At 73.4% G+C, this 56094-nt stretch carries 54 protein-coding genes (1 of these 54 only partly in view); 19 read left to right on the forward strand and 35 right to left on the reverse strand.

Features of this window, described 5'->3' with window-relative positions:
• Positions 1–599: 599 nt before the first annotated feature.
• Entirely contained in the window at positions 600–1481 is an 882-nt protein-coding gene (locus tag ACFYT4_RS24065; protein WP_389272596.1) for an SDR family oxidoreductase, read from the reverse strand.
• A gap of 3 nt (positions 1482–1484) precedes the next feature.
• Entirely contained in the window at positions 1485–2237 is a 753-nt protein-coding gene (locus tag ACFYT4_RS24070) for an SDR family oxidoreductase (RefSeq protein ID WP_389272599.1), read from the reverse strand.
• Positions 2238–2293: 56 nt separating this feature from the next.
• Between ACFYT4_RS24070 and ACFYT4_RS24075 the strand changes: the two genes are divergently transcribed.
• Genes ACFYT4_RS24075 through ACFYT4_RS24090 form a run of 4 tightly spaced genes read left to right on the forward strand, consistent with a single transcriptional unit; the run spans position 2294 to position 5683 of the window.
• A complete protein-coding gene (locus tag ACFYT4_RS24075) occupies positions 2294–3043 on the forward strand; it encodes an enoyl-CoA hydratase family protein (protein WP_389272602.1) in 750 nt (249 codons plus the stop codon).
• On the forward strand, positions 3040–3879 hold the full coding sequence (locus ACFYT4_RS24080; RefSeq protein WP_389272605.1) for a CoA transferase subunit A: 840 nt from the start codon (positions 3040–3042) through the stop codon (positions 3877–3879). The genes ACFYT4_RS24075 and ACFYT4_RS24080 overlap by 4 nt, the downstream gene beginning before the upstream one ends.
• Positions 3876–4625, forward strand: a complete 750-nt coding sequence (locus ACFYT4_RS24085; RefSeq protein ID WP_389272607.1) for a CoA-transferase subunit beta — start codon at positions 3876–3878, stop codon at positions 4623–4625. The genes ACFYT4_RS24080 and ACFYT4_RS24085 overlap by 4 nt, the downstream gene beginning before the upstream one ends.
• Positions 4626–4633: 8 nt before the next feature.
• Positions 4634–5683 carry an NAD(P)H-dependent flavin oxidoreductase gene (locus ACFYT4_RS24090; protein WP_389272887.1) on the forward strand — a complete coding sequence of 350 codons (1050 nt, stop codon included), beginning with the start codon at positions 4634–4636 and terminating at the stop codon, positions 5681–5683.
• Positions 5684–6057: 374 nt separating this feature from the next.
• Here the strand turns inward: ACFYT4_RS24090 and ACFYT4_RS24095 are convergent, their stop codons facing one another.
• Genes ACFYT4_RS24095 through ACFYT4_RS24105 form a run of 3 tightly spaced genes read right to left on the reverse strand, consistent with a single transcriptional unit; the run spans position 6058 to position 8657 of the window.
• A complete protein-coding gene (locus tag ACFYT4_RS24095; protein ID WP_389272610.1) occupies positions 6058–7215 on the reverse strand; it encodes an acetyl-CoA C-acetyltransferase in 1158 nt (385 codons plus the stop codon).
• Between the two features lie 8 nt (positions 7216–7223).
• Positions 7224–7844 (reverse strand): TetR/AcrR family transcriptional regulator, encoded by a 621-nt coding sequence (locus ACFYT4_RS24100; protein ID WP_389272613.1) that lies wholly within the window; start codon positions 7842–7844, stop codon positions 7224–7226.
• A 15-nt stretch (positions 7845–7859) separates the two neighbouring features.
• Positions 7860–8657, reverse strand: coding sequence for an SDR family oxidoreductase (locus ACFYT4_RS24105; RefSeq protein WP_389272889.1), 798 nt, complete (start codon positions 8655–8657; stop codon positions 7860–7862).
• Between the two features lie 53 nt (positions 8658–8710).
• On the opposite strand from ACFYT4_RS24105, the gene ACFYT4_RS24110 reads away from it, so the two are divergent.
• Together ACFYT4_RS24110 and ACFYT4_RS24115 are read left to right on the forward strand one after the other, a co-directional pair.
• Complete coding sequence (locus ACFYT4_RS24110) at positions 8711–9850, forward strand: acyl-CoA dehydrogenase family protein (protein ID WP_389272616.1); 1140 nt, start codon at positions 8711–8713, stop codon at positions 9848–9850.
• Entirely contained in the window at positions 9850–10986 is a 1137-nt protein-coding gene (locus ACFYT4_RS24115) for an acyl-CoA dehydrogenase family protein (RefSeq protein WP_389272618.1), read from the forward strand. The genes ACFYT4_RS24110 and ACFYT4_RS24115 overlap by 1 nt, the downstream gene beginning before the upstream one ends.
• A gap of 250 nt (positions 10987–11236) precedes the next feature.
• Here the strand turns inward: ACFYT4_RS24115 and ACFYT4_RS24120 are convergent, their stop codons facing one another.
• A complete protein-coding gene (locus tag ACFYT4_RS24120; RefSeq protein ID WP_389272621.1) occupies positions 11237–11737 on the reverse strand; it encodes a pyridoxamine 5'-phosphate oxidase family protein in 501 nt (166 codons plus the stop codon).
• A gap of 139 nt (positions 11738–11876) precedes the next feature.
• Between ACFYT4_RS24120 and ACFYT4_RS24125 the strand changes: the two genes are divergently transcribed.
• On the forward strand, positions 11877–12167 hold the full coding sequence (locus ACFYT4_RS24125) for a hypothetical protein (RefSeq protein WP_389272624.1): 291 nt from the start codon (positions 11877–11879) through the stop codon (positions 12165–12167).
• 4 nt (positions 12168–12171) lie between these two features.
• Here ACFYT4_RS24125 and ACFYT4_RS24130 read toward each other — a convergent pair whose 3' ends face one another.
• The 4 genes from ACFYT4_RS24130 to ACFYT4_RS24145 all read right to left on the reverse strand — a co-directional run bounded on the left by ACFYT4_RS24130 (position 12172) and on the right by ACFYT4_RS24145 (position 20739).
• On the reverse strand, positions 12172–12915 hold the full coding sequence (locus ACFYT4_RS24130; protein WP_389272627.1) for a VWA domain-containing protein: 744 nt from the start codon (positions 12913–12915) through the stop codon (positions 12172–12174).
• Between the two features lie 402 nt (positions 12916–13317).
• Positions 13318–14778, reverse strand: coding sequence for a glutamate synthase subunit beta (locus ACFYT4_RS24135; RefSeq protein ID WP_389272630.1), 1461 nt, complete (start codon positions 14776–14778; stop codon positions 13318–13320).
• Positions 14771–19330, reverse strand: coding sequence for a glutamate synthase large subunit (gene gltB / locus ACFYT4_RS24140; RefSeq protein WP_389272633.1), 4560 nt, complete (start codon positions 19328–19330; stop codon positions 14771–14773). Before gltB ends, ACFYT4_RS24135 begins: the two co-directional genes overlap by 8 nt.
• 680 nt (positions 19331–20010) lie before the next feature.
• The gene (locus ACFYT4_RS24145; protein WP_389272636.1) at positions 20011–20739 is read right to left on the reverse strand and encodes a VIT1/CCC1 transporter family protein; all 729 of its coding nucleotides are present in this window, start codon (positions 20737–20739) and stop codon (positions 20011–20013) included.
• A gap of 207 nt (positions 20740–20946) precedes the next feature.
• On the opposite strand from ACFYT4_RS24145, the gene ACFYT4_RS24150 reads away from it, so the two are divergent.
• The 7 genes from ACFYT4_RS24150 (at position 20947) to ACFYT4_RS24180 (ending at position 29801) form a co-directional block, all read left to right on the forward strand.
• Positions 20947–22026: an ADP-ribosylglycohydrolase family protein gene (locus ACFYT4_RS24150; RefSeq protein WP_389272639.1), complete on the forward strand. Its 1080-nt coding sequence runs from the start codon at positions 20947–20949 to the stop codon at positions 22024–22026.
• Positions 22027–22391: 365 nt separating this feature from the next.
• Entirely contained in the window at positions 22392–23903 is a 1512-nt protein-coding gene (locus ACFYT4_RS24155; protein WP_389272892.1) for an ADP-ribosylglycohydrolase family protein, read from the forward strand.
• Positions 23866–25035, forward strand: coding sequence for an ADP-ribosylglycohydrolase family protein (locus ACFYT4_RS24160; protein WP_389272642.1), 1170 nt, complete (start codon positions 23866–23868; stop codon positions 25033–25035). Before ACFYT4_RS24155 ends, ACFYT4_RS24160 begins: the two co-directional genes overlap by 38 nt.
• A 251-nt stretch (positions 25036–25286) precedes the next feature.
• Positions 25287–26840 carry an ADP-ribosylglycohydrolase family protein gene (locus ACFYT4_RS24165; RefSeq protein ID WP_389272895.1) on the forward strand — a complete coding sequence of 518 codons (1554 nt, stop codon included), beginning with the start codon at positions 25287–25289 and terminating at the stop codon, positions 26838–26840.
• Positions 26837–27775 carry a ribokinase gene (rbsK, locus tag ACFYT4_RS24170; protein ID WP_389272645.1) on the forward strand — a complete coding sequence of 313 codons (939 nt, stop codon included), beginning with the start codon at positions 26837–26839 and terminating at the stop codon, positions 27773–27775. The genes ACFYT4_RS24165 and rbsK overlap by 4 nt, the downstream gene beginning before the upstream one ends.
• The gene (locus tag ACFYT4_RS24175; protein ID WP_389272648.1) at positions 27772–28992 is read left to right on the forward strand and encodes a CaiB/BaiF CoA transferase family protein; all 1221 of its coding nucleotides are present in this window, start codon (positions 27772–27774) and stop codon (positions 28990–28992) included. The genes rbsK and ACFYT4_RS24175 overlap by 4 nt, the downstream gene beginning before the upstream one ends.
• The gene (locus ACFYT4_RS24180) at positions 28989–29801 is read left to right on the forward strand and encodes an HpcH/HpaI aldolase/citrate lyase family protein (RefSeq protein ID WP_389272651.1); all 813 of its coding nucleotides are present in this window, start codon (positions 28989–28991) and stop codon (positions 29799–29801) included. The genes ACFYT4_RS24175 and ACFYT4_RS24180 overlap by 4 nt, the downstream gene beginning before the upstream one ends.
• 190 nt (positions 29802–29991) lie before the next feature.
• Here ACFYT4_RS24180 and lgt read toward each other — a convergent pair whose 3' ends face one another.
• The 11 genes from lgt to hisI form a co-directional block, all read right to left on the reverse strand.
• Entirely contained in the window at positions 29992–31035 is a 1044-nt protein-coding gene (gene lgt / locus ACFYT4_RS24185) for a prolipoprotein diacylglyceryl transferase (protein WP_389272654.1), read from the reverse strand.
• Positions 31036–31220: 185 nt separating this feature from the next.
• Positions 31221–32084, reverse strand: coding sequence for a DsbA family protein (locus tag ACFYT4_RS24190; RefSeq protein ID WP_389272657.1), 864 nt, complete (start codon positions 32082–32084; stop codon positions 31221–31223).
• A gap of 84 nt (positions 32085–32168) precedes the next feature.
• Positions 32169–32993, reverse strand: a complete 825-nt coding sequence (gene trpA / locus ACFYT4_RS24195; protein WP_389272660.1) for a tryptophan synthase subunit alpha — start codon at positions 32991–32993, stop codon at positions 32169–32171.
• Entirely contained in the window at positions 32990–34246 is a 1257-nt protein-coding gene (gene trpB / locus ACFYT4_RS24200) for a tryptophan synthase subunit beta (RefSeq protein ID WP_389272663.1), read from the reverse strand. Before trpB ends, trpA begins: the two co-directional genes overlap by 4 nt.
• Before the next feature lie 456 nt (positions 34247–34702).
• Positions 34703–34999, reverse strand: coding sequence for a tryptophan biosynthesis modulator TrpM (gene trpM / locus ACFYT4_RS24205; protein ID WP_389272666.1), 297 nt, complete (start codon positions 34997–34999; stop codon positions 34703–34705).
• Positions 34905–35714 carry an indole-3-glycerol phosphate synthase TrpC gene (gene trpC / locus ACFYT4_RS24210; RefSeq protein WP_389272669.1) on the reverse strand — a complete coding sequence of 270 codons (810 nt, stop codon included), beginning with the start codon at positions 35712–35714 and terminating at the stop codon, positions 34905–34907. The genes trpM and trpC overlap by 95 nt, the downstream gene beginning before the upstream one ends.
• 145 nt (positions 35715–35859) lie before the next feature.
• The gene (locus tag ACFYT4_RS24215; RefSeq protein WP_389272898.1) at positions 35860–36399 is read right to left on the reverse strand and encodes a DUF2752 domain-containing protein; all 540 of its coding nucleotides are present in this window, start codon (positions 36397–36399) and stop codon (positions 35860–35862) included.
• A 325-nt stretch (positions 36400–36724) separates the two neighbouring features.
• The gene (locus ACFYT4_RS24220) at positions 36725–37000 is read right to left on the reverse strand and encodes an HGxxPAAW family protein (protein ID WP_389272901.1); all 276 of its coding nucleotides are present in this window, start codon (positions 36998–37000) and stop codon (positions 36725–36727) included.
• A 501-nt stretch (positions 37001–37501) separates the two neighbouring features.
• Positions 37502–38149, reverse strand: a complete 648-nt coding sequence (locus ACFYT4_RS24225; RefSeq protein WP_389272672.1) for a TIGR02234 family membrane protein — start codon at positions 38147–38149, stop codon at positions 37502–37504.
• Positions 38150–38190: 41 nt separating this feature from the next.
• Complete coding sequence (locus ACFYT4_RS24230; protein WP_389272675.1) at positions 38191–39738, reverse strand: anthranilate synthase component I; 1548 nt, start codon at positions 39736–39738, stop codon at positions 38191–38193.
• Between the two features lie 11 nt (positions 39739–39749).
• Positions 39750–40115: a phosphoribosyl-AMP cyclohydrolase gene (gene hisI / locus ACFYT4_RS24235; RefSeq protein WP_389272678.1), complete on the reverse strand. Its 366-nt coding sequence runs from the start codon at positions 40113–40115 to the stop codon at positions 39750–39752.
• An 84-nt stretch (positions 40116–40199) separates the two neighbouring features.
• Between hisI and ACFYT4_RS24240 the strand changes: the two genes are divergently transcribed.
• Positions 40200–40838, forward strand: a complete 639-nt coding sequence (locus ACFYT4_RS24240; protein WP_389272681.1) for a TIGR03085 family metal-binding protein — start codon at positions 40200–40202, stop codon at positions 40836–40838.
• Positions 40839–40907: 69 nt separating this feature from the next.
• On the opposite strand, the gene ACFYT4_RS24245 is transcribed toward ACFYT4_RS24240, so the two are convergent.
• The 10 genes from ACFYT4_RS24245 to hisD all read right to left on the reverse strand — a co-directional run bounded on the left by ACFYT4_RS24245 (position 40908) and on the right by hisD (position 47512).
• A complete protein-coding gene (locus ACFYT4_RS24245; protein WP_389272684.1) occupies positions 40908–41426 on the reverse strand; it encodes a PIN domain-containing protein in 519 nt (172 codons plus the stop codon).
• Entirely contained in the window at positions 41423–41602 is a 180-nt protein-coding gene (locus ACFYT4_RS24250; protein ID WP_389272687.1) for a hypothetical protein, read from the reverse strand. The genes ACFYT4_RS24245 and ACFYT4_RS24250 overlap by 4 nt, the downstream gene beginning before the upstream one ends.
• Positions 41603–41711: 109 nt before the next feature.
• Positions 41712–42467, reverse strand: coding sequence for an imidazole glycerol phosphate synthase subunit HisF (gene hisF / locus ACFYT4_RS24255; protein ID WP_389272690.1), 756 nt, complete (start codon positions 42465–42467; stop codon positions 41712–41714).
• Positions 42464–42877, reverse strand: a complete 414-nt coding sequence (locus tag ACFYT4_RS24260) for a Rid family hydrolase (protein ID WP_389272693.1) — start codon at positions 42875–42877, stop codon at positions 42464–42466. Before ACFYT4_RS24260 ends, hisF begins: the two co-directional genes overlap by 4 nt.
• Positions 42874–43602, reverse strand: a complete 729-nt coding sequence (priA, locus tag ACFYT4_RS24265; RefSeq protein WP_389272696.1) for a bifunctional 1-(5-phosphoribosyl)-5-((5-phosphoribosylamino)methylideneamino)imidazole-4-carboxamide isomerase/phosphoribosylanthranilate isomerase PriA — start codon at positions 43600–43602, stop codon at positions 42874–42876. Before priA ends, ACFYT4_RS24260 begins: the two co-directional genes overlap by 4 nt.
• Positions 43599–44240: an imidazole glycerol phosphate synthase subunit HisH gene (hisH, locus tag ACFYT4_RS24270; RefSeq protein ID WP_389272699.1), complete on the reverse strand. Its 642-nt coding sequence runs from the start codon at positions 44238–44240 to the stop codon at positions 43599–43601. Before hisH ends, priA begins: the two co-directional genes overlap by 4 nt.
• Positions 44237–44401 carry a hypothetical protein gene (locus tag ACFYT4_RS24275; RefSeq protein ID WP_389272702.1) on the reverse strand — a complete coding sequence of 55 codons (165 nt, stop codon included), beginning with the start codon at positions 44399–44401 and terminating at the stop codon, positions 44237–44239. The genes hisH and ACFYT4_RS24275 overlap by 4 nt, the downstream gene beginning before the upstream one ends.
• Complete coding sequence (hisB, locus tag ACFYT4_RS24280) at positions 44398–44991, reverse strand: imidazoleglycerol-phosphate dehydratase HisB (protein ID WP_389272705.1); 594 nt, start codon at positions 44989–44991, stop codon at positions 44398–44400. The genes ACFYT4_RS24275 and hisB overlap by 4 nt, the downstream gene beginning before the upstream one ends.
• Positions 44988–46094 (reverse strand): histidinol-phosphate transaminase, encoded by a 1107-nt coding sequence (locus ACFYT4_RS24285; protein WP_389272904.1) that lies wholly within the window; start codon positions 46092–46094, stop codon positions 44988–44990. Before ACFYT4_RS24285 ends, hisB begins: the two co-directional genes overlap by 4 nt.
• A gap of 59 nt (positions 46095–46153) precedes the next feature.
• Positions 46154–47512, reverse strand: a complete 1359-nt coding sequence (gene hisD, locus ACFYT4_RS24290; protein WP_389272708.1) for a histidinol dehydrogenase — start codon at positions 47510–47512, stop codon at positions 46154–46156.
• A 237-nt stretch (positions 47513–47749) separates the two neighbouring features.
• Between hisD and ACFYT4_RS24295 the strand changes: the two genes are divergently transcribed.
• The 4 genes from ACFYT4_RS24295 to ybaK all read left to right on the forward strand — a co-directional run bounded on the left by ACFYT4_RS24295 (position 47750) and on the right by ybaK (position 51930).
• Positions 47750–49294: an oxidoreductase gene (locus tag ACFYT4_RS24295; protein ID WP_389272906.1), complete on the forward strand. Its 1545-nt coding sequence runs from the start codon at positions 47750–47752 to the stop codon at positions 49292–49294.
• Between the two features lie 313 nt (positions 49295–49607).
• Positions 49608–50654, forward strand: coding sequence for a hypothetical protein (locus ACFYT4_RS24300; protein ID WP_389272711.1), 1047 nt, complete (start codon positions 49608–49610; stop codon positions 50652–50654).
• Positions 50655–50665: 11 nt separating this feature from the next.
• Complete coding sequence (locus ACFYT4_RS24305; protein WP_389272714.1) at positions 50666–51406, forward strand: LON peptidase substrate-binding domain-containing protein; 741 nt, start codon at positions 50666–50668, stop codon at positions 51404–51406.
• 26 nt (positions 51407–51432) lie between these two features.
• The gene (ybaK, locus tag ACFYT4_RS24310; protein ID WP_389272717.1) at positions 51433–51930 is read left to right on the forward strand and encodes a Cys-tRNA(Pro) deacylase; all 498 of its coding nucleotides are present in this window, start codon (positions 51433–51435) and stop codon (positions 51928–51930) included.
• Positions 51931–52395: 465 nt separating this feature from the next.
• Here the strand turns inward: ybaK and ACFYT4_RS24315 are convergent, their stop codons facing one another.
• The 4 genes from ACFYT4_RS24315 to ACFYT4_RS24330 form a co-directional block, all read right to left on the reverse strand.
• Entirely contained in the window at positions 52396–53064 is a 669-nt protein-coding gene (locus tag ACFYT4_RS24315; RefSeq protein WP_389272720.1) for an ABC transporter permease, read from the reverse strand.
• Positions 53065–53098: 34 nt separating this feature from the next.
• Positions 53099–53926 (reverse strand): ABC transporter permease, encoded by an 828-nt coding sequence (locus ACFYT4_RS24320; RefSeq protein ID WP_389272723.1) that lies wholly within the window; start codon positions 53924–53926, stop codon positions 53099–53101.
• Positions 53923–54897 carry an ABC transporter ATP-binding protein gene (locus ACFYT4_RS24325; protein WP_389272909.1) on the reverse strand — a complete coding sequence of 325 codons (975 nt, stop codon included), beginning with the start codon at positions 54895–54897 and terminating at the stop codon, positions 53923–53925. Before ACFYT4_RS24325 ends, ACFYT4_RS24320 begins: the two co-directional genes overlap by 4 nt.
• 71 nt (positions 54898–54968) lie before the next feature.
• Positions 54969–56094, reverse strand: the 3' portion of a protein-coding gene (locus tag ACFYT4_RS24330) for an NYN domain-containing protein (protein WP_389272726.1). 125 nt of this gene lie beyond the right edge of the window; the window shows 1126 of its 1251 coding nt (coding positions 126–1251); its start codon lies off the right edge, out of view — the gene reads right to left on this strand; it ends in the stop codon at positions 54969–54971.

Here is a 56094-nt window from a genome sequence, read left to right on the forward strand (position 1 = left end):
CCCGACGGCCGCGAGGCCCCGGAGTCCGGCGTCCCCCGGCCCGGACCGCCCCAGCGCCCCCCCCCCCCGGTGGCCCCCCCCCCCCCCCCCCCCCCCCCCCCCCCCCCGGGCCCCCCCCCCCCCCCCCCCCCGGGCCCCCCCGGCCCCCCCCCCCGGGGGCCCCCGCCCGGGGGCGGCGCGGCCCCGCCCCCCCCCGCCCCCCCCCCCCCCCCCCCACCGCCCCCCGGGTACGCGGCGCGTCGACGCGGACCGGGGGGCGGTGCCGTTTCGGGCAGGGTGCCTTCGGGGGCGAGGCTTTCGGGCACGGCGCCCTTCGATCGGGGTGCCTTTCGGTGCGGGTCGACCCGCGGGCGGAGTGGCCCGACGGGTGGAGTGTTCCGGTCCCGGCGGCTGCGGTGTGATCCGGTGAGGCCCGGCCGGGGGCGGCTCGCCACAGGGAGTTCAGGGCCGGGCCCGGTGCGGTGCCGGCTGCGCTCCCGGCCCGGTGCCACCCGGACCCGGCTGCGTACCGAACCCGTGTGTCCCGGGCCCGATGAGGCGCGCGGTGCGGTCCGGGTCCCCGTCGCGCACGGACCGGGCCCGGCCTCGCGTCGCGGCGGTCAGCCCGCCCCGTACACCCGTCCCGGCGCCGCCGAGCGGGCGAGCAGTTCCAGGGTCGCCTCGCCCGCCTCCGCCGGGGTCCAGCGGGTGCCCTTGTCCGCGGTCGGGCCCGGACGCCAGCCCTCCATCACCGTGATCCGGCCCGCCTCCGCCTCGAAGACCCGTCCCGTGACACCCTCGCTCGCGCCGGAGCCGAGCCAGACGACGAGCGGTGAGACGTCCTCCGGCAGCGCGGTCAGATCCCCGAAGGTCTTCTCGGTCATCCGGGTACGGGCCGCCGGGGCGATGGCGTTGACCTGGACTCCGTAGCGGGACATCTCCGCCGAGGCGACCAGGGTGAGACCGATGATCCCGGCCTTCGCCGCCGCGTAGTTGCCCTGGCCGACACTGCCGAGCAGGCCCGCGCCGGAGGTCGTGTTGACGACCCGGGCCGCGACCGGGCGGCCCGACTTGGCCGCCGCGCGCCAGTGCGCCGCCGCGTGCCGGAGCGGGAGGAAGTGGCCCTTGAGATGGACGCGGACGACCGCGTCCCAGTCGTCCTCGTCGAGATTGACGAGCATCCGGTCGCGCAGAAAGCCCGCGTTGTTGACGAGGGTGTCCAGTCGGCCGTACGTCTCCAGTGCGGTCGCCACCAGTGAGGCGGCCCCCTCGGTGGTCGCGATGTCGCCGCCGTGGGCCACCGCCTCGCCGCCCGCCGCCCGGATCCGCGCCACCACCTCCGCCGCCGGGCTCGTCGACGAGCCGCCGCCGTCGAGGCCCGCGCCCAGGTCGTTGACGACGACCTTCGCCCCCTCCGCGGCGAACGCCAGGGCGTGCGCCCGGCCGAGACCGCGCCCGGCGCCCGTGACCACGACGACCCGTTCCTCGCAGATTCCCGTCATCTCTCAAGCCTCCTTGTTGGCTGTTGCGGCGTCGAGGAAGGCGGGCCGCTCCCCGCCGCCGTGCACGAGCAGGGACGCGCCGCTGATGTAGGCCGCGCGTGGGGAGGCGAGGAAGACGGCCGCTTCACCGATCTCCGCCGGCTCGGCCAGCCGGCCGAGGGGCACCGTGCGGCCGACGGCCGCGACGCCCTCCTCGTCGCCGTAGTGCAGGGGGGACAGTTCGGTGCGGACCATGCCGAGGACCAGGGTGTTGACCCGTATCTCGGGGGCCCATTCGACCGCCATGGAGCGGGCCAGGCTGTCCAGTCCCGCCTTCGCCGCGCCGTACGCCGCCGAGCCCGGGGACGGGCGGACGCCGCTGACACTGCCGATCATCACGATCGAGCCGCGGGCCGCCCGGAGATGGCGGTGCGCGGCGAGTGACGCGGTCAGCGGCGCGGTGAGATTGAGCTCGATCACCCGGGCGTGGCGGGCGGGCCCGCCGTCGGCGAGCGGCCGGTAGGGGGTGCCGCCCGCGTTGTTGACCAGGGTGTCCAGCCGGCCGTACCGCTCCGCGACGCGGTCGAAGAACGTCTCGACGGCATCCGGGTCCCGCAGGTCCAGCGGGATGAACTCGGCTCCCCCGACCGGGACTTCGGGCTCCCGGCGCGCGCAGATCACCACCGTCGCGCCCGCCCGTTCGAAGGCGCGCGCGATGCCCGCGCCGACGCCCCGTGTGCCACCGGTGACGACGGCGACCCTCCCGTCCAGCTCCATGGGCTGCTACCTTCCTCACCTAACAAATGTTTGGTGGAAAGGTAGCTGATCCTGTCATGGGTGTCTCCACCGCGAACCCGGCCGAGGGCGTCCGTCTGGTCACGGCCGACTATCCGCCCGTCAACGCCCTTCCCGTACAGGGCTGGTACGACCTCGCCGACGCGGTCCGCGCGGCCGGGCGCGACCCCGCCGTCCGCTGTGTCGTGCTGGCCGCGGCGGGCCGCGGCTTCAACGCGGGCGTCGACATCAAGGAGTTGCAGCGCGATCCGGGCCAGGACGCGCTGCTGGGCGCCAACCGCGGCTGCTACGAGGCGTTCGCCGCGGTGTACGAGTGCGAGGTGCCGGTCGTCGCCGCGGTGCAGGGCTTCTGCCTGGGCGGCGGTATCGGGCTCGTCGGCAACGCCGACGCGATCGTCGCCTCGGACGACGCCGTCTTCGGACTGCCGGAGCTGGACCGGGGCGCGCTCGGCGCGGCCACCCATCTGGCCCGGCTGGTCCCCCAGCATCTGATGCGCGCGCTCTACTACACCTCGCGGACGGCCACGGCCGGCGAGCTGGAGCGCCACGGATCGGTCTGGCGGGTCGTACCGCGCGCCGGGCTGGAGGCGGCGGCCCTGGAGCTGGCCCGGGAGATCGCCCGCAAGGACGGCACGCTGATCCGGATGGCCAAGGCCGCCATCAACGGTATCGACCCCGTCGACGTCCGCCGCAGCTACCGCTTCGAGCAGGGCTTCACCTTCGAGGCGAACCTCGCCGGGGTCGCCGCCCGCGTCCGGGACACCTTCGGGAAGGGAGAGGGGTCATGACCGACAAGACCATGACATGCGAGGACGTCGTCGGACGGCTGCGCAGCGGGATGACGATCGGGATCGGCGGCTGGGGCTCGCGCCGTAAGCCGATGGCCCTGGTCAGAGCGCTGCTCCGGTCCGAGATCACCGATCTCACGGTGATCTCGTACGGCGGTCCCGATGTGGGCCTCCTCGCCGCCGCGGGGCGGATCCGCAAGCTGGTCACCGCCTTCGTCACCCTCGACTCGGTCCCCCTCGAACCCCACTACCGCGCCGCCCGCCAGCGCGGCGGCTTCGCGCTCACCGAGATCGACGAGGCGATGTTCATGTGGGGACTGCACGCGGCGGCGAACCGGCTGCCGTTCCTGCCCGTGCGGGCGGGCATCGGCTCCGACGTGATGCGCGTCAACCCGGAACTGCGGACGGTCACCTCGCCGTACGGGGACGGGGAGGAGTTCGTCGCCGTCCCCGCCCTGGAGATGGACGCGGCGCTCGTCCATCTCAACCGGGCCGACCGGACGGGCAACGGACAGTACCTCGGCCCGGATCCGTACTTCGACGATCTGTTCTGCGAGGCCGCCGAGAGCGCGTACGTCTCCTGCGAGGAGGTGGTCGACGGATTCGCGGATGCCGTGCCGCAGACCCTGCTGGTCGGCCGGCACGCGGTCACCGGGGTCGTCGAGGCCCCGAACGGCGCGCACTTCACCTCCTGTGCGCCCGACTACGACCGGGACGAGGCGTTCCAGCGGATGTACGCGACCACGCCCTGGGAGGAGTTCGCCGGGCGGTTTCTGCACGGCGACGAGAAGAGCTATCAGGCCGCCGTCCAGGCATGGCAGGAGGAGTCCCGATGAGCGCCGCCGAAACCGCTGTGGTCTCGCGTGCCGAGTACTGCGTCGTCGCCTGCGCCGAGGCGTGGCGCGACAACGGGGAGGTGCTCGCCAGCCCCATGGGGCTGATCCCGTCCGTCGGCGCCCGGCTGGCGAAACGGACCTTCTCCCCCGATCTCCTGCTCACGGACGGCGAGGCGATGCTGGTCGGGCTCGACGGGGCGCCGGAGGGCTGGCTGCCGTACCGGCGCCATCTCGCGATGGTCACCGGCGGGCGGCGGCACGTGATGATGGGCGCGAGCCAGATCGACCGGTACGGCAACCAGAACATCTCCTGCATCGGCGACTGGGAGCGGCCCGCGCGCCAGCTCCTCGGGGTGCGGGGCGCGCCCGTCAACACCCTGAACAACCCGGTCAGTTACTGGGTGCCGAAGCACTCGCCACGGGTGTTCGTGGAGAAGGTCGACATGGTGTGCGGGGTGGGGTACGACAACGCCGCCGCGGCCGGTCCGAGCGCGACGCGGTACCACCGTATCCCCCGGGTCGTGTCCGGCCTCGGGGTCTTCGACTTCGCGACCCCCGACCGCTCCATGCGGCTGGCGTCGCTCCACCCCGGTGTCACGGTGGAGCGGGTGCGGGAGGCCACCGGCTTCGCGCTCACCGTCCCGGACGAGGTCCCGTACACCCGCGAGCCCACCGCGGACGAACTGCGGCTGATCCGCGAGGTCATCGACCCGAAGAGGCTGCGCGAGCGCGAGGTCGGGTCCTGATGGCGGCGATCGAGACCGCGCTCACCGGGCTGACGGGGGTGCGCCACCCGATCGTCCAGACCGGGATGGGGTGGGTCGCGGGCCCCCGGCTGGTCTCCGCCACCGCGAACGCGGGCGCGCTCGGCATCCTCGCCTCGGCGACGATGAGCCCGGACGAACTGCGCGCGGCCGTGCGCGAGGTGAAGTCCCGTACGGACGCGCCCTTCGGGGTCAATCTGCGCGCGGACGCGGCGGACGCGCGGGAGCGGGTGCGGATCATCGTCGACGAGGGCGTACCGGTGGCCTCCTTCGCGCTCGCGCCTTCCCGTGAGCTGATCGCCGAGCTCAAGGACGCGGGTGTGGTCGTCATTCCGTCGATCGGGGCGCGCCGGCACGCCGAGAAGGTCGCGGCGTGGGGCGCGGACGCGGTGATCGTGCAGGGCGGCGAGGGCGGCGGTCATACGGGCGAGGTGGCGACGACCGTGCTGCTGCCGCAGGTGGTGGACGCCGTGGACATCCCGGTCGTCGCGGCGGGCGGCTTCCACGACGGCCGGGGCCTGGTCGCGGCGCTCGCGCTCGGCGCGGCGGGCGTGGCGATGGGTACGCGCTTCCTGCTCACCTCGGACTCGACGGTGCCGGACGCCGTGAAGGCGAGGTATCTGGCGGCGACGGTGAAGGACGTGACGGTGACGACGGCCGTGGACGGGCTGCCGCACCGGATGCTGCGGACGGAACTGGTCAGGTCCCTGGAGCGCCACGGCCGCGCCCGTACCCTCCTGCGGTCGCTGCGGCACGCCGCGGGCTTCCGGAAACTGTCGGGGCTCTCGTGGTCGGCGATGGCCCGCGACGGGCTCGCGATGAAACACGGCAAGGACCTGACCTGGGGACAGGTCCTGCTCGCGGCCAATACGCCGATGCTGCTGCGGGCCTCGATGGTGGAGGGGCGCACGGATCTCGGCGTGATGGCCTCGGGCCAGGTGGCCGGGGTGATCGCCGATCTGCCGAGCTGCGCGGAGCTGGTGGAACGGGTGATGGAGGAGGCGTCGGAGGTGGTGCGGGGGCTGCCGGGTCGGGAGTGACAGCCGAAGGTCCGGCGACGATCCTTCACGCGCCGACGCGGACACGGAGGAACCGGAAGCACGGTCCCGAAGCCGCCGGCATCTCCCCCGACGCCGGGCGCGCCCTGATGTGTCGGGCGTCTGCCCGCGGGTGCTCTGAGCCGATTCCGGCGGGGGCGGGTGCCCGCCGTCCCCCGGGGATGGTGGAAGTCGCGGCGGCGGTCCTGCTCGGCTGCGCGCCGGCCCGCCGAGCCGTCCGGCGAGGGCGCCCCGTGCCCTCGCCGGTGTCCCGCCCGGACCTCACGTACGGGTCTCCCGGGCCTCACGTCCAGCCCCCGTCCGGGTCTCCGGGCCTCCCGCCCCGCGTCTCGCCGGACGGCCCCGGGCGGAACGCGTCAGACCCTCTCGATGATCGTGACGTTCGCCTGTCCGCCGCCCTCGCACATCGTCTGGAGTCCGAACCGGCCCCCCGTGCGCTCCAGTTCGTGGAGCAGCGTGGTCATCAGCCGGACACCCGTCGCGCCCAGCGGGTGGCCGAGCGCGATCGCCCCGCCATTCACATTGACCCTCGCGGGGTCCGCGCCCGTCTCCTTCAGCCAGGCCAGGACCACCGGGGCGAACGCCTCGTTGATCTCGACCAGGTCGATGTCGGCGAGCGACATGCCCGTCTTCTTCAGGGCGTACGCCGTCGCCGGGATGGGCGCGGAGAGCATACGGATCGGGTCCTCGCCCCTGACGGAGAGGTGGTGGATCCGGGCGCGCGGGGTGAGCCCGTGTTCCCGTACGGCACGGTCGCTCGCGATCAGCATGGCCGCGGCGCCGTCCGAGACCTGGGAGGAGCAGGCGGCGGTGATCGTGCCGCCCTCCACCACCGGGTTCAGGCCGGCCATCTTCTCCAGGGTGGTGTCGCGGCGCGGCCCCTCGTCGGCCACGACGTCCCCGTACGCCACCGTCTCGCGCCCGAAGCGGCCCTCGTCGATCGCGCGGACGGCGCGCTCGTGGGAGCGGAGCGCGAACTCCTCCTGGTCGCGGCGGGTGATGCCCCACTTCGCGGCGATCAGTTCGGCGCCGTGGAACTGGTTGACCGGCGCGTCTCCGTACCGGGCCCGCCAGCCCTCGCTGCCCGCGAAGGGGCCCTCGGTCAGTCCGAGCGGGTCGCCGGCCTGCCGGGACGCGAAGGCGATGGGGATCATGGACATGTTCTGGACGCCGCCCGCGACGACGAGGTCCTGGGTGCCGGACAGCACGGCCTGTGCGGCGAAGTGCACGGCCTGCTGGGACGAGCCGCACTGGCGGTCGATCGTCACACCCGGCACCTCCTCGGGCAGCCCGGCGGCCAGCCATGCCGTACGGGCGATGTCGCCGGCCTGCGGGCCCACGGTGTCCAGGCATCCGAAGACGACGTCCTCCACGGCGGCCGGGTCGGCGCCGGAGCGTTCGACGAGCGCGGTCAGGACGTGCGCTCCCAGGTCGGCGGGGTGCACGGCGGCGAGGCCGCCCCTGCGCCGGCCCACCGGGGTGCGTACCGCTTCGACGATGTAGGCCTCGCCCATGTCAACTCCTAGGTGGGTGGTGTGCGTACGGCGATCCCGTCCAGCACCATCGAGAGGTACTGGCGGGCGATCTCCTCGGGACTGTGCTGTCCGCCCGGCCGGTACCAGGACGCGGCGACCCACACCGTGTCGCGGACGAACCGGTAGGTCAGACGGATGTCGAGGTCGTCCCGGAAGGCCCCGTCGGCGACCCCGCGCTCCAGCGTCCCGAGCCATGCCTTCTCGAACTTCTGCTGGGACTCGGTGAGGTAGTGGAAGCGGGGCTGCGCGGCGAGGTGCCGGGACTCCTTCTGGTAGATCGCGACGGCGGCGCGGTGCCGGTCGATCTCCCGGAACGACTCGGTGACGAGGGCCTCGATGGTCTCCCGGGAGCCGAGCCCGGCGGCGAGGACGGTGTCGTATCCCCGCCACAGCTCGTCCAGGAAGGCGGAGAGGATCTCGTCGAGCATCGACTCCTTGGAGTCGAAGTGGTAGTAGAGGCTTCCGGCGAGCATGCCCGCCTCGTCCGCGATCCTGCGGACGGTGGTGGCGTTGTACCCCTGGGCGGCGAACACCTCGGCGGCGAGGCGGAGCAGTTCGCGACGGCGCTCGGGCGAGGCGGTCACCTGGGTCTTCTTCTTGTTCGGCACGCTCTCATTGTCCGCTCACGCGCGCTGGCTGCTGACGGAGACGACCTCGCCGGTGAGATACGAGGAGTAGTCGCTGGCCAGGAACACGATGGTGTTGGCGATCTCCCACGGCTCGGCGTACCGCCCGAACGCCTCCCTCGCGGTCAGCTCCTCCAGCAGCTCGGCCGAGGTGACCTTCACCAGATGCGGGTGCATGGCGAGGCTGGGCGCGACCGCGTTGACGCGTACGCCGTACGCGGCGGCCTCGACCGCCGCGCAGCGGGTGAGCGCCATGACCCCGGCCTTGGCGGCGGCGTAGTGGGCCTGCCCGGCCTGGGCGCGCCAGCCGACGACGGAGGAGTTGTTGACGATCACTCCGCGGCGGCCGGTGTCGCGGAAGGAGCGCAGGGCGGCGCGGGTACAGCGGAACGTGCCGTTCAGCGTGACGTCGAGAACGCCGTCCCACTGGTCGTCGCTCATGTCGACGAGGGCCGCGGTGCCGCCGAGTCCGGCGTTGTTGACGACGACGTCGAGACCGCCGTGTTCGTCGGCCGCGCGGGCGAACAGGGCCCGGACCTGCGTCTCGTCGGTGACGTCACAGGGCTGGGCGGCGACGGCGTCCGCGCCGAACTCTCCGGCGAGCGCGGCCTCGGTCTCCCGCAGCCGGCGGGCGTGGGTGTCGCTGACGACGATCCGCGCGCCCTCCTCCAGGAATCTGCGCGCGGTCGCGCCGCCGATCCCGGCACCGGCCGCGGCGGTGATCACCGCGGTGCGGCCCTTGAGGAGGCCGTGACCGGGGACGTAATCCGGCGTGTTCTCCGCCCTGTTGTTCATCACAGGGGCACGTTAACCTACCAAACACTTGTTAGGGAAGGATGGGCGTACCCATGGACCTGCACCACTCGTCCGACGAGGAGACCTTCCGGGCCGAGGCCCGCGACTGGCTCGCCGCGCATGTGCCCCGTACGCCGCTGCCGTCCCTGGAGATCCGTGAGGGCTTCGCCGCGCACCGCGCGTGGGAGGCGGAGCTGTCCGCGGACCGCTGGTCCGCCGTCTCCTGGCCGAAGCGGTACGGGGGCAGGGACGCGGACATCTTCCGCTGGCTGCTCTTCGAGGAGGAGTACTGGGCGGCGGGCGCGCCCGGCCGGGTGTCGCAGAACGGCATCAGCCTGCTGGCGCCCACCCTCTTCGACCACGGCACCGAGGAGCAGCGGGCGCGGGTGCTGCCGCCGATGGCGAGCGGCGAGGTCGTCTGGGCGCAGGCGTGGTCGGAGCCCGAGGCCGGCTCCGACCTGGCGTCGCTGCGGTCGCGCGCGGAGCGGACGGACGGCGGCTGGCTGCTGACCGGACAGAAGACCTGGTCGTCCCGGGCGGCGTTCGCGGACCGGGCGTTCGGGATCTTCCGCAGCGACCCCGGGGCGCCCAAGCCGCATCAGGGGCTGACGTATCTGATGTTCGACCTGTCGGCGCCGGGGGTGACGGTCCGGCCCATCGGCCGGCTCGACGGCAAGCCCGCCTTCGCCGAACTCTTCCTCGACGGCGTCTTCGTGCCCGACGAGGACGTCGTCGGCGAGCCGGGGCAGGGCTGGCGGATCGCGATGTCCACCACCGGGAGCGAGCGGGGGCTGACCCTGCGCTCCCCCGGCCGGTTCCTGGCGGCGGCGGACCGTCTCGTACGGCAGTGGCGGGCGAGCGGGTCCGATCCGGGGCTGCGGGACCGGGTCGCGGACGCGGTGATCGGGGCACGGGCGTATCAGCTGTTCACCGCCGCCGGGGCGGCACGGTTCGCGGCGGGCGGGAGCATCGGCGCGGAGTCGAGCCTCAACAAGGTCTTCTGGTCCCAGTACGACATCGCGCTGCACGAGACGGCGCTCGATCTGCTGGGCGAGGACGGCGAACTCGGCGACACGGAGTGGGCCGAGGGGTATGTCTTCGCCCTGGCCGGCCCGATCTACGCCGGTACGAACGAGATCCAGCGGGACATCATCGCCGAGCGCCTGCTCGGCCTGCCGAAGGGGCGCCGCTGATGCGTTTTCTCCTCACGGACGAGCAGGAGGCGTTCGCGCGCTCCCTGGACGCGATGCTGACGTCGTCGGACACCCCGGCGGTGGCCCGCGCCTGGGCGGCGGGCGACCACGGCCCGGGGCGCGAGTTGTTCACGCGCCTCGGGGAGGCGGGCGTCTTCGCGCTCGCCGTACCGGAGTCGTACGAGGGTGTGGGGCTGCTCCCCGTCGAACTGGCCGTCTGCTTCGTGGAGTTGGGCCGCCATGCGGTGCCGGGGCCGCTCGTGGAGACGGTCGCCGCCGCCGTCCTGCTCGCCGGGCTGGCGGAGTCGGGCGACACGGCGGCGGCGAAGCGGCTGCTGCCGGGGCTGGCGACGGGCGAGGCCCTCGCGACGCTCACCCTGCCGGGCGGGGGCGGTTACGCGCTGGACGCGGACGCGGCGGAGTCGGTGCTGGTGGTGGAGCGGGAGGGAACGCTCGGGGCGGGTCCGGGGGACGAGCCGGGTGCGTACGGCGGACCGGGCGGACCGGGCGGGGCGGGTGGGTCCGGCAGGCCGTACGGACCCGGCGGTACCGGATCGGGGGCCCCGGAGGGTGGTCCGCCCGCCGGAGCGCGGGCCGTGCTGCGGCTCGCGCCGGGCCACGGGACACTCCGGATCTCGTCCGATCCGGCGCGCCGGCTGGCCGTGCCCGCGCCCGGCGGCGAGATCCTCGCCGAGGGCCCGCACCTGGAGCGGGCCGCGGTCACGGCCGGGCGGGTGGCACGCCTGGCCACCGCGGCGCAGTCGCTCGGCGCCGGGCTCGCCCTGCTCGACCGGACGGTGGCGTACGCCCGGCAGCGCAGCCAGTTCGGCACACCGATCGGCGCGTTCCAGGCCGTCAAGCACCGGCTGGCCGACACCCTGCTCGGGCTGGAGTTCGCCCGGCCCCTGCTGTACGGAGCGGCCCTGACCATGGACCCCGTGGACATCGCCGCCGCGAAGGTCACCACCGGTGAGGCCGCGTACACCGCCGCCCGCACCGCCCTCCAGCTGCACGGTGCCGTCGGCTACACCGAGGAGCTGGACCTCTCCCTGTGGCTGCGCAAGGCCCGCCCCCTGCGGGACGCCTGGGGCACCCCGGCCGTCTGCCGGTCCGCGGTACTGGACAGCGCCGTGTGACGCGGGGCGCCCCGGGCGGCGGGGCCACCGTCCGGCGCGCGCCGCCCGGCCCGGCGGGACCCGGCGGAACCCGGCGAAGGACGGGCACGGCAGAGGACCGCGACACCCGGGCCCCCGGGCACCCGGGCACCCGGGCACCCGGCACCCGGCACCCGGCACCCGGCACCCGGCACCCGGCACGAGCGTCCACGGCGGCCCGGCGCGCATCCGATACCCTCCGTGCGCGCCCGTCACCCGCCGGGCACCTCCCTCAGCGCCGCCGGCGGGTGATCGCCGGCGCACCCGGGCGCCAGGAGCGGACGGCCAGCAGGTCGCCGTCGACCCAGACGCGTACCACCTCGTCCACGTCCGCCCGGAAGAGGTGGAACGGCTCCGGCGGCCCGGACTCCGCCACGAAGCGCGCGGTCAGCGCCGGGTCGGTCACCTCCGTGGCCCGCCCGGAGATCCGTACGTCGCCGCCCTCCATGGTGTCCCCGGCGCCCGGGTTCCCGTACAGGGAGAACCGCGGATCACGCCGCAGATCCTTCGCCTTCAGCGAGTCCGGCATCATGCCGAGCAGCACCTCGCCCTCCTGGAACGTGATCTCCAGACCGGTCAGCCGGGGGGAGCCGTCCTTGCGGAGGGTGGCGAGCACATGGTGCCGGTACGCGCCGAAACGGGCCTCGGCCTCCCGGGCGAACTCCGGCTCCGCCGCCCGGAAGTCCGACCAGGGAGAACGCGCGGGCGGCGGGGCGGATGTCTCATTCGTCATGGAGCCAGGAGAACACCGAATCCCGCCATCTTCTGTCGGGATTCACATCGGCACCCGAAAGTGCTGTGCTGGTGGACGGGGACGGGCCGCCACCGTGGCGGCGGGGAGGCCCTGTCCCCACGGCCGGAGGAGGATCCTCATGACGATCTTCATGCACGCCACACTCCCGGGCATCAGCACCTCGCAGTACGACACGCTCGACACCGCACTCCGGGACCTGCCCGGTGACACCTTCGCCGGATGTCTGGCCCATGTCTGTGTGCCGTCGGGCCAGGGCATCGAGGTCTTCGACCTCTGGGAGTCGGAGGAGGCCATGGACAAGTTCGGCACGGTGATGATGCCGGTCGCCGAGCGCCTGGGGCTTGCCATGGCGCCCGACCGTCCGCAGGTGACCGAGGTCTACAACTACTGGCTGCCCGGCCCGGAGTGAGGCGTCAGCGGACGATGCCCTGCGCCTGCGCCGCCGCCAGCCAGCGCGAGAACTCGCCGACGAGCCGGTCGTACAACTCGGCGTCGGAGACCTGGCGGGGGTCGAGGCCCGCGTGGAAGAAGCCGGCGTTGTCGACCGGGCGCTTGTGGGGCACCGCGAGTTCGTCGAGCCTGCGGAGGAAGTCGAACTGCTTGCTGTGCGTGTTGCCGAAGCCTATGAACTGCCAGAACAGCGGCAGTTTGGCCGCCTTGCAGACATAGCGCTCGGCCGCGAGCTTGTTGATGGGACCGCCGTCGGTCTGGAAGACGACCAGCGCGGGCGCGGTCGAGCCGCTGTCGAGATAGTGGTCGATCACGGCGTCCATCGCCAGGTGATAGCTGGTCTTGCCCATGTGCCCGAGGCTCGCGGCGATCTGCGCGACCCGGCCGTGGTGGTTCTCCAGCGCGATGTCCGTGACCGCGTCGACGTCCGTGGAGAAGAAGACGGTGGGCACCCGTCCGTCGTCGTCGAGATGGGCGGACAGCCCCAGCACCCGGTCGGCCAGCGCCTGCACACTGCCGTCCTTGTAGTACTCCCGCATCGAACCGGAGTAGTCGAGCACCAGATAGACCGCGGCACGCCGGCCCCCGAGGCCGTGCCTGTCGAGAGACGTGCCCGCCGACTTGTAGAGGCTGACCAGCGCGGGCGCCTTCTCCTCGACCTTCCGAAGGCTGATGGCCGGTCCCCCGGCGGTGGGCCATACGGCCATGTTCGCGGCTCCGTTCCGTGCGCCGCCGGGGGATGCGGGTGATGGTCCGCACCGCCGGCGGCCGACAGGTCGACTGGTATCCCGAGATTACGTCACGTGTACGACAACGACCGCTCGATCGGCGTCCCGCCCATGCCCCGACTCCGGGTGATACAGGCGGGATCCGGCCATGCGTCCGGGCGGTATGCGGGCAGAACGACCCAAGCGGGACACCACGGCGGAACGCCTGGGCCGACCCACCGGAGGAGCCGCCGCCGGAACGGGGCACGGAGGCAGACATACCGCGGCGCCCACCCGGGTCCGGTCGGGGACAGGGCAGGCGCCGCGTTCAGTTCCGTACGCCGTTGTACGGGACGACTGGGGGAGCCGTACGGGCCGGGACGGACCGCACGGGCTCCGGGATCAGACGGTGAGGGCCCGGTCGGTCGGGCGGATCGGGGCCGGGAGGTCGCTCGCCCCGGTCAGATAGCGGTCGACACCGCGGGCCGCCGAGCGGCCCTCGGCGATCGCCCACACGATCAGCGACTGGCCGCGGCCCGCGTCACCGGCGACGTACACCCCGTCGACGTTGGTCGCGTAGTCCGCGTCCCGGGCGATGTTGCCGCGGTCGTCGAGCTCCAGGCCGAACTGCCGGACCAGGCCGTTCTCCTGGTCGGTGCCGGTGAAGCCCATGGCCAGCGTGACGAGCTGCGCCGGGATCCGGCGCTCGGTGCCGGGCTTCTGTTCCAGCCTGCCGCCCGTGAACTCCACCTCCACCAGGTGCAGCGCCTGGACATTGCCGTCCTCGTCGCCCTCGAAGTGGGTGGTCGAGACGGAGTACACCCTCTCGCCGCCCTCCTCGTGGGCCGAGGTGACCTTGTAGAGCATCGGGAACGTCGGCCAGGGCTGGCCCGTGCCGCGCTCGTCGCCCGGCCGGGGCATGATCTCCAGCTGGGTGACGGAGGCCGCGCCCTGGCGGTGGGCGGTGCCGACGCAGTCCGCGCCCGTGTCCCCGCCGCCGATGACGACGACGTGCTTGCCCTCGGCGGTGATGGGCGGGGCGATGAAGTCGCCCTCCTGCACCTTGTTGGCGAGCGGCAGATACTCCATCGCGGCGTGGATGCCGTTCAGCTCACGGCCGGGAACGGGCAGATCGCGGGAGACGGTCGCCCCGGCCGCGATGACCACCGCGTCGTAGCGCCGGCGCAGCTTGGCCGCGTCGATGTCCCGGCCGATCTCCACCTCCGTACGGAACTTGGTGCCCTCCGCGCGCATCTGCTCGATACGGCGGTTGATGTGCACCTTCTCCATCTTGAACTCGGGGATGCCGTACCGCAGCAGCCCGCCGATGCGGTCGGCCCGCTCGTAGACGGCGACGGTGTGACCGGCCCGGGTCAGCTGCTGGGCGGCGGCGAGACCGGCCGGACCCGAGCCGATGACGGCGACCGTCTTCCCGGACAGCCGCTCCGGGGGCTGCGGGGTGACGTCGCCGGAGTCCCACGCCTTGTCGATGATGGAGACCTCGACGTTCTTGATGGTGACGGCGGGCTGGTTGATGCCCAGCACACAGGCCGACTCACAGGGCGCGGGGCACAGCCGCCCGGTGAACTCGGGGAAGTTGTTGGTCGCGTGCAGCCGCTCGGAGGCCGCGGCCCAGTCCTCGCGGTAGGCGTAGTCGTTCCACTCGGGGATCAGGTTCCCGAGAGGGCAGCCGTTGTGGCAGAACGGGATGCCGCAGTCCATGCACCGGCCGGCCTGCTTGCTGATGACCGGCAGCAGGGAGCCGGGGACGTAGACCTCGTTCCAGTCCTTGAGACGCTCGGCCACGGGACGGGTCTCGGCGACCTCGCGTCCGGTGGTCAGGAAGCCCTTGGGGTCAGCCATTGGTCGCCGCCTCCATCATCTTCTCGGTGGTCTCCTGCTCGGAGAGACCGGCGAGCTCAGCGGCGTCCTTGGCGGCGAGCACTGCCTTGTACGTGGTCGGGATGATCTTGCTGAACCGGTCGGCGTTCACGGACCAGTCGGCGAGGAGGGTCCGGGCGACGGTGGAGCCCGTCTCCTCCTGGTGGCGGCGCACGACATCGTGCAGCCACTGCTTGTCGGCGTCGGTCAGGGGCTCGATCGCACCCAGGTTGCCGGGGTTGACGTTGTCCCGGTCCAGGTCGACGACGTAGGCGGTGCCACCGGACATACCGGCCGCGAAGTTGCGCCCGGTCTCGCCGAGCACCACCGCGTGGCCGCCGGTCATGTACTCGCAGCCGTGGTCGCCCACACCCTCCGAGACGACGGTGGCTCCGGAGTTGCGGACGCAGAACCGCTCGCCGCTGCGCCCGCGCAGGAACAGCTCGCCGCCGGTCGCCCCGTACGCGATGGTGTTGCCCGCGATGGTGGAGTACTCGGCGAGATGGCCGGCGCCCCGGTCGGGGCGGACGATCACCCGGCCGCCCGAGAGGCCCTTGCCGACGTAGTCGTTGGCGTCGCCCTCCAGCCGCAGCGTGATGCCGCGCGGGACGAACGCGCCGAAGGACTGGCCGGCCGAGCCGGTGAAGGTGATGTCGATGGTGTCGTCGGAGAGGCCCGCGCCGCCGAACCTCCGCGTGACCTCGTGACCGAGCATGGTGCCCACGGTCCGGTTGATGTTGCGGATGGCGACCTGGGCGCGCACCGGCTGGGCTGCCTCGGCGGACCCGGCGTTCAGCGCGTCGGCGGCGAGCTTGATCAGCTCGTTGTCGAGCGCCTTCTCCAGCCCGTGATCCTGCTCGACCAGGGCGTGGCGGACCGCGCCGTCGGGCAGCTCGGGTACGTGGAAGAGCGGGGCCAGATCGAGGCCCTGGGCCTTGAAGTGGTCCACGGCCCGCTGGGTGTCGAGGAGTTCGGCGTGGCCGACGGCCTCCTCCACCGTACGGAAACCGAGTTCGGCCAGCAGCTCGCGGACCTCTTCGGCGATGAACTCGAAGTAGTTGACGACGTACTCCGCCTTGCCGGAGAACCGTTCGCGCAGGACCGGGTTCTGGGTGGCGATACCGACCGGGCAGGTGTCCAGATGGCAGACGCGCATCATCACACAGCCGGAGACGACCAGGGGCGCGGTCGCGAAACCGAACTCCTCGGCGCCCAGCAGTGCGGCGATGACGACATCGCGGCCGGTCTTGAGCTGGCCGTCGGTCTGGACGACGATCCGGTCGCGCAGGCCGTTGAGCAGCAGGGTCTGCTGGGTCTCGGCGAGACCCAGCTCCCAGGGACCGCCCGCGTGCTTCAGCGAGGTGAGCGGGGAGGCACCGGTGCCTCCGTCGTGGCCGGAGATCAGCACGACGTCGGCGTGCGCCTTGGAGACACCGGCGGCGACGGTGCCGACTCCGACCTCGGAGACCAGCTTGACGTGGATCCGGGCGGCGGGGTTGGCGTTCTTGAGGTCGTGGATCAGCTGGGCGAGATCCTCGATGGAGTAGATGTCGTGGTGCGGCGGCGGGGAGATCAGGCCCACGCCCGGGGTGGAGTGCCGGGTCCTGGCGACCCACGGGTAGACCTTGGGACCGGGCAGCTGCCCGCCCTCGCCGGGCTTGGCGCCCTGGGCCATCTTGATCTGGATGTCGTCCGCGTTGACCAGGTACTCGCTGGTCACACCGAAGCGGCCGGAGGCGACCTGCTTGATACTGGAGCGGCGCTCGGGGTCGTACAGCCGCTCCGGGTCCTCACCTCCCTCACCGGTGTTGGACTTGCCGCCCAGCCGGTTCATGGCGATGGCGAGGGTCTCGTGCGCCTCGCGGGAGATGGAGCCGTACGACATCGCGCCGGTCGAGAACCGCTTGACGATCTCGGAGACCGGCTCGACCTCGTCCAGCGGCACGGGCTGCCGGTCGCTGGCGAAGCCGAAGAGGCCGCGGAGTGTCATCAGCCGCTCGGACTGCTCGTTCACCCGGTCCGTGTACTGCTTGAAGATGTCGTACCGGCGGTTGCGGGTGGAGTGCTGGAGCCGGAAGACGGTCTCCGGGTCGAACAGGTGCGGCTCGCCCTCACGGCGCCACTGGTACTCGCCGCCGATCTCCAGCGCGCGGTGCGCCGAGGGGACGCCGGAGGCCGGGTACGCCTTGGCGTGCCGGGCGGCGACCTCGTCGGCGACGACGGACAGGCCCGCGCCGCCGATCTTGCTCGCGGTGCCGTTGAAGTACGTCTCGACGAACGACTCGTCCAGACCGATGGCCTCGAAGACCTGGGCGCCCCGGTAGGAGGCCACGGTCGAGATGCCCATCTTGGACATGACCTTCAGCACGCCCTTGCCGAGGGCGTGGATGAGATTGCGGATGGCCTGCTCGGGCTCGATGCCCTCGATGAAGGTCCCGGCTCGGACCAGGTCCTCGACGGACTCCATCGCCAGATACGGGTTGACGGCCGCGGCGCCGTAGCCGATGAGCAGCGCGACGTGGTGCACCTCGCGCACATCGCCCGCCTCGACGAGCAGCCCCACCTGGGTGCGCTGCTTGGTGCGGATGAGGTGGTGGTGCACGGCCGAGGTGAGCAGCAGCGACGGGATGGGCGCGTGCTCGGCGTCCGAGTGCCGGTCGGAGAGCACGACGAGCCGGGCGCCGTCCTCGATGGCGGTGTCGACCTCGGCGCAGACGGCCTCGATACGGGCGGCGAGCGCGTCGCCCCCGCCGCCGACGCGGTAGAGGCCGGAGAGCGTCGCGGCCTTCATCCCGGGCATGTCACCGTCGGCGTTGATGTGGATGAGCTTGGCCAGCTCGTCGTTGTCGATCACCGGGAAGGGGAGGGTGACGCTGCGGCAGGAGGCCGCGGTCGGCTCCAGGAGGTTGCCCGCGGGGCCGAGGGAGGAACGCAGCGAGGTGACCAGTTCCTCGCGGATGGCGTCCAGCGGCGGGTTGGTGACCTGCGCGAACAGCTGGGTGAAGTAGTCGAAGAGCAGCCGGGGCCGCTCGGAGAGGGCCGCGATCGGGGAGTCGGTGCCCATGGAGCCCAGCGGTTCGCCGCCGGTCCTCGCCATCGGGGCGAGGATGATGCGCAGTTCCTCCTCGGTGTAGCCGAAGGTCTGCTGACGGCGGGTGACGGAGGCGTGGGTGTGCACGATGTGCTCGCGCTCGGGCAGGTCCTCCAGCTCGATGATCCCCGCGTCGAGCCACTCCGCGTAGGGGTGTTCGGCGGCGAGCGTGGACTTGATCTCGTCGTCCTCGATGATGCGGTGCTCGGCGGTGTCGACGAGGAACATCCGGCCGGGCTGGAGCCGGCCCTTGCGGACGACCCTGGCCGGGTCGATGTCGAGGACGCCGACCTCGGAGGAGAGGACGACCAGTCCGTCGTCGGTGACCCAGTAGCGGCCGGGCCGCAGTCCGTTGCGGTCGAGGACCGCGCCGACCTGGGTGCCGTCGGTGAAGGTGACACAGGCGGGGCCGTCCCAGGGCTCCATCATCGTGGAGTGGAACTGGTAGAAGGCTCGCCGGGCCGGGGCCATGGAGGCGTGGTTCTCCCATGCCTCGGGGACCATCATCAGCACGGAGTGCGGCAGCGAGCGGCCGCCGAGGTGGAGCAGCTCCAGGACCTCGTCGAAGGAGGCGGAGTCGGAGGCGTCCGGGGTGCAGACCGGGAAGATCCGCTCCAGCCTCTCCGTACCGAAGAGATCGCTGACGAGCTGCGACTCCCGGGCGCGCATCCAGTTGCGGTTGCCCTTGACCGTGTTGATCTCGCCGTTGTGCGCGACGAAGCGGTACGGGTGGGCCAGCGGCCAGCTCGGGAACGTGTTCGTCGAGAACCGCGAGTGCACGAGCGCGACGGCGGTGGCGCAGCGCCGGTCGGAGAGGTCGGGGAAGAAGGGCTCCAGCTGGCCGGTGGTCAGCATGCCCTTGTAGACGATGGTGCGCGCGGACAGCGACGGGAAGTAGACGCCCGCCTCGCGCTCGGCGCGCTTGCGCAGGACGAAGGCCTTGCGGTCGAGGGCGAGGCCCTCGCTGCTGCCGTCGCTCACGAAGAGCTGGCGGAAGACCGGCATGGTCGCGCGGGCGCCGTTGCCGAGCAGATCGGGCGTGACGGGCACCTCGCGCCAGCCGAGGACGGTGAGGTCTTCCTCGCCCGCGATCGTCTCGATGCGTGAGACGGCTTCCTCGGTGCCGTCCTCGGGCAGAAAGGCGATGCCGACCGCGTACGCCCCGGCCCCGGGCAGATCGAGACCGCTGACCTCCCGCAGAAACGCGTCGGGCACCTGCAGCAGAATCCCGGCGCCGTCCCCCGAGTCGGGCTCCGAGCCGGTGGCACCGCGGTGTTCGAGGTTCCGCAGTACCGTCAGCGCCTGCTCCACCAGCTCATGGCTGGCAACACCGGTGAGGGTGGCCACGAACCCGACACCGCAGGCGTCGTGTTCGTTACGGGGGTCGTACATCCCCTGAGGGGCGGGGCGACCGTCCATGGGCGACCAGGCGTCGGAACGCATCGGCTCTCCCGTCGTCGTCGTGGCATGTGAAGTGCCGAGGGACGACGTTGGCCCTCTGCGGAGAAATTTCGTGCAGGTTACATGATGGATTGGCTCTCGAAAAGTGGATAACTCATTCCAACATGCGGACACTGTGGTGGCTCGGTCGAGGGCTCTGCGCCGGACAGATCGGCATCCACAGGACCGGTGAGCGGTGCGGGCTTCATTGCTCGCAGCGCCCTCGGCTCATGCCCCGTGATGAAGGATTCGAAACCGCCGTGTTACGGACCGCCGCCACAGCATCCCCCACAGTGTCTCACCCGATCCGGAATCCGGCCCCGGGTCGTTCCTCACCGCCCATGACGTCCGCGTTCACCGATCCCTCCGGCACGTGAGGCGCGGTCCACAAATTCCAGCCCCGCCCGGCGGTCCGGGCCCGAACCCCGGGTCCGCCAGCTTTTGACGCCCAGGCCCCGAACCCCAGCCCCGCCGTCCATCAAGGCGCGGGGGACATGTTCCAGCCCCGCCGGCGATTGAGGCGCGGGGTTCGGGGCGGAGCCCCGACAGGAAACCCGCACCCATCCGGTGCAGGCACCACACAACCCGGCCCGCCCGGCGATCGAGGCGCGGCCCCCGAACCCGACCGCCGGCGGTCGAGACGCGGGCTCCCGGGGCCGAGCCCCGCCAGGAACCCACCCGCCTCAGACCGCCGCTCCGATCAGCATCCCCAGCCCGTACGTCACCGCCGCCGCCACCCCGCCCAGCGCCAGCTGCCTCAGCCCGCTGTACCACCAGCTCCGCGCCGTCACCCGCGCCACCACCGCACCGCAGACGAAGAGCCCGACCAGCGCGAGCAGCACCGCGGGCCACAGCGCACTCGCGCCGAGCAGATACGGGAGCACGGGCAGCAGGGCCCCCAGCCCGAACGCCACGAAGGACGAGACCGCGGCGACCACCGGCGACGGCAGATCGTCCGGGGCGATCCCCAGTTCCTCGCGCGCGTGGATCTCCAGCGCCTGCTCGGGATCCCGGGAGAGCTGCGTCGCGACCTCACGCGCCAGCGCGGGCTCCACACCCCGGGCCGTGTACAGCGCCGCCAGCTCCTCCATCTCGTCCACGGGGTGCCTCCGCAGTTCCCGCCGCTCCACGGCCAGCTCCGCCTGCACGAGCTCCCGCTGCGAGGCGACCGAGGTGTACTCCCCCGCGGCCATGGAGAACGCGCCCGCCGCGAGTCCGGCGAGCCCCGTGATGACGATCGTCTGCTGGGACACCGATCCGCCCGCGACACCGGTCATCAGCGCCAGGTTGGAGACCAGCCCGTCCATCGCGCCGAAGACCGCGGGCCGCAGCCAGCCGCCGTTGACGTCACGGTGGGTGTGGTTGTCCCGGTGCGCCGCGTGGAGGGTCGCCCCGGTATCGATGATGGACACAGCTCTCCCTTGCCCGATGGCGGAGCCTCGCGCTCCGCCACCCTTCGAACACCTTCGAACATACGCAGCCTGTAAGGGGCGCGCCAGCAAGGCAGGCCGTACTTACCTGGAGGCGGGCGGGTGACAGCCTCGATTCCCGGACTCTTCGCCGACCGCGCGTGGCACAGATGCAGGCACCAGGCTCGTGCGCGCGAAAGGGGCTCGCCCATGGAATTGACCGCCGGCAATCCCGCGGATTCCTTCGTACGCGCGCCGGCGGGTCCGGCCGTGCCGCCACCGGCCGCCCCGTCCCCGTCTCCGTCTCCGCTGGACCGGGCATGCGGCGCGCTGCTGGGGCTGGCGGTGGGCGACGCGCTCGGCGCGCCCGCGGAGAACATGCGTCCGTCCGAGATCCGCCGCCGCTGGGGCCGTATCGAAGGCTTCGTGCACGACGACCCCGCCGGTACGGACGACACCGAGTACGCCATCTTCTCCGGCCTGCTGCTCGCCCGGCACGGCTCCGCGCTGACCGTGGCCCATGTGGAGGAGGCGTGGCACCACTGGATCGCGGATCTGGACGAGGGCCCGTTCCGGGGCGCGGGCTTCAGCGAGCGCGGCACCCTGGAGAACCTCCGCCGGGGTCTCGCGGCACCCATCTCCGCCCAGCACCGGCACGCCTGGAGCGACGGTCTGGCGATGAGGGCCGCGCCGTTCGGGGTGTTCGCGGCGGGCCGGCCCCTGGAGGCGGCCCGCCTGGTCGCGATCGACGGCTCGGTCAGCCATGACGGCGAGGGCATCTACGGCGGCCGGGCGGTCGCGGCGGGTGTGGCTGCGGCCATGGCGGGCGCGGGCCCGGCGGGGGTGATCGGCGCGGCGCTCTCGGTGATCCCGATGGACTCGTGGACGGCGCGGTCCCTGCGCCGCGGCGTGGTCACCGCGCGGCGCGTCCACGAGGACACCCTGTCCATGGAGCGCGCCGTCCGCTCCTCGGTCGTCATCGGCGGCTATCCGTGGACGGACCTGGCCCCGGAAGCGGTGGGCCTGGCGTTCGGCGCGTTCGCGGCGGCTCGCGGCGACTTCCGTACGTCGGTGCTGACCGCGGTCAACATGGGCCGTGACGCCGATACGACGGCGGCGGTGGCGGGAGCGCTCGCCGGGGCGGTCTCGGGCGTGGCGGCGATTCCCCCGGAGTGGGCCTCGGCGATCGGCCCGGTCCGGGGCAGCTGCCTCCCGTCGATGGCGGGCCACCATGTCCTGGACATCGCCTGTCTGCTCACCCCGGACGGCGAACCGGAGGCGGCGTCATGACGACGGAAGCGGCGGACGGGCTCTCCCCCGCGATCGGGGCACCCGGCCCGAAGCGGGAGCCCGCGCCTCCCGGCCGTACGCCCGGCGACCCCCCGGCCGGGAGCCGCCCCGCTGACGGCACCACGGCACGACCCGTACCGCCCGCCGCGGGCCCTCCCCCAGGCACCCCGCCCCTCACCTCCCCGCCCGGCGTCTCGGAGCCGGGCACGACCCCGGCCCCGCCCGGCGTCTCGGAGCCGTACGGAAGGACGCCCGCGCCCGGCACCGGCACCGGCACACCGAAGGCGCCCGGAACCCCGGAACCGTACGGAACCCCGGACCCGGCCCCGGAGCCCCCGGCAAGCACGGCCGCGGCCGCCTGCCCGGTGGCGACACCGCCCGGGCCGCAGCCCCCGCCGACCACCCGCACCACCCCCGGCTCCCCGAGTACCGCTCCCGGCCGCCCGGGGAGCCCGGCCCGCACCGCCCCGGCCGCCACACCCCCGCGTACCGGCCCGCGCCCCGCGCCCGGAGGCTCGCAGACGCCTCCCCCGGACGGCACCGGGACCGCCGCGCCCCCCGAGTCACTCCCCGGACGAGAGGCGCCTTCCGGCGCACGCGTCACAGCGGGGCATCTCGTCCCGCCCCCGGAACACACCCCCCGTCCGCACCACCGCGCCGGGCGCTCCTCCCCCCGCCGGGGCAGCGCTTCCGGTCCGCTCGACCGGGCGGGCACCGTCGTGCGGCGGCCGGTCGAGGGCCTGCTCCTCGGGCTCGCCGCGGGTGATGCCGCCGGGTGGCCCGCCGCCCGGCACCGCGCCGCGCGGATGCCCGAGTGGACCCGGCGGCTCACCCGTGAGCTGGACACGTTCGCCGAGCAGAACGCGACCACCACCCTGCCCGTGCCCATCGCGCTCAACCAGCCCCCGGAGCCCCTGCGGCTCGGGCCGTCCGACGACGCCGAGTGGGCGGCCTTCACCGCCGAGACCGTGCTCACGGCGTCCGGGGGCCTCTTCGCCGGTCTGGCCCCGGAAACCCGGCTGCGCGCGGCCGTCGATCTCGCGTGGAACTCGCTCGCCGGAGAGGTCGCCGCCGCGGCCGCCCGCGCACCCGAGGTGGAGTCCGCCGTGCTCCCGCTCCGCGCCCGGATCTCCGTACGCGCGGGGCTCGGCAATCTCGCCACCGGACTGCGCCCGCCCGCGACCGGGCACGACAATCCGCACTACTTCGACGACGCGGCCTGTGTCCGGGCCGTCGTCCTCGCGGTCGTCCACCCCGGGGACCCCGACGCGGCGGCGGCACTCGCGGAGTTCGACGCCCGCTACACCCAGGACGGCGACGGCGTCCACGGTGCGCGTGCCATGGCCGCGGCCGTCGCCGCCGCGCTCGGGGGCGGAGGTGTCGACGAGGCCGTGGAGGCCGCACTGGCCCAGTTGCCGCAGTCGACCGAGATCGGCCGGAACGCACGGCACGCCGTCGCCCTCGCGCGCGACGCGGAGGCCGCCTTCGATCTCGTCCCCCTGCTGGAGCATCAGATCGTGGACCACGTCTACAGCTACGGAATCGCCGCCGCCGAGACCGTTCCGGTGGCGCTCGCGGTCGCCACGGCGGCGCGCGGCCGGGTCGCGGAGGCGGTGCCGACCGCCGTCTGCCTCTCCCGGGTGGCCGACTCCGCACCCGCCCTCGCCGGGGCGCTGACCGGCGCGCTCGGCGGCGGGGAGTCCATCCCGGCCGGCTGGCGCGACGCCTGCCGCACCCTCGCCGGGTGCGCGCTCCCCCGCCTCGCGGGCACCGATCTGGTCGAACTCGCCGGGCTGCTGACACACATGGAACTGACCGCACCGGGTGGACAATTCCGACATGACGCCAACAACGCATACGACCCCGGCACTCGATGACCGGATCTGCGGCGCTCTGATCGGCGCGGCCGTCGGCGACGCGCTCGGCGGCCCCGTCGAGGGCTACACCCCGGAGCAGATCGCCGAACGCCACGGCGGCCGGGTCCACGGCATCGTCGGCCCCTGGCACGGCGACGGCTGGCGCACCGCCCGCCCCCTCGCCCCGTACCACAAGGGCGACGGGCACGTCACCGACGACACCCTGATGACCCATGCGCTGATCAGGGTGTACGCCACGGTCCGCGACCACCTCGACGCGTACGCCGTCGCCGGCCATCTGGTCCCGGACCTGATCTCCCACCCCCGCTGGATCCCGGAACTGGAGGCGGAGGCGCTGCCCCTCCAGCGGCTGTTCCTGGCCGAGAAGTGGCTGGTGACGCGGCTGCACTACGGCCACCACGATCCGCGCGAGGCGGGCAGCGGCAATATCGTCAACTGCGGTGCGGCGATGTACATGGCGCCGGTGGGCCTGGTCAACGCGGCGAACCCGGCCGCCGCCTACGCCGAGGCCCTCGACATCGCGGGGGCGCACCAGTCCTCGTACGGCCGGGAGGCGGCGGGCGTCTTCGCGGCGGCGGTAGCGGCGGCCTGCCGGCCGGGCGCGACGCCCGCCACCGTCGTGGACACGGCCCTCGCGGTGGCCAAGGACGGCACCCGCGCCGCCGTCGAGGCCGTGGCCGAAGTCGCCGTACGGTACACGGACTTCGAGTCGGCGCTCACCCCGCTCCGTACGGCGGTCGCCCCCTTCGACACGGTCGGCCCCGACTACCGTGCCCCCTCCCTCGGCGCCCGCCGCCCCTCCCGGCTGCACTCCATCGAGGAACTGCCCATCGCGCTGGGCATGCTGCTGGTCGGCGGCGGTGACTACCGCCGTACGGTGCTGGGCTCGGTCAACTACGGCCGCGACTGCGACTCGATCGCCACCATGTCGGGCGCGATCGCGGGCGCGCTGCGGGGCGAGCAGGCGGTCCCGCACGACTGGGCGAAGTCGGTCGCCGAGGCCAGCCGCCTCGATCTGCACACGCCCGCGCGGGAACTCGCCACGGTCGCCCGCGAGATCTTCGTACGGGACACGGAGCGTCGCCGCGCCCATGAGTCGGCGTTCACCACCCTGACGGCGGCTCCCCGGTGACGGCCGCTCCCACCACTCCCGCGGCGGGCGGCACGGGCACGCGGGCGGACCCCGGCAGCGCGGCCGACCGGACCCCAGCCCCGGCGAACGGCGCACCCCACCCCGAGAGCACTCCGCCGAAGACGACCACCCCGACCGCACCCACGGACACCAGCACCGACACCCCGGCAGCCCGCCGCAGCACGGCAACGGGCCGGGCCACGAGCCCCGCGGGCGGCAGTGGACCAGGTCCGGCGGCGGGCGGGCTGCGGGTGACCTGGGTCCAGCCGGAGGATCTGATCGGCCATGAACTGCGCCAGGCCGTGGAGGACGGCCGGGACGCGAGCGCCGTCGCCACGGCATGGCGGGCGGCGGGCGGCACGCCCGCGCCCTCGGCGGCAGGGGCGTCCCCCACCCCCGTACCGCCCGAGCTGCGCGCCCTGGCGTCCCGGCTCCTCGACGAACTCGCCCTGCTTCCGAGCCCTCTGACGGCGAGTGAGCCCACGGACCTGGCCTCGGTCCGGGCCGCCTGCCCCGATTGGCCCGACGCACCCCGGGGCGGGCGCCACGGCGCCCCGGACGGGCGACCGCACCCGGTCGCGGAACCCCGGGCCCTCGGCGGAGCCCCGGACTCCGGCCGCCCGGCCGACGGCCGCGAGGCCCCGGAGTCCGGCGTCCCCCGGCCCGGACCGCCCCTGCGCCCCCCGCCCCTTGACGACCCACCCTCCCCGGCCGCACCGCCCGAGCCCGGGTCACCCGGCCACGACGACCGCCTGCTCCACCGGCTCCACGCCGCCTGGCTCGGGCGCGCCGCGGGCTGCCTGCTCGGCAAACCCGTGGAGAAGCTGCCCCTGCGGGGCATCCGCGCGCTCGCCCGCGCCACCGGCAACTGGCCGCTGCGCACCTGGTTCACCGCCGAGGGCCTGCCCCCGGAGATCGCGCGTGCCCACCCCTGGAACCGGCGCTCCGCGGCGACCTCGCTCGCCGAGAACATCGACGGGATGCCCGAGGACGACGACCTCGACTACAGCCTGCTGAACCTCCTTCTGCTCCAGCGGTACGGACGCGGCTTCGGCACCGCCGACGTGGGCCGCCTCTGGCTGGACGAGCTACCCGGCGGACGCACCTTCACCGCCGAGCGGATCGCCTACCGCAATCTCCTCTCCGGGATCGAACCCCCGCTCACCGCCCGCCACCACAATCCGTTCAGGGAGTGGATCGGCGCCGCCATCCGGGCCGATGTGCACGGCTGGACCCACCCCGGCGACCCGGCGGGCGCCGCCGGGCAGGCGTACCGCGACGCCGTCCTCACCCACACCGGGAACGGGGTGTACGGCGCGATGTTCACCGCGGCCGTCATCGCCGCCGCGGCGGGCGGCACCGCTGATGTGCACCGCGCGCTCGCCACCGGCCTCACCGTCGTACCGCCCGCCTCCCGGCTCGCCGCGGCGGTCCGCGCCGGGATCGCCGCCGCCCGCGCGGAATCCTGCTTCGACACCGTCGTGGACCGGCTGCACCACGACTTCGGCCGGTACCACTGGGTCCACTCCGTCCCCAACGCCGCCCTGCTCGCCGCCGCCCTCACCCACGCCGACGGCGACTTCACCGGCTCCATCTGCCGGGCGGTCTCCGGCGGATGGGACACCGACTCCAACGGGGCGACGGCCGGTTCGATCGCCGGACTGCTCGCCGGACACCCCGGCGCGCTGCCCGGAAGATGGACGGCCCCGCTCGGCAACCGCCTCGCCAGTTCCGTCACCGGATTCGACGGCATCGGCTTCGACACCCTCGCCCGGCTCACCCATCAGGAGGCCATCCGCCCATGACCGGCATCGTGGTGCTCGGCAGCACCAATATGGACCTCGTCGCCTATGTCGCCCACGCGCCGAAACGCGGGGAGACCGTCACGGGGCGGGAGTTCCGTACGATCCCCGGTGGCAAGGGCGCCAACCAGGCCGTCGCCGCCGCCCGCGCGGGCGGGGACGTCGCGATGATCGGCGCGGTCGGATCCGACGAGTTCGGCGCCCGGCTGCGGGGGACCCTGGTCTCCTCCGGGGTGGACACCGATCTCCTGCGCACCGCGGACGGCCCCTCCGGCACGGCCCATGTCGTCGTCGACGACGACGGCGGCAACGCCATCGTCGTCATCCCCGGCGCGAACGGCACCGTGACCGCCCTCGCCCCCGGTGACGAAACCCTGATCGCCACCGCCGACACGCTCCTCCTCCAGCTCGAACTCCCCCTCAGCGCCGTGCTCGACGGCGCCGGAGCCGCGCGCCGCCACGGCGTGCGGACCGTGCTCACTCCCGCCCCCGTCCAGCCGCTGCCTCCCGGTCTGCTCGCCGTCACCGATCTGCTGGTCCCCAACGAGCACGAGGCCGCGGCGATCACCGGCATCGCCGACCCGCACACGGCCGCCGGGGAACTGCTCCGCCGGGTCCCGGAGGTCGTGATCACACTCGGCGCGGCCGGCAGCCTGTACGCGAGCCGGGACCGCGCCCCGCTCACGGTCCCCGCGCCCCGGGTCACCGCGGTCGACACCACCGCGGCCGGGGACACCTTCGTCGGCGCGCTCGCGGTCGCCCTCGGCGAGGGCAGGCCCGTCGAACAGGCCCTGCGCTGGGCCTCGTCGGCCGCCGCCCTGTGCGTCCGGCGGGCGGGGGCCTCCACCTCCATGCCCTACCGCCCGGAGATCGACGCGGAGAACGATCACCGGACAACCGTCCAGGAGAGCGACCAGGAGAGCGACACCACCTCATGACCCTGACACCCCCCACCCCCTCGGCCGGACCGCACACCGCCCTCCAGGGGCTGCGCGTCCTGGACCTCGCGACGCTCTTCGCCGGACCGCTGGCCGCCACCATGCTGGGCGACTTCGGCGCCGAGGTCGTCAAGGTCGAGCACCCCGAGCGCCCCGACCCCGCCCGTGGCCACGGACCCGCCAAGGACGGCATCGGCCTGTGGTGGAAGCTGCTCGGCCGCAACAAACGCGCCATCACCCTCGACCTCTCCTCCCCCGGCGGCCGTGACACCCTGCTGCGACTGGCCGCCACCGCCGATGTGATCATCGAGAACTTCCGTCCGGGGACCCTGGAGAAGTGGGGGCTCGGCTGGGCGGAGCTGAGCGACGCCAACCCCCGTCTCGTCCTGACCCGGGTCACCGGCTTCGGCCAGTTCGGCCCCTACTCCCACCGTCCTGGCTTCGGCACCCTCGCCGAAGCGATGAGCGGCTTCGCCTCCATCACCGGCGAGCCCCACGGCCCGCCGACCCTCCCTCCCTTCGGTCTCGCCGACTCGATCGCCGCGCTCGCCACCTCCTTCGCCGTACTGACCGCGCTCGCCGCCCGGACCGCTACCGGCCGCGGCCAGGTCGTCGACATGGCGATCATCGAGCCGATCCTCACCGTGCTCGGCCCGCAGCCGCTCTGGTACGACCAGCTCGGCTATGTGCAGCCGAGGACCGGCAACCGCTCCCGCAACAACGCCCCCCGCAACACCTACCGCACCTCCGACGGCGGCTGGGTCGCCGTCTCCACCTCAGCCCAGTCCGTCGCCGAACGCGTCATGCGTCTCGTCGGCCGCCCCGAGCTGATCGACGAGCCGTGGTTCGCCAGCGGAACCGGCCGTGCGCAGCACACCGAGGAACTCGACGAGGCCGTCGGCACCTGGATCGCCCACCGCACCCGTGAGGAGGTCATGACCGCGTTCGAGAAGGCCGAGGCGGCGGTCGCGCCGGTCTACGACATCCGGGACGTCATGGACGACCCCCAGTACCGGGCGCTGGAGACCGTGACCGAGGTCCCCGACCCCGAACTCGGCCCGCTCCGTATGCAGAACGTCCTCTTCCGTCTCTCCGAGACCCCCGGCGCCATCCGCTGGGCCGGGCGCCCCCACGGAGCCGACACCGACGAGGTCCTCGGCGAACTCGGTCTGACCCCGGCCGACATCACCGCGCTGCGCGCCCGGGGCGCGCTGTGACCACCACCCCCCTCACCTATCTCTACGCCCCGGGGGACCGCCCCGAGGTCGTGCTCAAGGCCATCACCTCCGGGGCCGACGTCGTCATCGTCGACCTGGAGGACGCGGTGGCCCCCGACCGCAAGAAGTACGCCCTCGCCGCCACGGCCGAACTCCTCACGTCCCCCCAGCCGCTGCCCGTCCATGTCCGCATCAACTCCCCCCGGTCCCCCGAAGAAATCGAGACCCTGACCGGACTTCCCGGTCTGTGTGCCCTGCGTGTTCCCAAGGTCGCACACGGCACTGACATTCACCGGGTCGCGGACCTCGCTCCCGGTGTGCCCCTCTATCCGCTGCTGGAGTCGGCGCTCGCGATCGAGCACGCGTACACCATCGCCACGGCCCATCCCGCCGTCCACGGCATCGCCATCGGAGAGGCCGATCTGCGGGCCGACCTCGGTGTCCGGGACGGATCGTCGCTGGACTGGCCGCGTACCCGGATCGTCGTCGCCGCCCGCGCGGCCGGTCTCGCGCCCCCCGCGCAGTCCGTCTTCCCCGACATCCGGGATCTGGACGCCCTCTACGCCTCGTGCACCCACGGCCGCGGCCTGGGCTTCCTGGGCCGGGCCGCCATCCACCCCCGGCAGCTCCCCGTCATCGAACGGGCCTTCCGGCCGACCCCCGCGGAGATCGAGGCCGCGGCACAGGTGGTGAAGGCGGCCGCCGTGGACGGGGGCGCGCTGGCCCTTCCGGACGGCCGGTTCGTCGACGCGGCGATCGTGGCGGCGGCCGAGCGCACCCTCTCGCTCGCCCGCCGGGAGATCCCCTGACCCGGCTGCCGGGGCCCGGCGGCAGCGCAAGCCCCACGCACCCGCGCGCACGGCCGCGACCGCGGCCGGGGCCTCGCGACGGACCCCGGGGGCACCCCGCCACGGCCCGGGAAAAGGCGGAAGGCCGCCGGGGACCATCAGGTCCCCGGCGGCCTCGCCGTGTCCGTGCCCGCCCGCGCCAGCGGCGCGATCAGGTCCCCGCGTCCGCCTCCGCCGGGCCCCGGGAGGCCCCTGACGGCTGGGCCCCGGAAGAGCCCCCGGCACCCTTGGGCCGCTCGGTGTCCGCGGACCCGGTGGAGCCGTCGGTCCCCGCCGCCCCGGTCTTCTTGTCGCCGTTCCCGGACGCGTCGCCGGAGGGGTCCGAGGAGGCGTCCTTGGACAGCGAGGGCTTCCCGTCCCCGTCGCCGCTCCGCGCGCCCGGCCTGTCCGGCTCCACGATCTCCTCGCGGCCCGGCCGTACCCGCGCCGAGACCACCAGGTAGGCCACGGCGAGAACGAACACAATGATCGCGGTCCACACGTTCAGCCGGAGCCCCAGCACATGGTGCGCCTCGTCGACCCGCATGTACTCGATCCAGGCGCGGCCCGCGCAGTACCCGGCGACGTACAGCGCGAAGACCCGGCCGTGACCGAGCCTGAAGCGCCGGTCGGCCCACACGACCAGCACGGCGACACCGATGCACCACAGGGACTCGTAGAGGAAGGTCGGGTGGTAGAGGCCCGCCTCGCGGTTCGGGCCCTCGGAGATCTTGAGCGCCCACGGCAGATCCGTCGGCTTGCCGTACAGCTCCTGGTTGAACCAGTTGCCCCAGCGGCCGATGGCCTGCGCGAGGGCGATGGCCGGGGCGAGGGCGTCCGCCCAGGCGGGGAGCGGGATACCGCGCCTGCGGCAGCCGATCCAGGCGCCGACCGCGCCGAGGGAGATCGCGCCCCAGATCCCGAGGCCGCCCTCCCAGATCTTGAAGGCGTCGACCCAGTTCTTGCCGTCGCTGAAATACAGCTGGTAATCGGTGATCACGTGGTAGAGCCGACCGCCGACCAGGCCGAACGGCACCGCCCAGACGGCGATGTCGGCCACGGTGCCGGCTTTGCCGCCCCGGGCGATCCAGCGCTTGTTGCCGTACCAGACGGCCACGAAGACACCGATGATGATGCAGAACGCGTAGCCGCGCAGCGGCAGCGGTCCGATGTGGATCGCGCCGGACGACGGGCTGGGAATGTAGGCAAGTTCCATGGCAGACCCGACGCTACCCTGCCGGGCACGGGGCGCGGCAGGTACCCCGGCAACGTATGCATAACGAGGACGGCCCCGGCGCCGGTGGGGATCCGGGGCCGTCGGCGGCCCCGAAAGGCCGTGGCGCGGCGGTGGTGGGCCTGGGCCCCGGTGGGGGCGCACCGGGACTCAGGGCACGCCTGGGCTCAGGGCACGGCGGGCCCGGAGGCGGGGGAACCGGCCCCTGGGGAGGCCGGGCCCGGGCGCTGGGTGCCCGGCTTCTTGCCCTTGTTCGCCTCGGCCACCCACTTCTTCAGATTCTCCGGGGAGATCTGCTCGCCGCCCTTGCCGGGGAAGACGGACTCCCCGTTGAGCAGCACGGTCGGGGTGCCGCGGAAGCCGCCCTTCTGGAACGCGGTGTTCGACTTGGCGACCCAGGAGTCGTGGGTGCCCCCCTCCACACAGGAGCGGAACCCTGGCGTGTCGAGCCCGTCGACCTTGCCCGCCAGCTCGATCAGCCGGCCGTTGTCCGCGAAGGCGTCGTCCGGCTCCGGCGGCTGGTTGCGGTACAGCACGTCGTGGTACGGCACGAACTTGCCGGCGTCCTGGGAGCAGGCCACCGCGTTGGCGGCGCGCAGGGAGCCGGTGCCGCCCATGTTCCCGTCGATGATGGTGGCGAAGTGGTACTCGACCTTGAGCGCGCCCGACGCCTCCAGCTCGCGGATCGCGTCCCGCAGCACATTCTCGAACTGGGCGCAGACGGGGCAGCGGAAGTCCTCCCACACCGTGAGCGTCGACGGGGCGTCGCTCGCGCCCACCGGGATCGCCAGCCGCTCCTTGCCCTCGGCCCCGGTGGGGGCGAGCAGCGGTCCGGCCGTGGAGACGCTGTCCTTCTTCTTGTCGGTATTGGCCGCGAGGACGCCGATGACGGCCGCCAGACCGAGGACCGCGGCCACCGCCGCGGACACGATCAGCACGCGGCGGCGCCGCTCGCGCGACTTCTCCAGCCTGCGCTCCCGCTGGATCCGCTCTCGCGCGGTCCTGTTCCGTTCCTGATTGTTCTCGCTCACATCCCGCAAACGAACCGGGGAGGCGCGTCCGCGCCTCCCCGGTCCAGATCCACCCGTACGAGCGATGTGTACGAGCGACACCCCTCAGGCGCCCGCGCGCCCCCGGCGTACGCCGTCCGCGAGGTCGGCCGCGAGATCGCGTACGGCGGTCAGGCCCGCGTCGTCGTCGGGCGCGTCCAGGAGCCGCTTGACGAACGCGGATCCGACGATCACGCCGTCCGCGAAGGCGGCGACCTCGGCGGCCTGGCGGGCGTCGGAGACGCCGAGGCCGACGCAGACCGGCAGCTCGGTGGTGGCACGGGTGCGCCGGACCAGGTCCTGCGCCTGCGCGCCCACCGATTCACGGGTGCCGGTGACGCCCATGAGCGACGCCGCGTACACGAAGCCGGAACCGGCCTCCGTGATCCGCGCGATCCTGGCGTCCTTGCTGCTGGGGGCGACGACGAACACGGTGGCGAGACCGTGCTTGTCGGCGTGCTCCCGCCAGCTGCCGGACTCCTCGACGGGCAGGTCGGGCAGGATGCAGCCCGCGCCGCCCGCCTCGGCGAGCTCCGCGGTGAAGCGCTCGACGCCGTACCGGTCGATCGGATTCCAGTACGTCATCACCAGGACCGGCTTCCCGGTGGCCTCGTGGGCCTCCCGGACCGTGCGCATCACATCGGCGATCTTGACGCCGCCGCGCAGAGCGATGTCGTCGGCGGTCTGGATGACCGGGCCGTCGAGCACGGGGTCGCTGTGCGGCAGCCCCACCTCGACGATGTCGGCGCCGCCCTCGAACACGGCCTTGACCGCCGCGATACCGCCGTCCACGGTCGGGAAACCGGCCGGGAGGTAGGCGATCAGCGCGGCCCGGTTCTCCGCCCCGGCCGCGGCGAGCGCGTCGCTCAGCAGTTGCACGTTCCCGCTCACTTGGCGGCCTCCCCTTCGGATGCGTCCGATCCGTCGTACAGCCCGAAGTAGCGGGCGGCGGTGTCCATGTCCTTGTCGCCGCGGCCGGACAGATTGACGAGGATCAGCCCGTCCCCGCCCAGTTCGCGGCCGACGTCCAGCGCGCCGGCGAGCGCGTGCGCGGACTCGATCGCCGGGATGATGCCCTCGGTGCGCGACAGCAGCCGCAGCGCCTGCATCGCCTCGTCGTCGGTGACCGCGCGGTACTCCCCGCGCCCGCTGTCCTTGAGGTACGCGTGCTCGGGGCCGATGCCCGGGTAGTCGAGCCCGGCCGAGATCGAGTACGGCTCGGTGATCTGGCCCTCCTCGTCCTGGAGCACGTAGCTGCGCGAACCGTGCAGGATGCCCGGCTCGCCCGCGGTCAGGGTGGCCGCGTGCTCACCGGACTCGATGCCGTGGCCCGCGGGCTCGCAGCCGATGAGCCGGACGTCCGCGTCCGGGATGAACGCGTGGAACAGCCCGATCGCGTTGGAGCCGCCGCCCACGCAGGCGACGGCCGCGTCGGGTAGCCGGCCGGCCCGCTCCAGGATCTGGCGGCGCGCCTCCACACCGATGACCCGGTGGAAGTCGCGCACCATGGCCGGGAAGGGGTGGGGGCCCGCGACGGTGCCGAAGAGATAGTGGGTCTCGTCGACATTGGCGACCCAGTCGCGGAACGCCTCGTTGATGGCGTCCTTCAAGGTCCTGCTCCCGGACGTCACCGGGACGACCTCGGCGCCGAGCATCCGCATCCGGGCGACGTTCAGCGCCTGGCGCCGGGTGTCGATCTCGCCCATGTAGATGGTGCACTCCAGGCCGAAGAGTGCGCAGGCGGTCGCGGTGGCGACACCGTGCTGCCCGGCGCCGGTCTCGGCGATGACGCGCGTCTTGCCCATGCGCTTGGTGAGCAGCGCCTGGCCGAGCACGTTGTTGATCTTGTGTGATCCGGTGTGGTTGAGATCCTCCCGCTTGAGGAAGATCCGCGCCCCGCCCGCGTGCTCCGCGAACCGGGGCACCTCGGTGAGCGCGCTCGGGCGGCCCGTGTAGTTGACCATGAGGTCGTTCAGCTCGGCCGTGAAGGCGGGGTCCGCCTTGGCCTTGTCGTACTCGACGGCGACCTCGTCGACCGCGGCGACCAGCGCCTCGGGGATGAACTTGCCGCCGTAGGCGCCGAAGTAACCGGTGGCGCCGGGGACTTGACCCTCAGGGTCCGGGATGAAGAAGTCCGAAGACATCCGACGTACTCCTCAGAAGGGGCTGACGCCCCTGAAGTCTGGTGTGCAAGGACACGGTATGCGCGCGTGGGGGTGCCGTGGGGCGCGGACCGGCGCCACGGGCCGCCTTCCGGAGCGGTCCGCCCCGTGGTTCCGCGGCGCGGCCGACGCGGTACGGAACCGGGGTGGCCGTGGTGCGCCCGCGGGCCGGGGCCCGCTCGCCGCGTGCGGCCCGGAGCGGTTCACGGCCGTACACCCGAACGGGTGCACCGGTGGACCGTGCTCCGGCTCCGGGCGGCCGCCGTCCGGTGCCGGGACGCGGTGTCGTGGCGCCCCGCGGCGGCGGTGACGGCCGGAGGGAGGCACAGCGGCACAGTGCCGGAACCGGGACGGCCGTGGACACCCGGTCCGCGTCCGGGGACTCCGGGGTACGGACCGGGCGCACGCAGCCCCCTGGGGGGCCGGCCGGAAGACGGCTCAGGCGCCCGCGCGCGGGGCACGCCATCGCATGCCGTTGACCTGGCCGGGCTCCGAGCCGATGACGTACCGCACCCGCCGGCCGTGCACCCGGCGCGCCGGGGCGCGGCAGCCGCGAGGGCGGCAGCCGCGGGCGAGCCGGGCGTACGCGGTCCCGGGGGCGGGGCGCGTCGGGCGGGGCGCGGCAATGGTCACGGAGGGGTCAGCCCCGTCCGTGGCGCAGTGCGGGGTGCGCGCCCGCCGCGACCAGATCGGCGACGGCCGCCTTGGGGTCGCGGCCGGTGACCAGGGACTCACCGACGAGTACCGCGTCGGCGCCCGCGTTGGCGTAGGCGATCAGATCGTGCGGACCGCGGACGCCGGACTCGGCGACCTTGACGATGCCCGCGGGGATCTCGGGGGCGACCCGCTCGAACGTGCCGCGGTCGACCTTGAGCGTCTTCAGATTGCGCGCGTTGACGCCGATGATCCTCGCTCCGGCGTCCACGGCCCGCTCGACCTCGTCCTCGTCGTGGACCTCGACGAGCGGGGTGAGCCCGATCGACTCGGCCCGCTCGATCAGGGAGACCAGGGCCTCCTGCTCCAGCGCGGCGACGATGAGGAGTGCCAGGTCGGCGCCGTAGGCGCGGGCCTCCCACAGCTGGTAGGCGGTGACGATGAAGTCCTTGCGCAGGACGGGGATGTCGACCTTGGCGCGTACGGCTTCGAGGTCGGCGAGCGAGCCGCCGAAGCGGCGCTGCTCGGTCAGTACGGAGATGACGGCCGCGCCGCCCGCCTCGTAGTCGGCGGCGAGCCCGGCGGGGTCGGCGATCGCGGCGAGCGCGCCCTTCGACGGGCTGGAGCGCTTGACCTCGCAGATCACCTGGACGCCCTCGCCGCGCAGCGCGGCGGCTCCGTCCTTGGCCGCGTGCGCCTTGGCGGCACGTTCCTTGAGCTCGTCGAGGCTGACTCGCGCCTGCCGCTCTGCGAGGTCGGCGCGTACGCCTTCGATGATCTCGTCGAGCACACTCACGCGAGCGGCCCCCTTCCGGGACGTTGATGGTCAAGGATCAGCCATGTCGATGGTATCCGCAGGATGGTCCGGGCCTCGCATCCGGTTGACGGCTGTCCCACGGGCTGGGACCCGGCGCAGGTCGGCAGGGGTGCCCACAGGCCGGTCACGGGGCCAGCGCAGAGCCGAAGGGAAGGTTGCGCACGACGCTGAAGACCAGCACCACGGCACCCGCCGTCCACCACCAGACGGGACCGACGGAGATCCGCCAGGTCGCTCCCGGCACTCCCCGAACGGCGCGAATCAGCCACACCGTCCAGACGACGGCGAAGACTCCGTAACCGATGACGGCGACGGCGTTGGCGCCGAAGGCGGTGGCCAGGTCACCGTGGACGAAGGCATGGGCGCTGCGCAGCCCCCCGCATCCCGGACAGAAGATCCCGGTGAGGCGCAGGAGGGGGCAGGCCGGGTAGTGGCCGGGTTCGTTCGGATCGACGCTGCCGACGTACGCGAAGGCCGCGGCGACCCCGGCGAGGGTGGCGAGCGGGGCGGCGAGCCGCCGCGCGAGGGGGGCCGGGGGTGCCGGGGCACCGGAGCGGTTCGCGGGGCCGGGCGCGGTGCCCGGGGCGGCCCACCCGCTCCACCCGGCGGGGGCCGGTCCCGCCCCGGGAGCCGCCGGGGGCGGTGGTCCGGGCACCGGTGCCAAGGGCGGTCCGGCGGAGGCGTCCGGGGCACCGGGCGCGCTGGGGCGGGAGGAGGGTGAGGAGGGTCCGGCGGGCTCACGGGCCGGCGGGCCGATCACGGGCCCGGTGGCGGGCCGGCCGGGTGCGGCCGGGGTTGCGGTGGGGTCGTGGCCCGGTTCGGGCGTGGGTGTGACGGAGGATGAGGTCATGGCGTCCACCCCGTGATTCTCTCCGGAGGTACGGAAAGGCGCAGCCCGGCATATGCCGGGATGCGCCTGGGGTCGGCCGCGGACGGCCGGAGGCCCGGTCGGGGCGGGTGCCCCGCGGTCGGGCGGGAGGTGCGGGAGATCAGGAGGAGATCTGCGCCGCGGCCGTCTTGGAGAGCGCCACGTCGTGGGCCCGCTCGCGGGCGCGGATACGGGCGTCGGTCTCCTTCGGCGTGCCGAGACCGGCCGACTTCATCGCGAGACCGACACCGAGTCCGGCGAAGACGATGACCAGGCCGCCCCAGAACCCCAGCGGATTGGCCGCGACCATGAAGAGGCCGGAGACGCAGAAACCGATGAAGGCGATGGTGACACCGGTCCAGGCGGCCGGGGTGTGTCCGTGGGCGGTGCCCGACATGAGCTGCTCCTCGTTGCTGTTGCGCTGTGGTGAGGCACGGCGGGGATGCCGGCGCTCGGGGGTGAGCCGGACGCTCGACACCCATTGTCCCGCACTCCGGAAGCGACGTGGAGGCAGGGTGATGAGGCGGCCGTCACACCCGTTTCCCGGGGGTTCGGGCGCCCTCTGCGCCTTCCGGTACCGGCCCCGCGTGGTGACCACGCGGCCGTGGACCGCCGGGCCCTGTGGCGTGTGCCGGGCCGGATCGCGGAAGGCGGCCCGGTCCACGCGGAACACCTCCCCCGCCGGAGCGGGGTCCGGCCGGGTGCCGGGCGAGGGTCCGGCAGGGGGCCGCCGGGTACCCCGCGTGCCGACGACCGGGACAGCGACCCGATCCGGAGGAGGGCCACCGCGCGAGGGCCCTGGCGGACACCTCAGAAGGACCGGGGGCGCTCCGGGTGCTCCCGCGGGAAGCGGCCCGGCGCCGGGGCACGGGCCCGGCCGGATCCGCGGGAGGGGCCCCTACCCGTCGGTGGGGTCCTCGCCGCGGTCCAGCGCCTTCCACAGGTCCTCGGGCCGGTCGGGGTCCACGGCCGGCGCCCTGCGGGAGCGGGGGGAGCCGTCGCGTTCGTACCGTCCCGACATGGTGGGCCACAGCCTGCCGTAGCGGAGCGCGAGCAGCCCGGCGAGCAGGATCAGCAGACCGGCCGCCATGGTCACATAGGGCCACGGCGTGTGCGTGAGCCCGTCGATGGTGGCGGCGGAGTCGCCGGTGCTCTCCGCGGCCTTCTCGTCGAGCGCGGCACGGTCGGAGGCGCCGAGGTACGCGGCGAGGGCCGCGCCCGCTCCGCTCAGGGTGAGCAGCGCGGACACGAGCAGCCTGCCCGCCCGGCGTACGGCGAAGACGGCGACGAGCGCGGCCAGGCCCACGACGGCGAGGGCGGTCGGCACACCGGTGACATCGCCGCCCTCGGCCTCCAGCGGCAGGGTGCCGCCGCTGAGCGCGGCCGTGCCCTCGGCCCACGTCTGGCCGGAGGCGAGGAGGACGGCGGCCGCGCCGACGGCGCCGAGGAACAGGGCCGCGCCGAGACTGCGGCGGCTCCTGTCGGCGGCCGAGGCGGCGGATCCGGCGCGGGGCTGGGGTACGGGAACAGCACTCACCCGCACCACTATCCCTTACGCCCCCATAAGGCTCCCCGGCCGGTGGCCCTTTACCGGGCCGTCCGGCCGCCCATCCGGTTCGCCGTGTGGACGGCCCGCAGTACGGCGGCGGCCTTGTTACGGCACTCGATGTCCTCGGACACGGGATCGGAGTCGGCGACGATACCCGCTCCGGCCTGCACGAACGCGGTCCCGTCGCGCAGCAGCGCCGTACGGATGGCGATCGCGGTGTCGGAGTCACCGGCGAAGTCGAGATAGCCGACACAGCCGCCGTACAGTCCGCGCCGGGTGGGCTCCAGCTCGTCGATGATCTGCATCGCGCGGGGCTTGGGCGCCCCGGAGAGGGTGCCGGCCGGGAAGCAGGCGGTGAGGACGTCGAAGGCGGTACGGCCTTCGGCGACCCTCCCGGTCACCGTGGAGACGATGTGCATGACATGGGAGTAGCGCTCGACCGACATGAAGTCGACCACCTCGACGGTGCCGGGCTCGCAGACCCGGCCCAGGTCGTTGCGGCCGAGGTCGACGAGCATCAGATGCTCGGCGCGCTCCTTGGGGTCGGCCAGCAGCTCGTCGGCGAGCGCCTGGTCCTCCTGCGGGGTCGCGCCGCGCGGCCGGGTCCCGGCGATCGGGTGGACCATGGCGCGCCCGTCCTCGACCTTGACCAGGGCCTCGGGGCTGGAGCCGACGACGTCGAAGGCGCCGTCGTCGCAGGGGAACCGGAACAGATACATGTACGGGCTGGGGTTGGTGGCCCGCAGGACGCGGTAGACGTCCAGCGCGCTCGCCTCGCAGGGTGTCTCGAACCGCTGCGACGGGACCACCTGGAACGCCTCTCCGGCCCGGATGCGCTCCTTGATGTCCTCGACGGCCGCCCGGAAGTTCTCACCGCCCCACCGGCCGGAGAACCCGGGCACCTCGGACGGCGGCAGGGCGACGGGCGCGGAGGCCAGCGGCCGGGCGAGGTCCCTCTCCATGGCGTCGAGCCGGGCGACGGCGTCCGCGTACGCCTCGTCGACCCCGGTGTCGAGGTCGTTGTGGTTGATGGCGTTGGCGATCAGCAGGACGGTGCCGTCCGCGTGGTCGAGCACCGCCAGGTCCGAGGTGAGCAGCATCGTCAGCTCGGGCAGCCTCAGATCGTCGTTGTCGCCCGGGCCGATCTTCTCCAGCCTGCGGACGATGTCGTAGCCGAGGTAGCCCACCATGCCGCCGGTGAAGGGCGGCATGCCGAAGCCGGGGTCCTGCGGCACGGGCGGGGTGTGCAGGGTCTCGATGGTGGCGCGCAGGGCCGCGAGCGGGTCGCCGCCGGTGGGGACGCCGACGGGCGGGGTGCCCAGCCAGTGGGCCTCTCCGTCGCGCTCGGTGAGCGTACCGGTGCTGCGCACGCCGACGAACGAGTAGCGGGACCAGAACCTGCCTCCGCCACCACCCACGGTGTGGGAGGTGCCCCCGTCCGCGGACTCCAGCAGGAAGGTGCCGGGGCGCTCGTCGGCGAGCTTGCGGTAGAGCGCGACCGGGGTGTCGCCGTCGGCGAGGAGACGGCGGCTGACGGGGATGACACGGCGGTCGGTGGCGAGCTTGCGGAAGGTCTCCAGGTCCATGGCGCCAGACCCTACTTGCCGAGCGGGAGGACGTCGGCGTCGAAGCAGGTCCGGTCGCCGGTGTGGCAGGCCGCGCCGATCTGGTCGACCCTGACCAGCAGGGTGTCCCCGTCGCAGTCGAGCGCGACGGACTTGACGTGCTGGACGTGCCCCGAGGTGTCGCCCTTGGCCCAGTACTCCCGGCGGCTGCGGGACCAGTAGGTCGCGCGGCCGGTGGTCAGGGTGCGGTGGAGAGCCTCGTCGTCCATCCACCCGAGCATCAGCACCTCACCGGTGTCGTACTGCTGGGCGATGGCCGGAAGCAGTCCGTCGGCGGTGCGCTTGAGACGGGCGGCGACGGCGGGATCGAGGGGACTCGCGGGGGCGCTGCTGGTCATGCGGCCATTGTGCCGTGTTCTGCCGGGCCGGCGGGCGAGGCGTCCACTGAGCGGACCCGGCGCCGCCGCCGTACGCTGGCGAATATGTCGACCCATGCGAAGCGTGAACGGCTCCTCCTCGCCGACCTGCTGGAAGCGGCCGGCCCCGATGCGCCGACCCTCTGCGACGGCTGGCGGGCGCGGGAGCTCGCGGCCCATGTGGTGGTGCGCGAGCGCCGTGCCGACGCGGCGGGCGGAATCCTGCTCCCGCCGCTGCGGAACCGGCTGGAGCGGGTGCAGGCGGAGTTCGCGGCGAAGCCGTACGAGGAGCTCATCCAGCTGATCCGGACGGGACCGCCCAAAATGTCGCCGTACGGGATCAAGCAGGTGGACGAGGCGGCGAACACCGTCGAGTTCTACGTCCACACCGAGGATGTGCGCCGGGCCCAGCCCGACTGGACCCCCCGCCCGCTGGACCGGGTCTTCGAGGACGCGCTCTGGGCCCGGCTGGAGAAGGCGGCCAGGCTGCTGGGCCGCAGGTCCCCGGTGGGTCTGGTGCTGCGCCGGCCGGACGGTCAGACCGCCGTCGCCCACCGCGGTGCGCCCGTGGTGACGGTGACGGGTGAGCCCGGTGAGCTGACGATGTTCGCCTTCGGCCGCCAGGACGTGGCCCGGGTGGAGGTGGAAGGCGACAAGGAGGCGGTGGAGCGGCTGCGGGAGAGCAAGCTCGGCATCTCCATGTGAGCGCGGTCCGATCGCCCCGAACGGCCGACGCGGTGCCGGGCGCGGCCCACAGCGGCCGGGACGGCCGGCTCAGAGATCGTCCAGGAACTGCCGCCAGCCGGGTCGGCGCGGCGCGTCGCCCTCGTCCCGGGCCACCCGGGGGCCGGGGTCGAGCTTGATCATGGGGATGTCGGGGCAGACCTCGGCGATGGCGTCGAAGTCGGCGTCCGCGTGGACGAGGGTGAGGCCGTGGAACCGTGCGGTGAGCGCGGTGACGATGTCCATCAGATTCGGCCCCTGCGGGCCGTCGGCGACACCCCGCCGCTTCAGCTCCCGCTGCACGGCCATGGCCTCCGTCTGCTTGTTCGTCTCCCGCATCGGTACCGAGCCGAAGGCCCGGTCCAGTGCGAGATACAGCGGCTCGCCGTCCTGCCCGTGGCGGAGGCCGTGCCTCAGCTCGGCGTGGGCCACGGGGCAGATGGTCACCAGCCCCTCGGCCACCCGCGCGGGCCAAGGGTCGCCGATCGTGCCGCGCAGCAGCCGCCAGAGCACGGAGGTGTCGGCCAGATACCGCGGGGAGGGCTGCGCCGTGTGTTCGAGCGGGGTCACACCCTCTCCTCCCGATCGCTCAGGGCGGCGTAGTCGAGGCAGCGGCCCGCGTTGTCCTGCAGCCAGCGCAGGGCGCGGACCCGCTCCTCGGGGTCCGCGGCGGGCCTGACCGTCTCGATCCCCCCGCCCCGGGGCCTCTCGGCCGACGGATCCCGTCGCCCGCGTCGTCCGAACATCGCACTCCCCCTGTCGCCCGTCGCCCTCGCGGATGCCGGCCCGGCGCCGTCACCGGTCCGGGCCCGCCGCCAGTAGATCACGGAGGTGGCCGACGCGGGCGGGCCGGGTTCAGCGGACGGGGTGGCCCGCTTCCCTGAGCGCGCCCTTGACCTCGGAGATCCGCAGATCGCCGAAGTGGAACACGGAGGCCGCGAGCACCGCGTCCGCGCCCGCCGCGACGGCCGGCGGGAAGTCCGCCAGCCGGCCCGCGCCGCCGCTCGCGATCACGGGGACGGTGACGTGCTCCCGTACCGCGGCGATCATCTCGGTGTCGTAGCCGTCCTTGGTGCCGTCGGCGTCCATCGAGTTCAGCAGGATCTCGCCCGCGCCCAGCCCGGCCGCCCGGTGGGCCCATTCGACGGCGTCGATGCCGGTGCCCCTGCGGCCGCCGTGGGTGGTGACCTCGAAGCTGCCCGACGGGGTGCGGCGCGCGTCCACGGAGAGGACCAGGACCTGGCTGCCGAAGCGCTCGGCGATCTCGCGGATCAACTCGGGGCGGGCGATCGCGGCCGTGTTGACGCCCACCTTGTCCGCGCCCGCCCGCAGCAGCCGGTCCACATCGTCGGCCGAGCGGACGCCGCCGCCGACCGTGAGCGGGATGAAGACCTGCTCGGCGGTACGGCGGACCACGTCGTACGTCGTCTCGCGGTTGCCGGACGAGGCGGTGATGTCGAGGAACGTCAGCTCGTCGGCGCCCTCGGCGTCGTACAGCTTCGCCATCTCGACGGGGTCGCCCGCGTCCCGCAGATTCCGGAAGTTGACGCCCTTGACGACCCGGCCGGCATCGACGTCCAGGCAGGGGATGACCCTGACGGCGAGCGTCATGCCCAGTCACCGTCCTCCGCGCCGGGCACATACGCCTCCAGCTCCACCTCGACCAGGATCCGCGGGTCCACGAAGCCGGAGACGATCACCAGGGTGGTCACCGGCCGCACGGAGCCGAAGATCTCCCCGTGGGCGCGGCCGACCGCGTCCACGTCCCGGGCGTGGGTCAGATACATCCGGGTGCGGATCACCGAAGCGGCGTCGAGACCGAAGTCCGCGAGCGCGACGAGGCCGTGCCGGAAGGCGGCCACGGCCTGCGCGTACGGATCGCCCTCGCCATGGAGCACCAGGCCCTTGAAGGCGGTCGTCCCGCCGACCAGCACCCGGTCACCGGCCGCCACGGCGCCCGCGCAGCCCATGGGTTCCTCCCAGGGCGATCTGCTCTGCTTCCGGACCACCTGATCGGTCATACGGCAGCCACCGCCGCGAGCGCTTCCTCCAGCGTGAACGCCTTCGCGTACAGCGCCTTGCCGACGATCGCGCCCTCTACTCCCTGCGGCACGAGCCCGGCGATCGCGCGCAGGTCGTCCAGCGAGGAGACCCCGCCGGAGGCCACGACGGGCTTGTCGGTGGCGGCGCAGACGTTCTTCAGCAGCTCCAGGTTGGGGCCCTGGAGCGTGCCGTCCTTGGCGATGTCGGTGACGACGTAGCGCGCGCAGCCCTCGGAGTCGAGGCGGGCGAGGGTCTCGTAGAGGGCGCCGCCGTCGCGGGTCCAGCCACGGCCCCGCAGGGTCGTGCCGCGGACGTCCAGGCCGACGGCGATCCGGTCGCCGTGCTCGGCGATGATCCCGGCGACCCATTCGGGGGTCTCCAGCGCGGCCGTGCCGAGGTTCACCCGGGTGCAGCCGGTGGCGAGGGCGGCGGCGAGCGAGGCGTCGTCGCGGATGCCGCCGGACAGTTCGACCTTGATGTCCATGGCGGAGGTGACCTCCGCGATCAGCTCACGGTTGTCGCCGGTGCCGAAGGCGGCGTCCAGATCCACCAGGTGCAGCCACTCGGCGCCCGCGCGCTGCCAGGTGAGGGCGGCTTCCAGCGGGGAGCCGTAGGAGGTCTCCGTACCGGACTCGCCGTGGACGAGACGGACGGCCTGGCCGTCGCGGACATCGACGGCGGGGAGGAGTTCGAGCTTGGTCACAGTGTTCCGATCCAGTTGGTCAGCAGCTGGGCGCCGGCGTCGCCGGACTTCTCGGGGTGGAACTGCGTCGCCCACAGGGCGCCGTTCTCCACGGCCGCGACGAAGCGCTCACCGTGGGTGGCCCAGGTGACCTGCGGCGCGCGGATGGCCGGGTTGGTGGTCTCCAGCTCCCAGTCGTGGGCGGCGTAGGAGTGCACGAAGTAGTACCGGGCGTCGTCGTCGAGCCCGGCGAAGAGCCTGCTGTCCGCGGGGGCCTGAACGGTGTTCCAGCCCATGTGGGGGACGACCGGTGCCTTGAGCGGGCCGACCGTGCCGGGCCACTCGTCGAGCCCCTCGGTCTCCACACCGTGCTCGATGCCGCGTGCGAAAAGAATCTGCATGCCGACGCAGATGCCCATGACCGGTCTGCCGCCGGAGAGCCTGCGGCCGACGATCCACTCGCCGCGGACCGTGCGCAGCCCGTTCATACAGGCGGAGAACGCGCCGACGCCGGGGACGAGCAGCCCGTCCGCGTTCATCGCGGCGTCGAAGTCGCGGGTGATCTCGACATCGGCCCCGACCCGGGCGAGCGCCCGCTCGGCGGAGCGGATGTTGCCGAATCCGTAGTCGAGGACGACGACCTTCTTCGGTGCGCTCATGACCACACGTCCAGCCGGAGCACACCGGCGACCAGGGCCATCCCGGCGCCGATGGCGAGCAGGACGATCACGCCCTTGGGCAGTCCCTGTTTGGCGAAGGAGTACACACCGCCGAGGAGGAACAGCCCGACCACGATCAGGATGGTGGCGAGGCTGCTCACAGCGCGCCCTTCGTGGAGGGGAGGATTCCGGCGGCACGGGGGTCGCGCTCGCTGGCGTAGCGCAGGGCGCGGGCGAGCGCCTTGAACTGGCACTCCACGATGTGGTGCGCGTTGCGCCCGTACGGGACGTGGACGTGCAGCGCGATCTGGGCCTGCGCCACGAAGGACTCCAGGATGTGCCGGGTCATCGTGGTGTCGTAGGCGCCGATCATCGGTGCCATGTTCTCCGGCTCGGTGTGCACGAGGTACGGGCGGCCGGAGAGGTCCACGGTGACCTGGGCGAGCGACTCGTCCAGGGGGACGGTGCAGTTGCCGAAGCGGTAGATGCCGACCTTGTCGCCGAGCGCGCGCCTGAAGGCGCCGCCGAGCGCGAGGGCGGTGTCCTCGATGGTGTGGTGGGAGTCGATGTGGAGATCGCCCTCGGTCTTCACCGTGAGGTCGAACAGACCGTGGCGGCCGAGCTGGTCGAGCATGTGGTCGTAGAACCCGACCCCGGTCGACACATCGACCTTTCCGCTGCCGTCGAGATCGATCTCGACGACGACGGACGTCTCCTTGGTGGTGCGTTCGACCCGTCCTACCCGGCTCATGCGCTCTGCTCCTTCTTCAACTCACGTACCGCGTCGAGGAACGCGTCGTTCTCGGCGGGGGTGCCGACGGTGACCCGCAGCCGGCCCGGCACACCGTTGTCCCGGACCAGGACGCCGTGGCCGAGGATCTTCCGCCAGGCCTCGTGCGCGGCGCCTTCTCCCTCGAATCGTCCGAACTGCACGAAGTTGGCGTCGGACTCGGTCACCTCGTAGCCGATGGCGCGCAGCTCGGTGACCAGGCGGTCCCGCTCGGCCTTCAGCTGCTCGACATACCCGAGCAGCGTATCGGTGTGCTCCAGCGCGGCGAGCGCCGTGGCCTGGGTGACGGCCGACAGGTGGTACGGCAGCCGGACGAGCTGGACCGCGTCCACCACCGCCGGGTGCGCGGCCAGATAGCCGAGGCGCAGTCCGGCCGCGCCGAACGCCTTGGACATGGTCCGGGAGATCACCAGGTGGGGGCGGCCCTCGATCAGCGGCAGCAGCGAGGGCCGGTGGCTGAACTCCACGTACGCCTCGTCGACCACCACCAGCGAGGGCCCGGCGGCCTGGGCGGCCTCGTACAGCGCGAGGACGGTGTCGGCGTCGACGGCGGTGCCCGTGGGGTTGTTGGGCGAGGTGATGAAGACGACATCGGGCCGCTGCCCGGCGATGGCGCGCTCGGCGGCGGCCCTGTCGATGGTGAAGTCCTCGCCCCGGGGGCCGGAGATCCAGCCGGTGCCGGTGCCCCGGGAGATCAGCGCGTGCATCGAGTACGAGGGCTCGAAGCCGATGGCCGTGCGGCCGGGCCCGCCGAACGTCTGGAGCAGCTGCTGGAGGACCTCGTTGGAGCCGTTGGCCGCCCAGACGTTCGCCGGACCCACGGTGTGGCCGGCCGTGCGGGTCAGATAGGCGGCGAGCGCGGTGCGCAGCTCGACCGCGTCCCGGTCGGGGTAGCGGTTGAGGCTACGGGCGGCCTCCCGCACCCGCTCGGCGATGCGCTCGACGAGCGGTTCGGGCAGCGGGTAGGGGTTCTCGTTGGTGTTGAGCTGTACGGGGACGTCGAGCTGGGGCGCGCCGTAGGGGGACTTGCCGCGCAGTTCCTCGCGGATGGGCAGGTCGTCGATGCCGAACGAGTCCCGGGCGGGAGAGTCCTGGGCGTGCGGGCCGTTGTCGAGCGGGTCGTTCACTTGCCGGGGGCCTTTCTTGCTCCGCGTGCGTCCGGGTCGCCATCGGTGAAGCGTGCCGTCAGCGCCGCGCCGTGCGCGGGGAGGTCCTCCGCCTCGGCGAGCGTGACCACGTGGGGGGTCGCCTCGGCGAGGGCTTCACGGGTGTAGTCCACGATGTGGATGCCGCGCAGGAAGGACTGGACGGACAGCCCCGAGGAGTGGCAGGCGCAGCCGCCGGTCGGCAGTACGTGGTTGGAGCCCGCGAGATAGTCGCCGAGGGACACCGGGGACCAGGGCCCGACGAAGACCGCGCCCGCGTTCCGCACCCGGGCGGCCACGGCGGCGGCGTCGGCGGTCTGGATCTCCAGGTGCTCGGCGCCGTACGCGTCGACGACCCGCAGCCCCTCCTCGATCCCGTCGACGAGGACGATCGCGGACTGCTTGCCGGACAGCGCGGGCACGATCCGGTCCTCGATGTGGCGGGTGGCCGCGATCTGCGGCTCCAGTTCCTTGTCGACGGCGTCCGCCAGCTCCACGGAGTCGGTGACGAGGACGGCCGCGGCCATCGGGTCGTGCTCGGCCTGGCTGATGAGGTCGGCGGCGACGTGCACCGGGTCGGCGGTGGAGTCGGCGAGGACCGCGATCTCGGTCGGTCCGGCCTCGGTGTCGATGCCGATCCGGCCGGTGAAGTAACGCTTGGCGGCGGCGACCCAGATGTTGCCGGGGCCGGTGACCATGTTGGCGGGCGGGCAGCCGTCGGGGCCCGCTGTGCCGTACGCGAACATCGCGACGGCCTGGGCGCCGCCGGCCGCGTACACCTCGTCGACGCCGAGGAGCGCGCAGGCGGCGAGGATCGTCGGGTGCGGGAGACCGCCGAAGTCCTTCTGCGGCGGGGAGGCCAGCGCGATGGAGGTGACGCCCGCCTCCTGCGCCGGGACCGCGTTCATGATCACGGAGGAGGGGTAGACGGACCGGCCGCCCGGCGCGTAGAGACCGACGCGCTCGACGGGGACCCACTTCTCGGTGACCGTGCCGCCGGGGACGACCTCGGTGGTGTGCTCGGCGCGGCGCTGGGCGCGGTGCACGATCCGGGCCCGGCGGATGGACTCCTCCAGGGCGGCCCTGACCGCGGGGTCCAGTCGCTCCAGGGCGTCCTTGATTGCGGCGGCGGGCACCCGGACCCGCTCCAGGGTGACGCCGTCGAACCTGCGCGCGTACTCGATCAGCGCCTCGGTGCCGCGATGGTGCACGTCCTCGCAGATGGGCCGCACCTTCTCCAGGGCGGCTTCCACGTCGAACTCGGCACGGGGCAGCAGGTCGCGCAGAGCGGCGCCCTCGGGGAGGGCGTCGCCGCGCAGATCGATTCGGGAGATCACACCGACAATTCTCTCAGACCCGGATCCGCGACCGCCCCCCGTATCACTGGCTGATACGCCGAACAGGGCCCCACGCAGGTCCGATGACCACTAGCGTTCACTCCGTCACTCAGCGGGAAGAACACCCGTACGAGTCGTTGCAGACGTCAAGGAAATGTCGAGGAAACGGGGGAAACGGCAGTGCCCGAGCCGTCGGACGACGGACCTCCGGACGGGCTGAGCCCGGCCGAGCAGCGCATGTGGAACGCCTTCAGGAACGGGAGCACGCTCGATCTCAGCGATCCCGATCCGCTGCGGAACGATCCGTTCTCGGCCCTCCCCTGGGGCCCCGAGCGCAGAGTCCGCTCCTCCGTCGTCGCCCGGCTGCTGCTGAGCGGTCCCGCGCCCCGGCCGGGCCGGGTCGCCGCGCTGAAACTGCGCGGGGTGCAGCTGACCGGCACCCTCAAGCTCGCGGGCGGCAGCGTCGCGCCGTACGTGGAGCTGAACGCCTGCCGCTTCGACAGCGAGATCCTGATGCCGGAGGCGCATGTCACCACCGTGCGCATGGTGAGCTGCGCGATCCCGAAGCTGGAGGCGGCCCGGCTGCGCACCGAGGGCGATCTGCATCTGCCGCGCTGCCGGGTCGAGCACGGGATCCGGCTGACCGACGCCCAGATCGGCACCGATCTGCTAATCAACCAGATCCATGTCCGGCCGGACCGCCGGGGCCGGGCCATCGCCGCCGACGGCATGTCCGTCGCGCAGGATTTACAGGCCGAACTGATCCAGACGTACGGGGAGTTCAGCCTGCGCGGCGCGAAGGTCGGGGTCTCCCTCAGCCTGCGCGGCAGCAAGCTGCGGGGCACCCCCGAACGCCGGGCGCTCAACGCACCCCAGCTCACGGTGGAACGAACGCTCTACATGACCGGCGCGTGGGTGAGCGAAACCACGGGCAACCAGGGAGCCACTCCCCCCTTCGGCGTCCTCCAGGGCACGGGCACCGTGCAGCGCACCCGCCTTCAGCCGTTCGAGTGCTACGGAGGGGTGCGCCTCGACGACGGGCGGTTCGGGGACGCGGTGGACCTCCAGCGGGCGCGTTTTGTCCTCAGCGCCCGTGAGGAGCTGTCGCTGCGCCGGATAGTGACCCCCGAGCTGCGCTTCAACGCCGAGCGCCCCGAGGAGGGGCGGGTCGTGCTCAACGGCGCGAAGGTCGTCACCCTGATCGACCTCCCCACCAGCTGGCCGGGTCCCGGCGGGCTCGCGATGAGCGGGTTCGTGTACGAGAACCTGGTGCCGTACGAGGCGTTTCCGCTGAACCGGCGGCTGGAGTGGGTCGCATCGGCGACCCCGGAGTACTCCCCGGAGCCGTACGAACGGCTGGCGACCGTGCTGCGCAACAGCGGCGAGGACGCGGACGCGCGCGAAGTGCTCCTCGCCAAGCAGCGCCGCCGCCGGGAGACGCTGCCGCTGGCCGCGAAGCTCTGGGGACACATCCAGGACGTGACGGTGGCGTACGGCTACCGCCCGGGCCGGGCGGCCCTGTGGATGGCGATCCTGTGGGCGGCGGGGGCGCTGGCGTTCGCGCAGGTGGAGCCCGCCCCGCTCAAGAAGGAGGAGTATCCGGAGTGGAACCCTCCGCTGTACGCGCTGGATCTGCTGATCCCGGTGATCAATCTCGGCCAGGACGGCTACTGGCGGCTGGAGGGCCACTGGCAGTGGGCGGCGGCGGGGCTGGTCCTGATGGGGTGGATCCTGGCGACGACGGTGGCGGCGGGGGCGTCGCGGCTGCTGAGGCGAGGCTGAGCGCGGCGCCCGGACGCGTACGGAACCGGGCCGGGGGCTCGGGGCCCGTCGGCCCCGCCGTACGGAACCGGGGGCGGGATTCCGGGCCCGACCGTACAGATCGGGACGCGGGGGTCCGGGCCCGGGGGTCCCGGGGCGGTGCACGGAGCTCTGTGACGGGAGGGACGGGCGGTGCTGGACTGGCCCCTGCGACCGGGTCATCACACAAAGGACCTCTTTCTTTACGTTCTCTTGGCCTGAGCCAGGACAACCATTCCGCCGCTACCAAAGCTTCACAGCGATTCCCTGGCGCGGCTCCGACCTGCGGTTTTCAATGGTCCGCACCATGTCATTGCTACGTGCTCTCATGCGCACCGCACGCATGATCCGCCCCGAGCCACAGCCCGGCGACGCCTCGTGGGGGCTGACGCCCGACGAGGCGGTCCTCCTCGACGCGCCCGACGAGCGGATGGCGCCCACCCTGGTGGCCGCGGCGCTCGGGGAGTGGGAACCGGCCGCGAAAATGCTGGCGGGCACCCGCGGCGCGGCCGAGTGGGAGAGCCGGGACCGCTACGTCGCGCGGCTCGCCTCCTTCGCGTACTCCCGTGACGACTGGCTGACGCACTGGCTCACGGCGGTGCCCCGCGACCCGGACGCCCTGGTCGTCAAGGCCGAGCTGGAGGTCCGCAGGGCGTGGGCCTCCCCCGCGCGCGCCGAGCGGCTGCGGGAGATCGGCCCGCTGATCGACGCGGCGGCGGAGGGCGCACCCGCCGACCCCGTGCCCTGGCGGATCGCGCTGGACCACGCGCGCGGCACCCATGCCACGCACACCGCCTTCGAGTCGCTGTGGGAGCAGGCGGTCCGCCGTTCCTCGCATCACTACGGCTGCCATGTCGCGGCCCTGCGCTATCTGTCCGCCCAGTGGTACGGCTCGCACCGCGAGTGCTTCGACTTCGCCGAGAAGGCGGCGGCGGACGCGCTGCCCGGCTCGCTGATCCAGGCCCTGCCGGTCCGGGCGGCGTTCGCGCGGCTGCTGAGCGGTGACAGCGCCTCCGCGCGGAGCACCTCCGTCCAGGACGACCGCATCGACGCGGCGGCCGATCTCGCGATCCGGCTCTCCGCCGACTACGCCCCGGGCGACCCCTGGCCCGCCGAGGTACGGAATCTGACGGCGTCCGTCCTGGTCGGACGCGGGCGCTGGGAGGCGGCGCTGGAGCAGTTCCGGCTGATCGGGCCGTACGCGACCTCGTTCCCGTGGACGTATTTCTCCGACGATCCGCTCGGCCGCTTCCTCGTCGTACGGGACGGCGTACGGCTCCGGCTGGCGTCCAGGACGCCTCCGCGGACCCGGGCCGGACGAAGCGGGGCCGGGGACCATTAGGCTTGTCCGTTGTGACCACCGCACGACTCCCGCTCTTTCCGCTGAACTCGGTGCTGTTCCCGGGGCTCGTCCTGCCTCTGAACGTCTTCGAGGAGCGCTATCGCGCCATGATGCGCGAGCTGTTGAAGACGGACGAGTCCGAGCCGCGCCGGTTCGCGGTGGTCGCCATCCGCGACGGCCACGAGGTCGCGCCGACCGCACCCGGCCTGCCGGACCGGACCGCGCAGCCCGAGCGCGGGGCCGCGGCGGGCTTCGGCGACGATCCGGTCCGGGCGTTCCACGCGGTGGGGTGCATCGCGGACGCGGCGACGATCCGGGAGCGTGAGGACGGCAGCTTCGAGGTGCTCGCCACCGGCACGACCCGGGTCAGACTGGTCTCCGTCGACGCGAGCGGGCCCTTCCTGACGGCCGAGCTGGAGGAACTGGCCGAGGAGACCGGCGAGGGCGCGGGGGCGCTGGCCGAGGGGGTCCTGCGGGCGTTCCGCAGCTACCAGAAGCGGCTGGCGGGCGCGCGGGAGCGGTCGCTGTCGTCGGGCGCGGATCTGCCGGACGAGCCCTCGGTGGTGTCGTATCTGGTCGCGGCGGCGGCGGTCCTCGACACCCCCGCGAAGCAGCGGCTGCTGGAGGCCGAGAGCACGGCGGCGCGGCTGCGCGAGGAACTGACCCTGCTGCGGGCGGAGACCGCGGTGATCCGGCACCTGCCGTCGCTGCCCGCGATCGATCTCACCCGGGCGCCGACGAGCCCCAACTGACGTACGGCGGAACAGGAGCCTGTGGAGTGGCGAAGAAGGCCAGGAAGGCCGCGGGGGGCACCCCGGCGACGGTGGCGCTGACGGCGGCGGGCACCGAGTTCACGGTGCACGCCTACGAACACGACCCGTCGTCGGCGTCGTACGGCGAGGAGGCCGCGGAGGCGCTCGGCGTCCCGCCCGGCCGGGTCTTCAAGACCCTCGTCGCCGATGTGGACGGCGAACTCACCGTCGCGGTGGTGCCGGTGGCGGGCCAGCTGGATCTCAAGGCGCTGGCGTCGGCGGTGGGCGGCAAGCGGGCGGCGATGGCGGATCCGGCGGCGGCGGAGCGCACCACGGGATACGTCCGGGGCGGTATCTCCCCCCTCGGCCAGCGCAAGCGCCTGCGCACGGTCCTGGACGCGTCGGCCGCGGACCACGCCACGATCTGCGTCTCGGCGGGACGCCGGGGGCTGGAGGTCGAGCTCTCGCCCTCGGACCTGGCGGAGCTGACCTCGGCGGTGCTGGCGCCGATCGGTCGCGCATAGGGGGTCGACGGGTGGCCGTTCCTCGGCTACGACCGTAGGACGGATGTCCCGAGGGAAGGACCTGCCGCCATGTCCAAACGCACCCGCAAGCGCAAGTGGCGCACCCGAAAGGCCAACCACGGCCGCCGCCCGGCCTGATCCTGGCCTCGCCCGCCGTCCGGGGCGGCGGGCGTCCCGGGGCCGGACGTCCCCCTGGTGCGCGCGCCCTTCCCGGGCCCGGCTCCTTGCGGGGCTCCGCCCCGGACCCCGCTCCTCAAACGCCGGAGGGGCTGCTATCACCCACCCGGCACCCCGGCCACGCCAGGCAACAGGGGCCACCCAGCCCACCGCCGACGCACGGCAAATCCAGCCCCGCCGGCGATTGAGGCGCGGGGCCCGGGGCAGAGCCCCGCAGGCGACCCGAACCCACCAAGCACCCGCACACCAGGCACCCCGGCGCAGGGGCCACCGAGGGCCGCCTCGGAACTAGCGCGGCGGCGGCGCGTCCCAGTCCGGGAGCGGGGACGGGTCGCGCGGGCCGAAGAGCGCCGTCAGCAACAGATGACCCACCATCGCCGCGAGGGGCCACGCCAGCAGCACCCCGTACGCCTTCATCTTCAGGGGCGCGTCGAACGGCACGCCCTCCCCCACCTGCTTCGCATGGGCGACCACATCGCTCGTGGGCCCGAACCACATCCCCGTACGCCAGGCCAGCAGCGAGCCGAGCAGCCCGCCGAGGGCGAGGGCGGCCACCAGGACGACGCCGCCCCGGCGGCGGAACCAGAAGACACCCGCCGCGGTGATCACCCCGAACACCATGCCCAGCAGAGCAAACGTTCCGTCCGAGCCGATCGACTCTTCACCCTCCGTGTCCGTGAGGAACACCGCCTCGCCGTCGGAGATCAGCGGCACCTTGGGCGCCAGCCACTGCCACAGCAGGCCCAGCGCGATCCCGAGGAGCGCCACGGCCACCACCACGATCACACCGTCCCGCAGGTCGGCCCGGAGACCGGGGCCACCGCCGTCCGCGGGGGCGCCGGGAACGTCACCCGTGTAGTGCCCGTGCGGCGGTACGGGGCCGTTCGGCGGCGCCTGCCAGGGGTTGCCGTCCGGAGAACGGTGCGGCTGGTGGGGGGGTGTCAGCGGTGCGGTCACTACGCCATCGTGCCAGGCGTGTCGCGACCTCGCCTCATCGGACCGCAGCCCGCCGATACGCCCAGGTGGCGATCGTCAGCGACACGACACCCACCACCGCGCAGACCGCCAGGTCAAAGCCGACGACCGCCCAGTCGGGGTGGGGGGCGAAGGTCCGGGCGAGGGCCTCGACGCCATAGGTGGAGGGCAGCAGATCGCGCGCGTACGAGAGCGGCTCCGGCAGCCGTGCGGCCGGCAGCACCCCCAGCAGCAGCGCGGCGGACATGCCCAACTGTCCGAGCAGCGTGGCGAGTTCCTGACGCGGCGCGAGGAGCCCCAGCGCCGCGCCGAGCCCGGCGAGCGCCGCCCCGGAGAGGGGGATCACGGCGACGAGCACCCACAGATGCGTCAGCGGCAGCTGGAAGAGCACACTACCGGTGACGGCCGTGACGACCGTGCCGGGCACGGTGAAGGACGCGTACGCCCCGGCCGCGCCGAGGACCACCGCCGCGGGCGGCACCGGCAGCGTCGCGTAGTGGTCGAGACCGCCGCTCCCCCGGAGCTGGCCGAAGTACTGGGCGAGCAGATTGAGCGCGACGAAGGCGACGACCAGCACCGCGGAACCCGCGACGACGGCCCTCGCCTCCGCGCCGCCGTCGACGACCCCCCGCATCAGGACCATGATCCCGACCGACTGGAACGTCGCCACGAAGAGCAGCGGAATCCGGGCGACCCGCGCCCGCGACAACTGCGCGCGGTACACGGCACCGAGCGCCGGCAGCAGGCGTGCCCTCGGTGCGAGAGGCGCGGCGGCAACCAACGCCGCGCCGTGATCCCTGATCTGTGTCCGCCCGGACACCGCCTCCGCGGGCACGATGCTCACGCTTTGACCAGCCCCTTCGTCGCGTTCCCCCCGAGCGCCAAGTACACGTCCTCCAGGCTGGGCGTCGCCAGCGTGAAGTCATCGAGCGCCGCGAAGGCGGCCCCGCCCGTCACCGCGGCGACCGCCGCGCGCGCCTCGTCCGGCGCGAGCCTGAGGACCCAGCGGCGGCCGGACTCCTCGGCGAAGGCGCGCAGCGCGGCGACCTCGGGCACCTCCAGCGGCGCGCGTTCGCGCCACACCAGCTCGACCCGGACCTCGCCGGCGATCCGCTCCTTGAGCCCGGTGGGGGTGTCGCAGGCGATGACACGCCCCCGTTCGAGCACGGCGACCCGGTCGAGCACGGTCTCCGCCTCGATGACGTTGTGGGTGACGAGGACGACGGTCGTCCCGCGCTCGGCACGGCGCCGGTCGACCGCCGCCCAGACGGCACGGCGGGCGACGGGGTCCATTCCGGTGGTGGGTTCGTCGAGCACGAGCAGCGGGCGCTCCCCCACGAGGGTCGCGGCGAGACAGGCCAGCCGCCGCTGTCCGCCGGACAGCTTCTTCAGGGCGCGCCCGGCCAGCCCGGTCAGTCCCAGTTCCTCCAGTACGGCGTCCCGTTCGGCGCGCGCGTCCCGGGTGGTCATCCCGCGCAGCCGCCCGGTGGTCTCGGCGGCGAGGGCGACGGTCAGCTCGTCGAGGGCCGTGGACTCCTGCCCGAGGTAGCCGATGAGCCGCGCGGCGCGCTCCGGGTGGCGTACGAGATCGTGGCCGAGCACTTCCACGCCGCCCGCGTCGGGCCGCATCAGTCCGGTCAACTGGCGTACGAGGGTGGACTTGCCGGCGCCGTTGGGGCCGAGGAGTCCGAAGATCTCGCCACCCTCGACCTCCAGGCTGATGCCGTCGGTGGCGCGCACCTCGGGAGTGGCCGGAACCCCTCGGCGGGCGCGCGCGGCAGGGTACGTCTTCACCAGCCGCCGCACCACGCACACCGTACTCACGAGGTACGAGGGTACGGGGTCGCTCACCCCGCGCCCCGCCCGGGGCGCCCTACCGGGACCGCCTACTCCCCGGCCGGGGCGTGTTCCGCCGCCGCCCGGACGTCGATCTCGCGCCAGAATCCGGCCCGGATCGCATAGCGGTCGTGCTCGTCGATCTGGTCGTCCTTGTGGGCGAGGAGTCCGAAACGTGCCGCGTAGCGCAGCAGTTCCCCGTCGATGCGGTGCGGGATGCGCGGGTACATCGTGGACAGCTTCTGGACATGGCCGTTCTCCGGCAGCCGTTCCATCCAGCGGCGGGCGAAGACCTGTCCGACCTCGAAGGGGTCGCCGCCGACGGTGGTGATGTCCTCCTCGCGGTCGGCCCAGCGCTGCTCGGCGCTGGTGAGCTGGGCGAGGGTGGGCAGGGACGCGGTCTCGGGCGGCTCGCCGAGCGCGCCCGTGCCGGGGCGCTCGATCCAGCCCTTGTCCGACGACCAGCGCAGGGTGGCGCCGGCAGGGTGCTGCTGGGGGTGCGAGGGGTGCGGGCCGGGCGCGCGCAGGCCCGCGAGGTCCTTGGGGGTGGGCACGCCCTTGGCGGACGCGGGCGCGGGTCCGGGCGCGGCACCGTTCGGCGCGGGCGCGGGCTCTGCTCCGTTGCGCGCGGTCTCGGCGGCCCGCTCCTGGGAGGCGGCGAGCGCGGACTCGGGCAGCGGGGCGGAGAGGATCGCCGCGATCTCGGGGCGCGGCACGGGCGGCGGGGCGCAGACTCCCCCGAGGTCCTTGGCCCGTACGGCACGGGTGATCCAGGCGCGGTCGAGGACCCGGCGCTCGTCGGCCTCGGCGACGAGGTCCTCGGACTGGTTGTAGTCGCCGTCGGCGGCCTGGACGGCCCAGAGGTGGACGGCGACGCCGTGTTCCTTGGCGGACATCAGTCCCGGCAGCAGATCGCCGTCCCCGGTCACCAGCACCACATCGGAGCAGGCGCGGTTTCTGGCCAGCTCGGTCAGTTCGGCGTGCATCGCCGCGTCGACGCCCTTCTGCGCCCAGCGGCCGTCGCTGCGGGTCAGCGCGCCGAGCCGGACGGTCACCCGGGGCATCACCCGCAGCCTGCGGTGCTCGGGCTGCGGGACGCGGTCGGGGGCGCCGTCGAACCAGTAGATACGGAGCAGTGGGCGTTCCGTGTCGCCCTCGGCGAGTTCCCGCAGGCCC

This window comes from Streptomyces sp. NPDC004609 (genome assembly GCF_042873655.1).
Classification (GTDB): domain Bacteria; phylum Actinomycetota; class Actinomycetes; order Streptomycetales; family Streptomycetaceae; genus Streptomyces.

Bases quoted from the DNA above. Each gene is read 5' to 3' on its own strand.
- ACFYT4_RS24080 (WP_389272605.1), top strand. From the start codon at position 3,040: ATGACCGACAAGACCATGACATGCGAGGACGTCGTCGGACGGCTGCGC.
- ACFYT4_RS24085 (WP_389272607.1), top strand. From the start codon at position 3,876: ATGAGCGCCGCCGAAACCGCTGTGGTCTCGCGTGCCGAGTACTGCGTC.
- trpB (WP_389272663.1), bottom strand. From the start codon at position 34,246: ATGTCTTCGGACTTCTTCATCCCGGACCCTGAGGGTCAAGTCCCCGGC.
- hisB (WP_389272705.1), bottom strand. From the start codon at position 44,991: ATGAGCCGGGTAGGACGGGTCGAACGCACCACCAAGGAGACGTCCGTC.
- ACFYT4_RS24260 (WP_389272693.1), bottom strand. From the start codon at position 42,877: ATGACCGATCAGGTGGTCCGGAAGCAGAGCAGATCGCCCTGGGAGGAA.
- ACFYT4_RS24095 (WP_389272610.1), bottom strand. From the start codon at position 7,215: ATGGGCGAGGCCTACATCGTCGAAGCGGTACGCACCCCGGTGGGCCGG.
- ACFYT4_RS24230 (WP_389272675.1), bottom strand. From the start codon at position 39,738: ATGGACCTGGAGACCTTCCGCAAGCTCGCCACCGACCGCCGTGTCATC.
- ACFYT4_RS24150 (WP_389272639.1), top strand. From the start codon at position 20,947: ATGGAATTGACCGCCGGCAATCCCGCGGATTCCTTCGTACGCGCGCCG.
- ACFYT4_RS24175 (WP_389272648.1), top strand. From the start codon at position 27,772: ATGACCCTGACACCCCCCACCCCCTCGGCCGGACCGCACACCGCCCTC.
- rbsK (WP_389272645.1), top strand. From the start codon at position 26,837: ATGACCGGCATCGTGGTGCTCGGCAGCACCAATATGGACCTCGTCGCC.
- ACFYT4_RS24220 (WP_389272901.1), bottom strand. From the start codon at position 37,000: ATGTCGGGCACCGCCCACGGACACACCCCGGCCGCCTGGACCGGTGTC.
- ACFYT4_RS24125 (WP_389272624.1), top strand. From the start codon at position 11,877: ATGACGATCTTCATGCACGCCACACTCCCGGGCATCAGCACCTCGCAG.
- hisF (WP_389272690.1), bottom strand. From the start codon at position 42,467: ATGACGCTCGCCGTCAGGGTCATCCCCTGCCTGGACGTCGATGCCGGC.
- ACFYT4_RS24240 (WP_389272681.1), top strand. From the start codon at position 40,200: ATGTCGACCCATGCGAAGCGTGAACGGCTCCTCCTCGCCGACCTGCTG.
- ACFYT4_RS24110 (WP_389272616.1), top strand. From the start codon at position 8,711: ATGGACCTGCACCACTCGTCCGACGAGGAGACCTTCCGGGCCGAGGCC.
- ACFYT4_RS24115 (WP_389272618.1), top strand. From the start codon at position 9,850: ATGCGTTTTCTCCTCACGGACGAGCAGGAGGCGTTCGCGCGCTCCCTG.
- ACFYT4_RS24065 (WP_389272596.1), bottom strand. From the start codon at position 1,481: ATGACGGGAATCTGCGAGGAACGGGTCGTCGTGGTCACGGGCGCCGGG.
- ACFYT4_RS24300 (WP_389272711.1), top strand. From the start codon at position 49,608: ATGGTCCGCACCATGTCATTGCTACGTGCTCTCATGCGCACCGCACGC.
- hisH (WP_389272699.1), bottom strand. From the start codon at position 44,240: ATGAGCGCACCGAAGAAGGTCGTCGTCCTCGACTACGGATTCGGCAAC.
- ACFYT4_RS24250 (WP_389272687.1), bottom strand. From the start codon at position 41,602: ATGTTCGGACGACGCGGGCGACGGGATCCGTCGGCCGAGAGGCCCCGG.
- ACFYT4_RS24135 (WP_389272630.1), bottom strand. From the start codon at position 14,778: ATGGCTGACCCCAAGGGCTTCCTGACCACCGGACGCGAGGTCGCCGAG.
- gltB (WP_389272633.1), bottom strand. From the start codon at position 19,330: ATGCGTTCCGACGCCTGGTCGCCCATGGACGGTCGCCCCGCCCCTCAG.
- ACFYT4_RS24120 (WP_389272621.1), bottom strand. From the start codon at position 11,737: ATGACGAATGAGACATCCGCCCCGCCGCCCGCGCGTTCTCCCTGGTCG.
- hisI (WP_389272678.1), bottom strand. From the start codon at position 40,115: ATGACCAGCAGCGCCCCCGCGAGTCCCCTCGATCCCGCCGTCGCCGCC.
- ACFYT4_RS24160 (WP_389272642.1), top strand. From the start codon at position 23,866: ATGACGCCAACAACGCATACGACCCCGGCACTCGATGACCGGATCTGC.
- ACFYT4_RS24070 (WP_389272599.1), bottom strand. From the start codon at position 2,237: ATGGAGCTGGACGGGAGGGTCGCCGTCGTCACCGGTGGCACACGGGGC.
- ACFYT4_RS24130 (WP_389272627.1), bottom strand. From the start codon at position 12,915: ATGGCCGTATGGCCCACCGCCGGGGGACCGGCCATCAGCCTTCGGAAG.
- lgt (WP_389272654.1), bottom strand. From the start codon at position 31,035: ATGGAACTTGCCTACATTCCCAGCCCGTCGTCCGGCGCGATCCACATC.
- ACFYT4_RS24295 (WP_389272906.1), top strand. From the start codon at position 47,750: ATGTGGAACGCCTTCAGGAACGGGAGCACGCTCGATCTCAGCGATCCC.
- ACFYT4_RS24075 (WP_389272602.1), top strand. From the start codon at position 2,294: ATGGGTGTCTCCACCGCGAACCCGGCCGAGGGCGTCCGTCTGGTCACG.
- ACFYT4_RS24105 (WP_389272889.1), bottom strand. From the start codon at position 8,657: ATGAACAACAGGGCGGAGAACACGCCGGATTACGTCCCCGGTCACGGC.